The organism is Candidatus Methylobacter oryzae (genome assembly GCF_003994235.2).
Classification (GTDB): domain Bacteria; phylum Pseudomonadota; class Gammaproteobacteria; order Methylococcales; family Methylomonadaceae; genus Methylobacter_A; species Methylobacter_A oryzae.
In genome coordinates this window covers 81,328-138,998 of the sequence record NZ_RYFG02000025.1, presented here as the reverse complement: position 1 = coordinate 138,998, position 57,671 = coordinate 81,328, and the positions used below count along the sequence as shown (strand labels likewise).

Here is a 57,671-nt window from a genome sequence, read left to right as displayed (position 1 = left end):
AATATTGAATATCGGCAGTTCCGATACCCAGAACACCCCTGACGAAGAAAACCTTTTACCCCGTATTGTCCGTTACCTGAAACAAGGCGTAGCCTCATGGTACGGTCCCGAATTTCACGGCAAGAAAACCGCATCCGGCGAAATATACGATATGTACGCGATGACCGCCGCCCACAAGACCTTACCTATTTCATCTTACGCTCGCGTCACCAATCTCGAAAACCAACGCAGCGTTATCGTCCGTATCAATGACAGAGGTCCTTTCCACGGCGACCGGGTTATGGATCTCTCTTATGCAGCCGCGCAAAAGCTGGATCTCGAAGAATCAGGAACGGGAGCCGTCGAGATCAAGGCTATCCCCCCTGAACAAGCTTTAGCGCAACTGCAAAGAGTCGCAAAAGAACAAGATAAAAGCGTCTATCTGCAAGTAGGTACGTTCGGCAATAAAAAAACCGCCCAGAATTTACAAAACAAAATTGCATCTAACAATTTGCCCCATCCTAAAATACTACCCTCGAAGCACAAAGGTTCTACTTTGTACAAGGTGCAAATGGGACCTATCAAATCGCCGGAGAGCGTCCATAAGTTAAATATACAGCTGGCAAAGCTGGGTATAACTGCGACGCAATTTGTTACAGGAGCCGATCAAAAACAAATCTCCATGATACAATAGAGGCCTGTTTTTACTGAGCCTACCCCCATTAGAGAGCAATGATCCTTCTTAAAAATTTATCCGTTTTATTATTTTTTAGCTTGTTGATTGCCACAACCCCGGCAAACGCAGAAAACGCCGAAATTACAACCCCGGCAGCACCTACCATTGCTGCCAGCGGTTACATCTTAATGAACTATAATACCGGCAAGGTCCTGGCAGAAAACAATGCCGATGTTAAACTTGCCCCTGCCAGTCTTACCAAGATTATGGCGGTTTATGTGGTGTTTCGAGAAATCGCTAATGGACATTTACATTTAGACGACCTGGTCACCATCAGCCAAAAAGCCTGGGAAACGCCCGGTTCGCGGATGTTTGTTGAAGTCGGCAATCAAGTTAAAGTCGAAGACCTGTTAAAAGGCGTCATCATCCAGTCCGGCAACGATGCCAGCGTCGCTTTGGCCGAACACATCGCCGGCGATGAAAGCACTTTTGCGAACATGATGAACCAACATGCCGAACGCCTGGGCATGAAAAACAGCCACTTTGAAGACAGCAACGGCTTGCCTATCGACAATCATTACACCACAGCCCGCGATCTAGCCCTGCTGACCCAAGCGTTAATCAAAGAATTTCCTGACTACTATCGCTGGTTCTCGCAAAAAGAATTCACGTTCAACAACATCGTCCAGCATAACCGCAACCAACTGCTTTCTCGCGACCAGACCGTGGATGGCGTTAAAACCGGGTTTACCGATGCCGCCGGTTATTGCCTGGTCGCATCCGCGTTAAGAAATGACATGCGCCTGATTTCGGTAGTGATGGGTGCGAGCAGCCCCAACGCCCGAGCTAACGAAAATCAAAACCTGCTGAACTACGGTTTCCGCTTTTTCGAATCGCACAAACTGTACCAGGGCAAAACACAGCTGGCCGAAGCCAGAATCTGGAAAGGCGACAGCAAAAACATACCAGTTGGCTTAGCTGAAGATCTTTATGCCTCGATTCCCCGTGGCCACTATGCCGACCTGAAAGCCAGCCTCACGATTGACAAAAAAATTACCGCGCCGGTTAAAGAAGGCACAAAACTGGGCACCGTTAACGTCACGCTTAAAGACGAAGTGGTTAGCAGCAAGGATTTGATCGCTTTAAAATCGGTAGAGCAAGGCAATATTTTTCAGCGGCTCTACGACAGCGCCATGATGATGCTGGAGAAATCGGATGGACAATAAAGCTGAGTTGAGCAGCTTGTCTGCTCAAACGAAACTTATGCCCCTTGAGTATAAAACCGTCTACTTAAATGGTCAGTACCTGCCACTTTGCGACGCCAAAGTATCAGTCATGGATCGCGGCTTTTTGTTCGGCGACGGGATTTATGAAGTTATCCCGTCTTACTCGGGCAAACTGTTCCACTTCCAAGAACACATGAGACGGCTGGAAAACAGCCTGTCTTCGATTCGCGTGCCTAATCCGTATGACAGGGCGCAATGGCTGGAAATCCTGACGCCGTTGCTGGACGCGAATCTGGACCAATATATCTATCTGCAAATTACCCGCGGCGTCTCCGATAAAAGAGATCACGCCTTTCCGGAACATGTCACGCCGACCGTATTTGCAATGTGTTCAAACATCGTCCCCGTTGCCGGCCTGGAGTCCGGCGTAAAAGCCCTCAGCGTCGACGACAGCCGCTGGGAACTGTGCAACGTCAAGGCGACCACATTGCTAGCCAATATTTTGCTCAGACAACAAGCGGTGGAACAAGGCTGCGCCGAAGCGATCCTGGTTAAAGACGGCTATGTGACCGAAGGCGCCGCAAGCAATATATTTGCGGTCATCGACGGCATCCTGATTACCCCGCCGATAGGTAACGAAATATTGCCGGGCATAACCCGCGAAGTCGTTCTGGAACTCGCCGAACAAAACAACATTCCTTACAGCGAAGACATCATTTCGCTAGACGCCTTACAAACAGCCGAAGAAATTTGGTTAACCAGTTCTACCAGGGAAATCGTTCCAGTCGTTCAACTTGATGATGAAATCATTGCAAACGGCAAACCCGGCCCCATATGGCGAGCTATGAATCAACTATTCCAGGCTTATAAGCAGTCATATCATGAGTGAAGAAACCCTTTTAGAATTCCCCTGCCGATTTCCGATCAAGGCAATGGGCAAGAACAACATCGAGCTTGACCTGCTGGTTGTGGAAATCGTGCGCCGCCATGCGCCCGACATTCACGAAGGCGCGGTAAGCACGCGCCCGAGTAAAGACGGCAATTACATATCGGTCACCGTAATCGTCGAAGCGACCAGCAAACAACAATTGGATGCGATTTACCAGGACTTAAGCGGTCATCCGCACGTTTTGATGGCTTTGTAGTTAAAAATAGCACACGGATGACACGGATTTGACTGATTTACACGGATTTGTTGTTATCACTCATTTTGATCCGTGTTTATACCCAAAGGGCATAAGTTTCGTTTGAGCGGACGAGCCGCTCAGCTCAGCTTTATCCACCTAATCCGTGCCATCCGTGTTCCATTGCCTTTTTAGGACCAACCAACTTGCTAGAAATACGCGACTTAGGGTTGCAAGATTACCAATCCACTTGGCAAGCCATGCAGCAATTCACGCAAAACCGCGGCGCCGAGACTGCCGATGAAATCTGGATCACCGAGCACCCTGCCGTTTACACGCTAGGCTTAAACGGCAAACGCGAACACCTGCTGGACACCGGCGACATTCCCGTCGTCAGCTCCGACCGGGGTGGACAAGTGACTTATCACGGTCACGGCCAATTGGTCGTCTACACATTACTGGACATTAAACGCCTGAATCTCGGCGTCCGCCAACTAGTCACAATACTGGAACAAGCAATGATTTCGACGCTGGCCCGGTATAACATCAATGCAGTAGCCCGCGCCGACGCGCCAGGCGTTTACGTGGACGGCAAGAAAATAGGCTCTATTGGCCTGCGCATCAAAAAAAATTGCAGCTACCACGGCCTGAGCCTGAACAACAACATGGACTTGCGCCCGTTCGACCGTATCAACACCTGCGGCTATCCGGGCCTTGAAGTAACCCAACTGGCCGACCTGGGCATGACCGTCGACAACGCCGAACTCGCGGCCCATATTATCGAAGCAATCAACACGGCATTATCGACATGACCTATCAAGCGCCATCCCGCTCCACGCCCAAATCCCACCAGCGCAACGCCGAAAAGCTGGCAAGAATCCCGATCAAAGTCGAGCCTGCCGCAACGCCTTTGCGTAAGCCTGAGTGGATACGCATCAAAGTGCCGGCCGGCAACGAAGTCGGCCGCATCAAACAACTGCTGCGCGAAAACAACCTGCACACCGTCTGCGAAGAAGCCGCCTGCCCCAACCTCGGCGAATGCTTCCAGCACGGCACCGCGACCTTCATGATCATGGGCGACCTGTGCACACGCCGCTGCCCTTTTTGCGACGTCGCCCACGGCAAACCGCTGCCGTTGGACCCGAACGAACCGCAGCACCTGGCCGACGCGATTCAGTTGATGAAATTGAAATACGTCGTCATCACCTCGGTGGACCGCGACGATTTAAGGGACGGCGGCGCCGGCCATTTTGCCGCCTGCATCGGAAAAATCCGCCGGCAAACGCCCGCGACCAAAATAGAAATCCTGGTGCCCGACTTTCGCGGACGCATCGAAAAAGCCGTGCAAATCCTGGCCGAACAGCCGTGCGACGTATTCAACCACAACCTCGAAACCGTGCCCCGGCTATACAAACAAGTCCGCCCCGGCGCCGATTACCAAAGCTCGCTGGACCTGTTGAAACAATTCCACGAAGCCCAACCGCAAGTGCCGACCAAATCCGGCCTGATGCTGGGCGTTGGCGAACAGCCGGAAGAAGTGCATCAAGTCATGAAAGATTTACTGACCCACGGCTGCTCGATGCTGACGATAGGTCAATACCTGCAACCGAGCAAAGCCCATTTGCCGGTGCAAAATTACGTTACGCCGGAACAATTCGCCGAGTATGGGGAGTTTGCCAAAGCTTTGGGATTTAAGCAGGTTGCCAGCGCGCCGATGGTTCGGTCTTCATACCATGCTGATCTTCAGGCTAAATCCGTAATTTAAAAACGCTGTCGCCGGAGTTCGAAGCTTGCTTTGAATTGAGAAAAACTGAGGTTTGACTTAAGTATTGAATGCCCATATACACAGGTATAACATAAAGCCCGTTCATCAAATCGGAGTTCCCATCATGCCTACACGTCTTAGCGCCGCTCGTCTTCACGACGAACTTTTCAGCACCCTCGACCATGTACTCGCCACCGGCGAGCCAGTGGAAATTGAACGTCCCGGCGGCTCGGTGCGGATCGTCCGCGACATCCCCACCCGGCGACTGGCTGGATTAACCCCACATCCCGGCACTATCAACGGCAACCCGGATGATCTAGCCAACCTTTCCTGGAAGCAAGCTTGGAAGCCGTCATTGTAAAAACGCTGTATCTCGACACGCATATTCTGGTCTGGCTTTACCAGGATGGCGCAACTCGGCTTACGCCGTTGGCTGTCCGCACCATTGAGGAGGCGGAACAGCTGCTCATCTCACCCATGGTCGAACTGGAACTGACCTACCTGCATGAAATCTCCCACATTAACTGCCCTGCTTTAAACATACTCGACAGCTTGCGTCGCGATATTGGGCTGGAAACCTGCAAACAACCTTTCGCCGCAGCTGCCGGCGAGGCACTAACGCTCGGCTGGACACGCGACCCTTTCGATCGTCTCATCGTTGCTCAAGCGGCTCATCGAGCTTCGCCGCTGCTGACAGCAGATCAAAACATACGCGAGCATTATTCTGGTGCTATTTGGTAGTTTGGGAAAACATAGCTGGGAATGTGGCAGTCAAAGCAAGTGAACGCATATTTTTTTATGAACGATGCGGTTCGTACCTCACCGCATCTTACCGAACTGAGCCATACCCCACTTCTTACAGCTCAATGCGATCTTGAAACTTTTAACACGCACATCAACTCTAGATGAACATGAATACCGTCAAAATTTAGATTGGACATGAAATGGCATATATAGACTTAAACCGAAACTTTGTTCCAATTAAAAAAGACGAAGAAATTGATCTTGATGTTGGCCGTTATTGGGGCAAACGAATTGGCGGCTGGCTTGATTGGGACGCGTTACTGAATAAACAGCGTGTAGTTATTTTGGCCGAAGCTTCCAGCGGAAAAACCGCCGAATTTAAGGGCGCGGCTGACAAAATCCGTAATACTGGAAAAGCCGCGTTCTTCATTCCCATCGAAGAGTTGGCCGATGAAGGGTTTGAACAATCATTAAATCCAGATGACGTGTCTTTATTTGAAAACTGGAAGCATAGCCTTAACGAAGGCTACTTTTTCCTGGACTCGGTCGACGAAGCTCGGCTTAATCATAAAAGTTTCGAGAAGGCTTTAAAAAAATTCGCACACGCAGTTTTACAACATTTGCCTCGTTGCCGAATTTTCATTTCTTGCCGTGTAACCGATTGGAGAGGAATGGAAGATTACCAAGTAATCAAACAGCTTCTGCCGTTGCCCGACCATAATAACTTGCAGACCCCAGAGATTGCCCCGGAAGTCGCGTTACTTGCCCCTTTGTTCAAGGAACGTGGGACGAGCAAACAGGTCGAGGAGAAAAAAGATGACGAAATAACTATAGTCAGACTTGCTCCATTGGACAACGAGCAACAACGAACACTAGCACAAGAACATGGTATTGAAAATGTCTCGCAATTCTGCTCCGCTATCTGGCAACAGGGACTGGAAAATTTGGCTGAACGTCCCGGCGACCTACTTGAACTGGCTAACTATTGGAAAAGCCATCAAAAATTCGACTCGCTCTTGGAGATGACTGAGCATGCGGTGAACCAAAAACTGACTGAGCGAGATCCTCATCGGACTGACAACGATGTTTTAAACCTCAAGAAGGCGCGAGAAGGAGCTGAACGAATTGCCACAGCTTTGACGCTCGGCAAAACTTTTACACTTCAAGCGTCCGATTCAACCCCGTCCGCCGATGTTTTACAACCGGAAAAACTATTGCCGGAATGGACAGACGCGAAACGCAATGCCCTGCTTCGGCGAGGAATATTTGCCCCTGCGACGTATGGACGCATCCGGTTTCATCATCGTTCAACCCAAGAATACTTAACGGCCCAGTGGCTTAAGCGTTTGCTACAACAGGGCTGTCCGCGCTCTGAAGTTTTTAAATTGCTGTTCGCCGAAGTTTACGGAGTAAAAACAGTAGTTCCCAGCCTAAAGCCGATAGCAGCTTGGCTTGCGCTCAGCCAAGATGATATTCGGGACGAAATTCTAAAGAGAGACCCGTTAATTCTGATCCAGCATGGCGATCCCGGTTCCGTTCCGGTTAAAACCCGATGCAGGTTGCTTCATGCCTATGCCGAAAAGCACGAAACCGGCGACATTGCCAATGACAGCCTCGACCACCGTGCGCTATGGATGTTTGCTCATCCCGATTTGGCGAACACCATTCGCGAAGTTTGGCATCGCTGCGACCAGGATGATTTTCGCGGCGATCTCATTAGATTGATTCGTGAAGGCGCTATAGCTGCTTGTAACGACCTTGCCACACAGGTCGCCGAAGATACGAAAGCGCGTGATTACCATCGTATTGTCGCAGTTCAAGCATTAAACAAATTCAACAGTACGACGACACTGTCAACCATTGCAGAAAAGCTTGTTCAAGATGCCCCCAACATCAGCGCAAGGCTCACAGCCGGCTTTGTCAAAGAACTATTTCCTGATTATCTGAACATCGAACAGCTCATTGCGCTCATTGCAGATAGCCAAGCGCCAGCCAGAAATTCGACACATGAGCTTAGTTATGCGCTTGAAGAGCTATGGGAAAAATGCCCTGCCGAGTGGAAAATACGTTTTATCGGCGGCCTTGCCGAACTTGCACTATTGAAACCCGTTGATGAATATCGACATATTTCCAAAAAATACGGTTTTCTCGCCGATAACTTTGAGCCTATCGCGCGTCAAGTAATTGTCGATCTTGGTCATAACGATCCGACAAACGAGTTGATACGTTTTTTAATGGCTATTGAACGTGTAGAGCATTCGTCTTCGTTCAGAGAATTAAAACCTTCCCTTAGTGAACTGGTACAAACTTCCCCCAAAGTACAACGCGCCTTATTTTGGGCTGATGTCGCAGAAGCAAGGGAAAATTGGACTGACACAGAACCTCCAATCCAATACAGGGCGATTTACCCCTATGAAAAGGCATTGTGGGAGTTTGGTGTCGCTGATCTGCCTTGGCTTATCGACGATTTAAAAGAACGTTCATTAATGGATGATAAACGGATCGTTTTAAATGCCATTGTGCAAATTTTGAAACATGTGAATGATGAGTATGACGTAGAGAAGATAAAAGAATCTCTTCATCGATACGTGCAAAATTTTCCACTGCTTACTGAAGACTTGGAAAATTATTTTAAACCGCAACAGGAAAGCGACGGCATGCGCGAATATCGCTTACGCCGCGAACTGCGCAAGAAAAAAGAACGTGACGAAAGGTCTGAAACTGAAACATCGTGGTTAAAATTCAGAACCAGCCTAATCCTCGATCCAAATCAACTTTCTAACCCTGACCAGCATTTGAAGTGCATAAAGAACCTTACACGTTGGCTACAGTTTGAAACAAACCATGAAACAACTAAAGCAGCGCGATACTGGCATTTAATCAAGCAAGCTTTCAACAATGAAGTTGCTGAGGCTTATCGTGATGCTATGAAAGCCCTATGGCGCGATGTAAAACCAGAACGACCAGAGCGAAAAGCACATCAAGTAACCTTTAAATGGCTCACGGTTTATGCCTATGCAGGTATTGGCATTGAAGCCGACGAGAACGCGCGTTGGGCAATACAGCTAACATCAGATGAGGCAAAACGCGCTGCCGAATACGCCTGCATGTCCGAAAAAGGTTATCCTGACTGGCTGGATACTTTATTGGATGCGCATCCCACTGTGGTTACACCTATCATTGCTAAAGCCTTTCGCTCGGAATGGACGTCTGCACGAAGTGGACATAGCGATTTTCTATACCACTATCGCAATTCCGAAAAGCCGCTATATCCTGAAATCGCTTCCAAACTGTTTGAAATAATGAACAAAACTAACCCAGGAATACTCCATAGCTTGAAATGCGGGCTTAAGATTTTTCAGCAAATGACTTTATCGGAAAGCCAAAAAAAGCATCTAAAAAAACGATCAATAAATCAGTTTGATTATTTTCTCGGGTGCGACGATAGAGAATTTGCAATATGCTATCTTGTGCTGTTATTTCAGGTTGCCCCGGCATACGCATTGCAAAAGATGGAGGCCTGGATAGCAGCAACCAAACCGGAAGCACAAAATGAGTTGGCAACTCAAATTATTGGGGGCGTTTTCAATCGCGATGATTGTTGGTCACTTAAAGACACTCCAATACAAATTCTTAAAACCTTGGTATCGCTAGCTTATCGGCTAATACGACCTGCTGAAGATATTAGACACGATGGTGTGTTTACTCCAGATAGCCGTGATCGAGCAGAATCCGGTCGAAGCACAATTCTTTCGGCATTGCTTAATTCAGTAGGAGCCGATGCCTACCAAGCGATGATCGAATTAGCAGATACCTCTGAAATCGGCGAACGCAAGCATCGATTTCGACAGCTTGCACGCGGCATGGTGGAACGCGATGCCGAACTTCCTGCATGGACTGAAAACGAAACGCTAACGTTTGAAAACAAGCACATCACTCCGATTAAAAATGGAAATGAATTATATCAATGCATTCTTCACGTCCTGGATGACATACGTTACGGGTTTGAACAAAGCGATGCATCGTCAAAGCAGTTATTGTCCAAGTTGGCTGAGATCAAAAAAGATGACGAAAAAAGCGTTCAAAATTGGCTCGCTGAACAATTGACGCTTCGGGCAAATGGTAGATACCACGTTCACCGTGAAGTGGAAGTCGCTGATATAAAGGAACCGGACATCATCATTTCAGGAACAACAGGACAATTTGAAATCGCTATTGAAATCAAGCAAGCAGACTCGTGGTCGCCAAATGAACTTAAAGAAGCATTGACACAGCAACTATCGGAATATTATTTAAAACCAACAAACCGCAGACATGGAATATTGTTTTTAACTGATCACGGGCGGCGTCAATGGAAACATCCTGACTATCAAAAAAGATTAACTTTTATCGAACTGCAAACCTTTTTGTCGGACATTGCAATAGCCATAAAAAACAACACTGCCGGAAACGTTAAAGTATCGGTTTTTGGTATTGATGGAACTGGATAATTTGTTTCATAGTCCCGTAGATTGGGCTGAATGCAATGAAGCCCAACATTACGTACGATGTTTAGGTATGGCGACGGATTTCTATTTTTCTATTACAACAGGAGACTCAATCATGAGCGAACAGACAAACCCACCCTTAAGCCCAGACACGCAAGCTATGCTCGATTGCCTACGTCAGGCCGTTAGTAAAACCCTGGAACGCAAACGCCGCCTAGGACAATACTCAGTACAGTGGACAGGCAAATCCCCATTCGCCGTAGGTGATGATGCTCCAGAATCTTTGCAATTGCCGCAGCAATCCGATCATTCTTAAACCGCAGAAGCACAACATAAGCCCCCATCATATTCAGCATCCGTACTTTCAGATGATTTAAGGATTTCCACTCTCGCCCGACACACCATACACCTGCCCGCTGGCATAACTCGACTCATGCGAAGCCAGCGTCACGTAAACGGCGGCAAGTTCTGCCGGTTGGCCGGGGCGTCCCGTCGGCGTATAGACACCGAATGTTTCCAGCGCACTTGGTGGTTGGCCTCCAGTGACTTGAAGCGGCGTCCAAACCGGCCCTGGCGCGACGGCGTTGACGCGGATGCCTTTCTCGCCGAGCTGTTTGGCAAGGGATTTTGTGAACGATACGATTGCCGCTTTGGTCTGCGAGTAATCGAGCAGGTTTTCGGCCGGATTGTAAGCTAAAACCGATGAGGTATTGATGATGCTCGCACCGGTACTGAAATGCGGCAGCGCGGCTTTAGTGATCCAAAACATTGCGTAAAGGTTGGTCTTGAAGGTCGCATCGAACTGCTCGGTTGAAAGATCGAGGATCGAATCGATGGAGTGCTGTCTGGCTGCATTATTGACCAAGATGCCTAGACCGCCGGGTTCGCGCGCCGCATCGGCAACCAATTGCTTGCACAAGTTTTCGTCGCGTATGTCGCCGATCGAGTGAAACACTACTGCTTTCATATTAAATCTCCTTCTTTGCTGTTCTTTGGCCCACAGCAAAATCGAGTAATAAAAATTTCAAAATATCAAAACAGGCAAAACAGTCTGTTGGTTATCCAACGTTTTAAATCAGACCTCGGCATTGTCTTTGCCGACCGTCCACATCCAGCAAAATCCGGCACAAGAAAGAAATAATCTTTTAAGAAACAATATGTTCAATCATACCCTCATCAACAAGACGATTGACATATTCGAATTATCTCTTACCATTGCAACATGGCAACGAAGCATCGCTTTCGCAACAAATACCGGCTTGAAATCAGAGAAGACGATTCTCCGCCAATGCATGTGCATCTGGTCGGAGGCAATTTTGATGTATTAATTAACCTGGAGACCCTGAACTGCACCGGCACCTTTCCGCGCGGATTACGCAAAGAGGTAATGGAGTGGGTTACGGAAAACCGTGATCAATTGATTGAGGAATGGAAGAGTGGCATCAATGAAACGCCCCCGCCTAGCAGCGGTTGAAGCTTTACCGGATTACCAACTGAAAATGACCTTTATTAACGGCTGCGTAATGACTGTCGATAAAGGCGAAACCATTTTCGCCAAACCCGGACTCGCGCCTTTACGCGATCCGGCCGCCTTCGCCAAAGTCAAACTGACCGACAACATCGGTTGGTCGATTGAATGGCCGGACTTTGACATCCAAATCGGTGCCGATACGTTATGGCTGGAAGCGATGTATCAAGCCGCCACCGACGAAAACACCCGCACATTCCTCGCCTGGCGGCTGCGTAACGGCTTGTCGCTGGCCGATGCGGCGCAAGCATTGGGCATGACGACGCGCACGATGAGCTCATACGGAACCGGCGCCCGCCCCGTCCCGTATCATATTGCGCTGGCTTGCAAGGGTTGGGAAGTGGAGAATCGTTAAGACGGCATGTGCAGAAAATGGCCCGCCGCAGGGTGGATAAGCGTAGCGCATCCACCTATATCGAGATTGTTATGGTGGATGCGCTACGCTTATCCACCCTACGTTTTAATCGCCGCGAATTGATCATATCCCTGCAATACGGCAAATACCTCTACGCAACACCGGTCACTTAATCGCCCGCAACAAATTTCCGTAATACAACTCCTTACCGGTTGTTGTCCGCATCCATAATTGTTTTATTTCCAGCCGGTCGGCGGAAAAATACTGTCCGCCGGCCACCGCCAAATCCGCCAGCTCCACTTTCGGCGAATAAGTATTAAGGATTAAAAACGCTCCCGGACTCATCAGTCCGCAGGCGGTTTCAATCAGACCGGACAAGTGATTTTCCAATTTCCATTTTTCGCCTTTGACGCCTAACCCCCAGGCCGGCGGGTCCATGACGATGCCGTCGTATCGATTGCCCCGCTTTAATTCGCGCTGGGCAAATTTCAATGCATCTTCAAGCACCCATTTAATGTCGGAAAGATGGCTCGGCAATTGCTCCCTGCATTGCTCTACCTCCTGCATCCTTGCAGTCGTCCGCTGTTGGTTTTCGTTGCTCCAGGTGAGCATTTGCCTGACCGAATCGACATGCACGACTTCCGCACCGGCAGCACGGGCAACCAGCGATGCTGCGCCGGTATACGCAAATAAGTTTAAGACTTTTTGACCGGCGCTGACCCGTTCGGCAATGAAACGCCAGTTTGCCTGTTGCTCGGGGAACAATCCCACATGCTTGAACTTGGTCAGTTTCAAGCCGAAACTCAACCCGCCGTAGCAAACAAGCCATTGTTCGGAAGCGCCGGGCTTAATGTTCTGCCAACGGCCTTGGGTTGAAGACTGTTCTTCAAACTCCCAATGCGCGGCGTCTTGCCATTGGGCATTAGACCATCCCGGCTTGAAATCGGCCTGGATTTCCGGACGGATCGTGACGACCTCTCCCCAGCGTTCCAGCTTTTTGCCGTCGCCCGCGTCAAGCAGCTCGTAATCGGGCCAGGGCTGGCCGTACTCGCGCAGGATGGTTCCGGTTTGGCGGCCTTTTGCGATTTGCATCGGTTTTCAGGGATTAATACAAACCCAATTGCAACTGGGCCACTTCCGACATCATCTCTCGCGACCAAGGCGGATCAAGCACCACTTCGATATTAACATTGGCGACGCCGGGCAGCGCGCGGATGGATTTTTCGACATCGCTCTGGATCACAGGCCCCATCCCGCAACCGGGAGCCGTCAGCGTCATCACGACATGAACGTCGTTCATGCCTTCAGCGTTAGGCGTGACTTTGCACTCATAGACCAAGCCAAGATCGACAATATTAACCGGGATTTCCGGATCGTAAACAGTTTTCATCACTTCCCAGCAGTTCTTTTCAACCGCGACCGCATCGGTTTCCGACGATAGCTCATGCAGCCGCTGAGACTCTTTGCCCAACGCATCGGCATCGACGCCGGCAATCCGCACCATGTGGCCGTGTTCGGTAACCACGGTATAGTTATCGCCGAGCGCTTGATAAATCGTGACTATCTGACCTTTATTCAAAGTCCCGGTATTGCCGTCGGGAATAGTAACAATGTTGACATCTCGGGTTAAAACAACGTCTTCTCTTTCAGCCATAATCGTTCAGTTATAAATAAAAGGTCCGGGCATCGATAGCCTGGCCGGTTACGCCAATGCTCTCCGAGCCGAATAAATACAGATAAATCGGTGCCAGCGACTTCATTGACGGCAGCTTGCCTTTATCTTCAGCCGGATAGGCCCGCTTTCTTAACGGCGAATCCACCGGTCCCGGTATCAAGGTATTGACACGGATTTTGCCGAAAGCTTCATGCTCGTCGGCCAATATTTTTGCAAAGCCTTCCAAGGCTATCAATGAAACGCCGTAAGCACCGGCATAAGCGGGCGCCTTCCTGACAAAAGAATCTGTGGTGAAAACGATGGAGGCGTGTGCGCTCTTTTGCAATACCGGCAATAAAACCCGGCATAATAAAAAAGGCGCATTCAGGTTGACGTTTAAGGTATGTCCCCAATCCTTGGTTTTGTGCGTGGCGACCGGAGAAAACGCGCTAAACTCAACCGCCGAATGCAAAATGCCTTGCAAGGAACCGTACTTCTGCTCAATTTTATCGGCCAGTTCCTGGTACTCGTTTTCATTGGCGCCGGCTAAATCGAACGGATACATCACCGGCTCGGACACGGCATTGACGTTCATAATCGCATCGTAAACCGCTTCCAATTTGGCGATATTTTTATCCAGCAGGACGATATGGGCGCCGTGTTTGGCCAGTTCCAGGGCGGCCGTGCTACCCAAACCGCCGCCGGCGCCGGTGATTAAGATGACTTGATTCGTTAGCGGCATGGCTGTAATGCTATCCAGGTTGAAATTTGCGCGGGCGATTCGATTAACGCATCGGCCCCCCAGGTTTCCGGCGTGTCGCCGGGTTTGATGTAACCGTAAAGCGCGGCCAGCGTTTTCATTTGCACGCTTTTTCCGGCGATAATATCGTGTTCGGCGTCGCCGATATAAACGCATTCCCGCGGATCAACGCCTGCCTGCTTGCAGGCTGCCAGCATCGGTTCCGGATGAGGCTTGGGATTGGCCGTGGTATCGCCGCTGACGATGCAGGCCGCGCGCCCGGTCAGCTTTAAAGCATCCATCAGCGGATGGGTAAAACGTTCGCGCTTGTTAGTCACGACTCCCCATTTCAACCCTTGCGCTTCAATCGCAGCCAGCGTATCGGTCATACCGGAGAAAAAAACCGTATGTTCGGCAATATTGTCCTGGTAGAAGTCGAGCATCGTTTTCAGAATATCGGCTCTCAAACGATCGCTAACTGCAGGTTGGCCGGCGTAAATCATCGCCGCAGCGCCGTACGAGATAAACGGTTTGATTATTTCAGGCACAACCGTATCGAGACCGTGGGCATTCAGCGACCGGTTCAAGCAGGCGATCAAATCCGGGGCAGTATCGACCAGGGTACCGTCAAGGTCGAATAACACGCAGGATAATTTGAAATCGTCCCCCATGTCTCACTCGGCACGCTTAAAAGCGGCAATGTAGTTAACGTCAATATCTTTGCCGAGGCTGAAATGCTTGGTAAACGGGTTGTATTCAATCCCGACCATGCCCTGCAATTCAAGACCCGCCGCGCGCGCCGACCGGCACAGCTCCGAAGGCTTGATGAAAGTTTTAAAATCGTGCGTGCCTTTGGGCAGCATTTGCAAAACATACTCCGCGGCAAAAATAGCCAGCAAGTAGGCCTTGGGCTGACGGTTCAGCGTCGAAAAAAACACCATGCCGCCGGGTTTGACCATGTTGGCGCAGGACTTAATTATCGAACCGGGATCGGGCACGTGTTCGAGCATTTCCATGCAAGTGACGTGATCGAAGCTTTCCGGCTGCTGCGCGGCCAAATCCTCCGCGCTGATTTTTTGATAATGCGCATTGACGCCGGATTCAAGCCCATGCAAATCGGCGATGTCGATCAAATCCTCGCTTAAATCGATGCCCAACGCATCGGCGCCCTGCTTAGCCAAACCCTCGGTTAAAATGCCGCCGCCGCAGCCGACGTCAACAATGCGCTTACCGCTAATATCCGCATAACGCTGAATAAACCGGAGCCGTAACGGATTAACATCGTGCAAGGTTTTAAATTCGCCTTGGGGATCCCACCAGCGTTCCGCCATCGAGCCGAATTTATGTATTTCGTGCGGGTTTACATTGCTTGTTGCTGTCATCGTAGTAACCGTAATGTGATTTTAATATAGTTTACTATATTAGTGGGTTTATGGGACATGCGTTGTTCGTTCACTTGGCATTGCCCTCTATTATACAGAAGATTCATTCCTTGATTTCCGGGACGGATTTTATACTGCGAGTTAAGCCGGCCAGAGACGGATAAAGCACCGGCTCGCAAAAACATCCGCCTGCCGGACAAAAAAAAGGCCGGTACACTCAATGCGTACCGGCCTTTTGTTCAGCCTGTCAAATTACAGTTTGTCGACAGCGTTCAACTCTTGGAACGCTTGTTCCAAACGAGTCACCATGCCGACTTCGCCGGCACGTTGCCAAACGCGTGGATCATAGTATTTTTTGTTTGGCTTGTCGTCGCCTTCTGGGTTGCCGATTTGGCCTTGCAGATAGCCTTCGTTTTTCTTGTAGTAGTTCATGATGCCTTCCCAAGTTGCCCATTGGGTGTCGGTATCGATGTTCATTTTAACGACGCCGTAGCTGATCGATTCTTTGATTTCTTCCGGAGATGAACCTGAACCGCCGTGGAATACGAAGTCCAGTGTGTTGGCTGGCACGCCGAATTTTTCGGACACGTATTTTTGCGAGTTGTCCAGAATGCTTGGCGTCAATTTAACGTTACCCGGTGAATATACGCCGTGTACGTTGCCGAATGAAGCCGCGATAGTGAAGCGTGGGCTGATTTTGCTCAGGTGTTCGTAAGCGTAGGCCACGTCTTCAGGTTGAGTATACAGCGCTGAATGATCCATGCCGGTGTTATCGACGCCGTCTTCTTCACCGCCGGTGCAGCCCAACTCGATTTCCAGCGTCATGCCCATTTTGGACATACGCTCCAGGTATTTGCCGCAGATTTCGATGTTTTCTTGCAGGCTTTCTTCGGACAAGTCCAGCATGTGCGAGCTGAACAACGGTTTGCCGGTTTCGGCAAAATGTTTCTCGCCGGCATCCAACAGGCCGTCGATCCAAGGCAGCAATTTTTTTGCCGCGTGGTCGGTGTGCAGGATAACAGGCACGCCGTAAGCTTCGGCCATCGTGTGAACGTGTTTCGCGCCGGCAATCGCGCCCAAAATAGAAGGCATTTGGCCTTCGCCTTTGTAGCCTTTACCGGCAACAAACGCCGCACCGCCGTTGGAGAACTGGATAATAATGGCCGATTTTACTTTCGCGGCCGCTTCCAACGCAGCATTAATCGAATCAGTGTTAATGACGTTTACCGCAGGCAATGCGAATTGGTTGGCTTTGCAGATTGCAAAGATTTTTTGTACGTCTTCGCCAGTTACAACACCGGGTTTTACTACATCTGAAATTTTTTGAGACATTAATAGTTCCTGTTTCAATCTATTACGTTGAGGGTCAAAGCTGAAAGCCATTCGGCCGAGGAAAATATCCGTCGCCCAATGCGGTCAGCCGCATATTATAAAGAGTGTTTATCCAATAGGCTACTTGCTAATCGAGCCATCCCGCAGAGTGTGCATGATAGCGCTATCCACGTAAATCTTTCCATTATAAGCATAACTATTACCTCAGATTCATGCTGAAAGGGCGTTTTAATGAGGCTCCGGCGTTATGCCGGAGAATGCGACGGGCTTTCCGTTCCAATCGACCTTTAAAGCTGAGCTTCAATGAGGCTCCGGCGTTATGCCGGAGAATGCTGTGGTGGAACGCGACTAAGGAGCACAGCCGCACTGCTTCAATGAGGCTCCGGCGTTATGCCGGAGAATGCCCTTGAACCTTGAACCATGAGGACGCCACCATGTTAGCTTCAATGAGGCTCCGGCGTTATGCCGGAGAATGCGCCCGATCCTGGTTTGAGTCAAGACGATTAAGCCAACGCTTCAATGAGGCTCCGGCGTTATGCCGGAGAATGCTTACCGTGACATCAAAGGAGTTGGTAGTAACATTGGCTTCAATGAGGCTCCGGCGTTATGCCGGAGAATGCCAAGGGAATATGCTCCGTAGCTCCCACTGCCATTTAGCTTCAATGAGGCTCCGGCGTTATGCCGGAGAATGCTCAATGTTGCCGCCCGGCATTCCTGACTTTCCCGTTGCTTCAATGAGGCTCCGGCGTTATGCCGGAGAATGCGGCCGATGTGCTGACCGAGTTGTTGGCGGCGGCTGAGCTTCAATGAGGCTCCGGCGTTATGCCGGAGAATGCCCAAAAATAAAAGCAAGCTAGACATGATAAACATGCTTCAATGAGGCTCCGGCGTTATGCCGGAGAATGCGCCCGGAGGACAAGTTTGATGATTATCCGATAAGCAAGCTTCAATGAGGCTCCGGCGTTATGCCGGAGAATGCGGCTAGGTGCGGATTTAAAAAAGTAGCCCGGCTGTGGCTTCAATGAGGCTCCGGCGTTATGCCGGAGAATGCGCTGATTATGACGGAAGCCAAAATGGGTAAGCCGAGCTTCAATGAGGCTCCGGCGTTATGCCGGAGAATGCGGCGTTATACCTTTATTTGCACATGCGTCACCTGGAGCTTCAATGAGGCTCCGGCGTTATGCCGGAGAATGCAAACCGCTGGTGCGCAATGCGTGCCAACACAACCCGCTTCAATGAGGCTCCGGCGTTATGCCGGAGAATGCTGCTGATTTTGCTAAAGTAAGCATTTTGCTCCCGAGCTTCAATGAGGCTCCGGCGTTATGCCGGAGAATGCTTAAGATTATTGCTTAGGCAAGACCCTAGAACCAACGCTTCAATGAGGCTCCGGCGTTATGCCGGAGAATGCGCGCATGACCGCCAAGATGCACGGCCCGGTATTCACGCTTCAATGAGGCTCCGGCGTTATGCCGGAGAATGCTAAAATGAACGACCTGAACATCGGCAAAATGAGTACGGCTTCAATGAGGCTCCGGCGTTATGCCGGAGAATGCGATCTGGTGTGTGAACTGACCAACTCGACAGTGAAAGCTTCAATGAGGCTCCGGCGTTATGCCGGAGAATGCTCCAAGACGAGTTAATCGTGTTGGCTTGTTTAAGCAGGCTTCAATGAGGCTCCGGCGTTATGCCGGAGAATGCAGCCCGCGCTGGAAGCCTTGATCTACGCGGCCTGCGCGGACTGTTTGCGAGTGCTGCTCTACAACGCCTCGCAACTGTACATAAAAATCCGCCCGACGCATAGCCGATTTTCATAACATGCTGATTTTTAAAGAGCCATTCACCTGCGAGCGCTGAGGGCATTTTGCGCGCCACTACAGCGCTCGTCAACCGGCGGCGAACAATCCGCATCAGACGATCACCGGTTGGCGTTCCACGGTTTCAAACTCCTTGCCCAAGCTCACCACCGACGGCTTGACGTTTTCCGCGGGACCGATGTTCATGATCAAAATATGGTCTTCGCTGTGATGAATGATGCCGTCCAGCATTGCGATCAGTTCCGCATGGCGCCTACGGCTTAAGCGGCATTGGAACACCGACAGTTGCAGCCAGTCGCCGTAGCCTTTCATCAAGCGGAACACCCGCCGCCAGCGTTTAGCGTCGCGAATGTCGTAAGTAATAATGTAAAGATGTTCGTAAGCAGCCATTAGCGTGTCGTGAAGTTGGGGTATTCTGATAACTCGCCGAGCAGGTAGCGGCCGAACAGCCGCGCCTGTATCTCGAACAAGCGCCGGTAATTAACCTTGTAACCGAACAAGGGATGCGTGATTTCCTGGCTCAAGCGCCGTTCGAACGCGGCGATAAAACGCTTGCGCCCGGCATCGTTCAGGGCGACGCTGCCGGCCGCGCTGATAAAATCGCTGGGCCGCACTTCGCCGTTGTTGATCGCTTGCAATACCACCGAATCGGCGATTATCGGCCGGAACGGCTCCATTATATCCAGCGCCAACGCCGGGCGGCCGTAACGCGGTTGGTGATAAAAGCCGCGATAGGCATCCAGGCCAACCGCCGTTAAGTTGACTGTCCAGGTTCGCACCAGCAACGAGTACGCAAACGACAGCAAGGCATTGACAGGATCGGTCGGCGGCCTGCGGTTGCGGGTGGTAAAGTCGAAACTCATCTGGCGGCTATCGTCCGGTTTTTTAATCAGCCGGTCGAAAGCGCCGAAATATAAGGCCGCAGCCGAACCTTCGACGCCCAACAACTGTTGCAAATCTTTAGCCCGCTGCGTTTTATCTGCCAGGGCTTTCAACTGGTCCAACAGTTCGTCCGGTTTGTCGTCCAGCCGCCAATTGCGGCGCAGCAGCGTCCGGCAATTCTGGATTTTCGCGCGTACCAGGTTGCGGGCAATCGCCAAGCAGATTTTATCGTCGAAACTGGCGCGGTACTGGGCGGTGCGCAATTCGACGTTTTTATGGCCGGTGCCGACGGTGTGGCCGAAAAACCAACCGCCGAAGCTGTGCCAGCTGACCGGAATGTCGCGCTTCATCAAATCCTGCAAACACGGCGTGGTGATGTAAACGTTGCCCATGACCACGATTTGCGAGGTATCCAGCAAGCGCACGGTCTGTACCGTTTCGTCGTCGATGCTGATTTCCAGCTCCTCGGCTTTTTTCGCAATTTTGGCTTTATAGGCCTGCACATAAACCGGCATCGCTTCGTCGCGCATGACCGCCATCGGCCGGGGCTCGATCGCGGCATTGTGCAGATAATTGACCTCGTCCGGCAGGCAAATGCCGACCAGCGAACAAGCGGGGCATTTCGGGCTGTCCTGCAACGGCGGCGGGATATGGCCGCCGGACGCGATCAAGCGCAAACCGTCTATTGCGTTAAAAGTCAGTTGGCGCAATTCGTCGTCGAACGCCACCCGCACCCGCTCGCGGCTTTGCACGAAATACAATACGCCTTCTTCGCAAACATAGCCGTGCTCCTGCAACACCAGCCCCTGCACGCACAATTGCACGCGTTCGGGATCGTAAGCCCCGCGCGCCACATGCGGGCGCTTGCCGCGTTTATAGTCGACCGGCGTGACTTCACCCTCTTCCGCTTCGATCAAATCCAGTTTGGCAATCAGTCCCAAGCGGTTCGACGATAAGGTAATCGAACGACCGTGAAGTTTTTCCTGTTCAAGCTCGTCGGCTTCCGGAAAGCTTTTGGACGGCTGATCGACGCGGCGATGGGCATGATCGCCTTCGACCGTATCCGCCGACGCCTCCCATTCGCCCTGCACCCATTCCAGGTAGGCCAGACGCGGGCAGTATTGGTATTCGTTGATCATCCGCGCCGGCAGCAACGGCATATCGCCGCTCAGTTCCGGAAACGGCATCGGCAGTTCGAGTTGGATGGGGGGTTGATTGTCGGTCATTTTTTCGTGCGTTCCGTATCGTTAAACAGAAATGAAAAAGGCCATGCCCGCCATCAGTCTGCGCCTACCCGACGACTTGGCGGCATCCATAAATAGCCCTGCAACCAGAGCGTCCCTTCAATATCCATGCCCACTTCCGGGCTCTGTTCCTGCCGCCAAATGCGCCGGGTAATCACAATATCCAGATCGATGTCTTCCGTTTCATAGTCCGACAAACGCATAACAGTTATCCGCACTAACCAGCCGGTTTGTCCTAAAAAATCGTCGATGGGTTTTACCGATTTAACCGGACCGTGAAAACTGTACTCGTCTTTATCCCAATCCGTTATGGGCAGCAGCGAGGCCATGCCGTTTAAATTAATGGCCGACGGCAATTCCCAGTCATTGTCTTCATCGCCGTTGTTTCCAAGCAAACGTTGCCAAGCAATTTGATCGGGATTTGCCGTGAAAGGAATTTCCATCACTTGGGCAGGTTGGGCGGCATAAGCTATGCCCCTCAGAATAAATTCATAACGACGCCCCGCTTCGTACCAAAGCCGGTTGATCAGAAAATGCGCATCGAAAAAAGTGATTTGCGCTTCGCCGAGACTGGCGGTGATCTGCGCTTCGATTTGACCTTCCCAAACGCTTACGGAGTCGATTGTCAACGTGTGCTGGACGCCTTCCGAACTGAACGGATAAAAACTCATCAGTTGAGTTTGCCGTTCGGCGGCATCGATACAGCAAGTCAAAATAAGGCCCCGGCGTTGCATCGGCCAAACCAAATGAAAACCTTGCGGCCAATCCCGCGGCAGTTCCCTGGGCGATTTACGGTGATTGCCGATGCTTTCCATGACTTGCGCGGCCTGAAGTATATTCGGCAAATCCTTGGCAATGTCGGTAACGTCATCAACAAATGGAGGCCAATGCGATCCCATGTAATGCGGGGTGTCAGGCGCTTCATTCTTAAAAGTGGACCGCGGCCAATCAAGAGTGGCTTGTTCAACCGCTGCCGTTTTGCAGGCTATTTCATCCTGCCAAGCGGCTTCGGCTGTCCAGTGGCTTATTTTAGTCGCGTCATAGCGCTGCAACATGTCGCCCAAGCTTGGGAAGCGCAAGCCTAAGTAATCGTCGCCGGCAAAGGTCACTACGCCGGGGCCGTAGTCGGTATGAAGGATACGATCGTTGATTTCAAAACGCTGCTCGGTAGTCATAAAAATCCTTAAATGCTGTTAAACACCGGTGTCACACGGTTCGAACAAACCTAAACCAAAATGGCAGCCGAAGCCCAAAGCCACTGGGACCTCCTCCACAGTCTGGGCAAAAGTTATTTGCCAAAACGAACCGCGGGTATCCGGTTGCGTTAAGCCTTTTTTGTTTCTAAAGCGATGAAAGTCAATCGGGCGTAATTCACGGCCGTAAGGTTTGATAAACGGCAAGGCTTGAATTTCAATCGGTTCCGGCAGATTGCGCTCGCGGCATTCCCGGCGAATTTGCGCCGAAACGTCAAAGTTCTTCTTGCAATGCCAAGGATGCAGGTAGGGTGTTAGCGATTGCCAGACAGCAGCTGTTTTTAAAAGCGGCGTTACAGTTATGAAATCTTCTTGTTTACCGATATGCTCCAGAATGAGCTGCCACTCTTGACCGTCGAAGTTTTTAACGGTTTTCAGCTGCTCCAACACTTGCCGCATGGAAGCATCAATGCCGGCCGGTATGTGGATCACTGCATGATCGATCAATCCTTGCGGGTTGGATTCCGGTAAATAAAAAGCATGTCGATGGCGGTTTTCAGGGCTTAAACCGTGTCCAGACAGTAAAGGCGGAAGCGCATTTTCGCCCAGCAAGCGCTTAGCCTTACCCATTACTGCTCGGCGCAAATGCTCGGCAAAACGAATGCCATCGACGTTGCGCATCAAAGGCTTGCCGTAAATCGCATAGCGCACTGTAGTGGATGGCAGGATTGGCCGTGATTTAGGCCGGCCGGCAACGCTGCTGCGCAAAGCCTGGACCGGACGCTGATAAAGCTGTTTTTTAGCCGACGGCGGCGCGCTCCAGCCTGCGGCTTGCAGGTCGGCGGTATCGAGACTTAAAGCATCCAACCAGTTTTGCTTTAAGGTTGCGTTGATTTGCGCCAATTCTTTTTTCGGTAGCCGGCGAGCTTCCAGTCCTTGATGGAAATGACGGTAAAAATTGGTGTATTCAGATGGCGTCAAAGGAACGTACAAATGCACCGGCTCGCTGCTTATTTCGCCGGTCTCGGGGTCGATAACCGTTTCTCCCGGACGGCAATTCAATTCGCCGTTCCATTCGAGCAGCCTTTTGGCCTCGATCCAGGATTCGGCCCGTCCCAAATAGCCCAATACGCTCAACAATTCGTCCAGCAACACTAACTGGTCATCCGCCAGAACCAGCTCCGGCCAATGCACGATCAACTCATCATCGGAACTGACGCGGGCAAAAGCATCGAAAATCAACGTGGATTTCTGCCGGTTGGGCATGTAATGCCGGGTATGGGCATGAACGGCCTCCGGCAAACGGTAATGCGGCGCTTGTTTGGCAAGTTCGGCCAGTAACTCTTCCAGCATTTCACGCGGGAAGCGTTGCCTGTCCAGCTTTCTGTGCCAAGCGGCGATCAAGGCCCTGCTTATACGCCAGAGATCGGGCGGCCAAGCGACATCGGCCTCGTTGACATGCCGTCCCCAAGACGTAGCATGATACCGTCCGCCGGGAAAGGTTAGCGATAAAGTCAGCATGGTTTACTCCTCGTTGCTGTCTGCGCCGGCTTTAGGCTTTTTTTCCGCGCCTTTTTCCCATTTCACCACGGTCACACGCGGCTCGGCGAAACGGTTTTCGGCCGCGACAGCGCTTATTAAGCCGGGCAATGCTTGTTCCAGTTGAGTACGTTCGGGCAATACCCAAGCGTCCGGACGAGTCACCGTAAGCTTCCTGGCTTCCAGGTCGCATGCGGTACGCAGGCGCAAGCCTTCGTCCAGGAAACGGCGGATTTTGTAAAGAGCCAGTGTCACCAACAATTGCTCGACGGCTTGCCCCAAACCGAATCCGCGTATTTGCGCCAAGTCGATGTTGAAGTAGGCGGTGATTTTGGGAGCGGTATAGTCGTCGCGAGAATACGGCACGTTGCCAAATCCTTTGGCCGTATCTCCAGAAGGATTGACGTGATCGTTTTTAACGCCACCGCTTTGCGCCAATTTCACGTCCTCAGCTTCAATAAAGGCCGACACGACACGCGGCAAGCGTAAACGGCCACCGGCCAGTTCGCTTTTCGCCAGGAAAATCCCGTGCAATAAAGCGTTGGTATCGTATTTCAGCACTACTGATGCAAGTTTGCGGATGTCTACCGGGCCCTCGCTCATGTCCGCCAGTTCTTTTTTAAGCATGTCGAATACTGACTTGTCTTTGCCTTCCAGAATATAAGGAGAGTTAAGCCGATGCGCTTCCAATACCGTGTTGGTCAACGATGCTCCCTGTTTGTCGATGACCTTAACTAGCGGCAAGCCTTTTAATGGAACGACCCAGTCATCGTTGGGCGCATCCCAACAGACAACTTCCAGGCGGTTAGCCAGGCTTTGCGCCGACTCCACCAGCAACAAACGGTTGCCGTTCGGGCCATCGTACACCGCCGCGCCCAAATCGGGAAAGCCGGTCGGTTGGAATCGCGCGCCTTGCAGCGGCTGTAAATCGGCCTCGATCAATAAACGCGGTGCTGTCTGTAAACTTAAAAAATCGATTGTCATATTATGGTTTCCTTAAGTGGTGGTGGATAAATCAGTCGTTTTAATTTTATTTCCTCGTTCCCACGCGCCGCGTGGGAATGCGGTATGGGACGCGCTGCGTCCCACTTCGATATACTCGGCATTTCAGTTTGTTAACCGCAACGCGCGGCGCAGCGCGCCTTGACTGCATTCCCACGCAGCGCGTGGGAACGAGGCAACGAGACAAATCAATCTTTTTGCTTTTGTTGCCGCGTTATGCTCCTCAGTATGGTTGCAAGCTGCCCAAACTCTATTGGGATAACTAATGCCGCTAATAATCTCTGTCCATCGATACCCAACACGCACGGTGGTTGATTGGGAAATGCGGGCAATGCAACCCCGGCATGCCTGAGTTTGTCCCAAGCCAGTTTGACGGCTTTATCGCTCTGATTCGCGGCCAACCCGGCCAAGATTTCCGCGCGGAACGGAAGCTTGCAATCCAGCGGCAAAAAGCCGGTTTTTTGCAGGACTTCATCGGTCGTGAAAAACGGCTTTAATACCACATAAGCACCCGGTAATACGGATTGTGGTTTCCGTTCATGTTGCCCTACTGAGTTTCGAGGAATGTTTTTGATTAAGGCCAAGCCTTGCATTAAATCGCCGATACGCCGGTCGTCGGTGACCGATTCAAGAAATGCGGCGATGTCGCTACAGTCGGCGCCGAAACCAAAACCGAAAGGTTTGTCTTGGTGTTGTAGGCGTTCAGCCGCCAATAACCGGGTCCTTAACAGCGTTACCATGTTGTTTTCAAAAGAACCTTCACTCCACACCGCAATCCGGGAATACTCATCCCATGCCTGTTCCTTGGCTTTTATCGGCGCTAAATGGACGCGCATCGGCAAGCCGTCTTTCTCCGATAATCCGGCTAACGCGCAAGCCAAACGGAATTCAGCGCTTCCATCATCTGCATTTAACGACCAAGCAGGGCTAAGCCATGGAATTGGTCTTCTGATCGCTTCGCGGCCTTTGCCGCTGAGGCTTAAAGCCCGCTGTAATTTACCGAGCAAGATCAGAATCTCCTGAACGGTTTTGGGGTTGCTGCTGCGAGTCAGCTCAAATAAACGGTTCTCCAGTTGATGCACCAGCGACACGATGCGGCCGGGAGCTTCGGCTTTGCGGGCAAAACTGCGTAGATTGTCCAAGAACCGGGCTTTATCCAATTCCTGGATTAAATCGGCGGCAGGATTGCGGCGGGTTTGCATACGCCCCATCGGCGTAGCGAGATAGGCTTTGCCGGAACGCATCATGAAACCGTAGCGTTGAAATTCGCCGATACCGCGATCCACGCCCAAGGCGGCAACGGCGCGGGCAAAATCCAAGCCGTCCTTGGCCGGACGGCGGCCGATTGTGGCACGACCTTCCTGAAACAATGCTTTCAATTCCGCCAGCGTTGCCGGGTTATGCCAAAGCGGCAGCCAGATTTCGGCTCGGGCATTGGCTTCATCCGTTTGTTTGCTCGAACCCGAACCGCCACCGGAATTGCGCACTGTAAACGGATAGCTCAACGCTCCGGCTTTATCCTGCTGGAAACGCCGGGTCGCATTGGCGGCAAACAACAACGCGCCTTCCAGCATCAGTACGAAATCCCAAGGATTGATCAGTGAACTGGATTCAAAGCCTGCCGTGGCATTAGGGCCGCCGGCATTGCCGGGTGAAAACTGGCCGATAGCTGCATCTTTTTGTAAATGAGAAGTCGGTAATTCAAACAACGCCGACAATAGCCATGAGCTAGCGGCTTGATTAGCTATGCCGTCTTTTGCATCGAACAATTGCAATTGCCGCTGCATAAAGTTGTTGGTGAAATCCAGATTGCCGTCATTGCCGCCCGTTCCCAGCAATGGAGGGAAAAAAGTTTTGTCCTGGCTTATTAGTAATGCAGCATCCAGCCAAACTAAAAACGAATCGGGAAAACTGTTCCTGATCATCTGGAGAACAGTATTTTTGTCTTCATTTTTAGGCGATTCCTTGAAGCCGGATTGCGCCAGCATGCGTCGGGATTGTTCAAGTAATCGGCGATATTCGGCAAGACGCGGAGCTTCGCTGTTGAGTAAAGCTTCAACGGTACGAGTCGCTTCCGTGGGCTGGTTGCGAATGCCGCTTTTCTGTTTTTTTCCAGTCGCAGGATCGATGTCCTTTGACTTGCTTTCCTGGTAATAAAAGCCGCTGCCGCCATTCCATGGCGCGATAATCGGCGTGGGCCGGTACTCTTCCAGAAAAAATTGCTGCAACGCCTGTTCATCCAAGCTGCTGTTCAGAACAAAGCCTTCGTTACGCCAACAGCCTTTGGCATCCGGGTCTTTTTGTTCCGCAACCAGACGCAAAATGCCCAGCGCTTTTAAATAATGAGCCAACGGCGTAGGAGAGCAGCCTTTTAATAAAATGGTTTGTGTCATCGTGTACCGTCCGTTATTTTTGTTCTTGATCCGATGCTCGCCAGTCGGCGATGCGCACCAATGTTTCATACCAGCTCAATAGAAATGGGCCGTGCTCCACCAATAAGCGTTGGGTGCGGGTTGTCCAGGATGCGCCCATTGCACTTTCGCCTAATTCCATGACATCCAGTTGCAGCGCGGTTTCCGGCAGCACCACGCTGCCGACTTGCAACGGCGGTAAACAATCGCCTTCATGAACGCCGCGAGCAAAACGCCGGCCTTGCTTGGCCGGCGGCTCATCGGGCATCGCGCGTAAACTCATGCGGACTTTGCCGTGGTGGGCGGCGATCAGGTAAGCGATTAGGTCGTGAGACGGCAGCTTTTCGCCCTGCGCCAACCAAGCCAGCATCGAGGCTAATTCATGGCGGAAATAGCGGCGACTGTGGAAACCTTGCGAGGAAGATTTTGCCCAGAGTTGTTTGTCATCCAATCCGGTATTTTTAATCATGGTTTCCTGAAAAACCGGATGGGATTTGCCGACATCATGCCACGCAGCAGCCGTACCAATCGCGGCGGTATTTTCATCGCTGTCCAGTTTAAGATTTTGAATCAAGCTTTGTGCGACTTCGGCAACATGAACAAGATGCTCTTCCAATAAAATTGGCCGCGTTTTTCGGCTATCCGCATCGCCTTGATAACTATCTGCAACATCATCGACAGGTAACAGCGGCTCAACCGCTGTTTTGCTATCTGCGATAAAACCCAGCGTGGCGTCATAGCCGCCGTTTTCGCAGCGCAGCAATAAGGTCATGCCCGGATAAACGCTATCTTTATTAACTGCTTTCCAGTTTTCGCTGAGACCGTCCCAAACATAGGCTTTTTGTTTGTCTTTGCCCAGATAGGCTTTGATTTGGCTAATGGAAACCGGGCATAACTCGGTATGGCCGGGCTGGGTTTGCTCGGGTTTACTGTCTTGAAAATCGCGCCAGAACACGCGCAGTTGAGGCAAACCTTCGTCGCGGATAAACAGCGAAATATCGCTATCGAAACCGGTCAAGTCGGCATCGGTATTGAACAAATCCAGAAAATCCTTACGCCGCAAAATAGGGCTGATGGCTTGTTCGGATTCGACCGGCGGCAGTCCTGACGGTGCGGCGTTAGTTAAGTTGCGCAAAATGTCGCGGCTTTGCTCTATGTCCCGATAGGCGTAAGGCAGTGCCGATTTGTCGTCGTCAATATCCAGCCAGAAAATATCCGCGCCTTGTTCATATTCCCCGGCGCGGTTGCAGCGGCCGAAACGCTGCACCAGCGATGCCCAAGGCGCCAGCTCAGTAAATAAAATTCGCGAGGAAATATCGACGCCGGCTTCCACCGCTTGGGTGGCGACAATAATCCGCCCTGCTCCCTCCGGCTTATTTTGAATGGCAAAGTTGAGTTGGCGGCGCTCTGCTGCGCGAAAGCGGGCGTGAACCAATAACAGTTCGATAGCCGTTTTTTGTTTTTGCAGCAGTTGCATCAAACCTTGGGCGCGCTCGACGCTATTAAGGATGACCAGCGTATTGCTTTCAGGTTGATGCGTTTCAAGGATTTGGTCAACCAAAGCCGCAAGATAGGTTTTACAAACGTTCTTTTTGCTTTCCGCATTTAACGCCGCCTTGCCTTGTTGCAGTCTTTTAATCGCCTGAAAGCGTTTTTGCACGGCGGGCAACTGTTTTTCCTGCTCGGCAAGTTGCAAGGTATCGGCATTGACAAGATGTTCGGCAAAATCAACGGTATTGAGCCATTGCCGGTTCAGCGTTGCGGAAACCCATAGCGTTCGTGTGTTGCCGTGAGTTTTAAATTGGCGGCGAAACGCTTCCAGTTGCGCCGATGTACCCAATCCTGCCCCCATCAACTGCACTTCGTCGAATACCCATAACGCATCGTTATGCAGCAACGCGAAATGCACCGGCCATTGATAACGGCTCATGCCGTAACCGCGCATCAAGGCTCTCGAAAGCAACATGTCCTGGGTGCCGATCAGAATGGCGTTTTGTTCGGGATGCAAGGTCCAGGATTTTAGGTCTTGCTCACCGCCCATCAACAGATGTATGGGGATATTCGCCGTATCGCCGCCTAAATTATCGAGCCAACAGCGAATATTTGCCTCGGTTTGCTCCGCCAATACCCGCATCGGCAGGCAATAAACCAGACGGCGCGGCGTGTTTGAATCCTGCAAAACGGTACGCTTGTATAACCAAGCCAGCACGACCGCCGCCGTTTTGCCCAAACCGGTCGGGATCTCCAGGAAATCGGGCCAAGGTCGGCTGCCTAACGTTTCCTGATAGGGGTAAGTCGTTTCAAATTTGGTCGCCTGTTTGAAAAAGTCGTTGTAATCCATCGCGTTTTCCGCCGTTTTATTTATTGTTGGGGTGTTTTAACACAGCCGGTGCCTCAAACTATGAGCGTCTAGTATTTCCGATGAAAAAAAATTTAAAGAGGCCGTGGCATCGGTGGATGCCACGGAAAAATAGATAAAGACATTTCAAGCAAAAGTTTCTGCCTATGCTTCAATGAGGCCAAAGAATCTCAACTACTCTCGTAATTCTTTGGAAAGAATCAAAAATCAATTTATTCGCTAACTTTTACATAGCTATTTTCATTGATTTTAGAGTTCGACTTTGTTTTTTCCTTTAATGATCTTTGCAGAAAAATTCATCGAAATAGAGTACATAGCACCATCCGTTTTTTCAGAACTATCGTTTTTCTTACAATATCTAGCAAGGTCACCAAGTGGAAATATTAGCCGCTGTATCAATTGCCATATTTTCACTACATTGGTTAACTCGTTCATATTCAGGCTCCTATTTTGAAATGTCAAAAATAATGTATGCTTGTTGTGTTAGTTAATCAATTAAAATTTTCTTCCTATAAAGCTATAAATTTAAAAAACGTCTTTCTCTAATTTTTACGCTCATCTATCTCCATAAATTTTACCCATTGCCGCAACCTGCTCCCTAACCGCCTCAACCAAAAACCCAGGCGCAACCACCTCCACTTCGGAACCATGCTTGAGAATATCCATCAACAATTCCCGATGATCATTAAAAGGAATGCTGAGTTGATAGCGGCCGTCATCGAGCCATTGGCTTTGCTGCTCGGGATGCCAATTTTCATCTGAAACCCAACGACTTCGACTGGCGCTGAATTTGAGCACGGCCAAATGCTTGGCGCTGCCGCTGAAAATGCCGTATGAGCTTGCAAAATGCTGTTGCAGTTGTTCGGTATCAATAAGGTCGGAGCTTTGGTCCAGCTCTAAAACCGAGACGATTCTGTCGATGGCGAAACTGCGCAATTGTCCGCGCAAGTGGCACCAAGCATCCATGTACCAGTTGTCGCGGTAGCGCACCAAGGTTTGCGGGGATATGTCGCGTTGGCTGTGTTGGTTATCGCCACGGGCGTGGTAGCCGATTCGCAGACGTTTGCCGTTGAACAGCGCGGCAGCGACTTTGAGAAAAATATTGTCGTCGCTGCGGCGGTTGGCTTGATTGAGGATTTTGATTTTATCAAAATCCGGCTTGGCAACGCCGTTGTTAAGCCGCAATAATTTTTCCAACCGATTTTGCAACTGGACTATGTCGTCTTGCAGGATGCCGGCGCTGACATTGGCAAGCAGGTGTTGGCAAGCCAGCAAGGCTTGCAGTTCCTGGGCGTTGAACCAGAGTCCGGGCAGTTCGTACGGGTGTTGGGCGTGATCATGATCGTAGTAGAAGCCGTTCCGGTTTTTATCGTAAACAATCGGCGCATCCAGCATTTCCCGCATGTATTTGATGATGCGGTCGCGGGTGGCTCTTGAGCATTCCAGCTTTTCTTGCAGCGCTTTGCCGGTAATCGGCGTTCTGCGGTCGCGCAAGGTGTTGTGGAGTTTGAATATTTTATCGATATGCTGCATGGTTGGTAAACTTATAAAAGAGTAAACTGCGAGTTAGACCTTCCAGGTTTTACGACTGCCATGGATGGCGGAAGTGCTGGAGGCGCCGGGAGCGGCTCCAGTAAAAACCTGGAAGGTCTGCTTAGCAGCGACCCGATATAGGGCTTACATTATCAGGCTACAGCGGCTATTACAACGCATCCAACTGCGCATAAGCCAATATCAACCACTTTAGCCCAACCTGCCTGAAGTTGATCTGCACCCGTTCCTGCGCGCCCTCTCCTTCCATCTGCAACACCACGCCTTCGCCGAATTTGGCATGGCTGACGCGTTGCCCCAGTTTGTATTTGCCTTCCGTCTGCAATGATTGCGCTTTCGGTTGCACGGATGTGACCGGACGCGCCACGGTCGCGCGCATCCTGACTTCTTGGATATGCTCCGCCGGAATCTCGCGCAAAAAACGCGACGGCCTCGGATAGCTTTCCCGGCCATATAAACGCCGGGATTCGGCATAGGTCAGGTACAAGCGCTGCATTGCGCGGGTGATGCCGACATAACAAAGCCTGCGTTCTTCTTCGAGCCGTCCGACGTCATCGACGGATTGTTGCGACGGGAACAGGCCTTCTTCCATGCCGACTAAAAATACTTGCTTAAACTCCAGGCCTTTGGCAGAGTGCAGGGTCATAAGCTGCACGCAATCGTCGAAATCGTCGCCTTGCAGTTCGCCGGCTTCCAATGCCGCATGGGCCAGGAATATATCCAGCTCGTCGAGGTTTTCATCCATTTCCTGGTCGCCGATTGCAGTCGCATCGAACAGCCGAGCCGCGTTGACCAGCTCTTCGAGGTTTTCCACTTTCTCTTCGCCTTTGTCGACCTCCTTGTCTTTTTGATAAAGCTCTATCAGGCCGCTTTTTTCAACGACCAGTTTGACCTTTTCATAAAGCTCAAGGCCTTCCGCCTCTGCGTCAAACCGCTTGATCAATTCTAAAAAGCCGATCAGCGCGTTGGTCGCCCTGGCCGACAAGGTGCGCTGATTAATGAATACAATCGCCGCCGCCCATAAAGACAAGCCTTGATCGCGGGCGATGGTGCGAATATCGTCGATGGTTTTTGTGCCGATGCCTCGGGTCGGGGTATTGATGACCCGCTCGAACGACGCGTCGTCATTACGGTTGGACATCAGCCGCAAATAGGCCAACGCATTCTTGATTTCCACCCGCTCGAAAAAGCGCAAGCCGCCGTAAACCCGGTAAGGCGTGCCGGTGGTCATCAATCTTTCTTCAAACTGGCGCGACTGGGCGTTGGACCGGTACAAGATGGCGACGTCGCTACGCATGCCGCCTTCGTTGACCCAAGCCTTGATCCGGTCGACGACAAAATGCGCTTCGTCCTGTTCGTTGAATGCGGCGTACAGGGAAATCAATTCGCCGTCGCCGGAGTCGGTCCACAGCTCCTTGCCCATGCGGCCGTCGTTGACGCTGATAACTTTGTTCGCGGCTTTCAGGATATTGCCGGTCGAACGGTAATTTTGTTCCAGTTTGATGACTTGATGATTCGGGTAATGTTTTTGAAAGCTGTAGATATTTTCGATTTTCGCGCCGCGCCAGCCGTAAATCGACTGATCGTCATCGCCGACCACAAAAATATTGTCCCTATCCTGGGTCAACAGCCGCAGCCATGCATATTGTATGGTGTTGGTATCCTGGAACTCGTCGACATGAACCTGCCTGAAACGCTGTTGGTAAAACTCCAGTACATCGGGATTGTCGCGCAGCAATTCATGCGCCCGGAGCAGCAACTCGGCAAAATCCACCAAGCCGGAGCGGTCGCAAAGCTCTTCATACGCTTTATATATAGTCAGCATTTGCCGCTGGTAGAGATCGCCGGTCTCCATCATGTGCCGCGCCCTGATGCCTTCGTCTTTTTGCGCATTGATAAACCATTGCGCTTGGCGCGGCGGCCACTTGTCCGCATCCAGATTTAGCGACGCCAGCAGGCGTTTGATCACCCGCAACTGGTCGCCTGAATCCATGACCTGAAAAGTTTCCGGCAATTTGGCCTGCTTGGCATGGCGTCGTAACAGCCGATGCGCGATACCGTGAAACGTCCCTATCCACATGGATTGTGCCGACGTATTCAGCAAATCTTCAATCCGGCTGCGCATTTCCTTGGCGGCTTTATTGGTAAAAGTGACGGCCAAGATACTGTGGGCCGACACGCCTTCGACCTGAATCTGCCAGGCGATGCGATGGACTAATACGCGGGTCTTGCCGCTACCGGCGCCGGCCAGAACCAGCATCGCCTGGGAAGGCGCGGAAACGGCCTGACGCTGGGCGTCATTGAGGGGATCTATGATTGACGTGACATCCATTACCTAAAGCACCTACTGTTGATATTTTTTCGCTTGCACATTTTTCGAAGCTGTGTATATTGCATGAGGTTCGATGATGACTGACTGAACCGTTGTTTTATTACGATAATAATAAATATACCCAGAGGATTTTGAGATGAGTTTTGATTTTAAACGTATGCTTAAATTTGAACACAATGTTGGCGAAAAAGAAAAGAAGTACCGTTTATACGGGGGCGTGGCGCTTCTGGTGATTTCACTTTTCGTACCAGGCGGTGAAGTTCTTCTACTGTTACTGGGATTGGTTCTTACGGCAACCGGCTATTCAGGCTGGTGCCCGGTATATTCCGGACTTAACAAAAATACCTGCGAAACCGAAGGCAGCGCCGAAGAAAGCGCTCCTTCTTCCGAGGAAGGTTAAGCCGCTAAGGCACAGGACTAACCCCCGGTTGCGTCTTGTGCCTATATACGGTTTTATTCCTCTTTACTAAACTCACCTTCCAGCACGTTATTTTCAGCTTCTTTTCTTTGCTGAAAATGCGCTCCGGCCTGAACAAGATAATGTTCAATCACATACTGGGCAATTTTTCTGCGGAATTGCGGAATTAAACAGGCAAAACCGATTATATCGGTAATAAAGCCCGGCGTTAGCAATAACGCGCCTCCGACCAAGATAATAGGACCCTCAACCATTTCGTAAGCGGGAACCTCGCCTCGAGCCAAACTTTCCTGAAAACGCTGAAACGTCGCAAAACCTTGTTGTTTTAAAAGCCATGCACCTAATACCGCGGTAAATACCACCAGCAAAATAGTCGGGAACGCGCCAATAACTCCCCCGACCTGGATCAGCAAATAGATTTCCACAAACGGGATAATCAGCACAACCAGAAATAGTATTTGAAAAATTTTCATTAAAAGAACTCTTTTGATAATCGTCGTTGTTACAATATAAAGACAATTGCGGTCAATTTCTAGGATAATATCCGACCCTTCGTTTTTATGACCCGTAACATGCCGGCCGACTATCAAATAATCTTCTGTACTTGCCCCGATAAAGACAGCGCGGAAAAAATAGCCCGGTTATTGGTTACAGACAATAAGGCCGCCTGCGTCAACATTTTGCCCGGCATCACTTCTATTTACGCGTGGAAGGGGCAAATTGAATCGGCCCAGGAACACCTGCTGTTGATCAAAGCGCATAAGGATCACTACCAGGCTATCGAACAAACCTTGCGCGGCCATCATCCTTACGAAGTCCCTGAAATAATTGCCGTGTCTATTGAGCGCGGCCTACCTGAATACCTGCATTGGATAGATTCATGCCACTCTTCAAAATAATCTTTCTCTGCCTGCTGGCTCTTATTAGCCAATCGGCCGTTGCACTAAACGTTGAGGAACCACTGTCTCCGGACCAAGCCTTCAAAGTTTCCGCAAAAGCACTGGCCGCCGATCGGATTGAAATTTCCTGGGACATAGCCCAAGGCTATTATCTTTACCGCGATAAAATACATTTTGAATCTAAAACCGGGCAAATCAGCTTAGCAGATCCCGCATTCCCGGCCGGCCAAACCAAGCACGACGAAAATTTCGGCGATGTGGTTATTTACCGCAATACTCTGAACGTACCGCTTGCTATAAACGCTGAAAACGGCGCCTCATCTTTGCAACTGCTGGTTAAATATCACGGCTGCGCCGATCGGGGAATTTGCTATCCGCCGCAAAAAGCCAGCTTCGACCTGGCGTTACCGACGCCCGTAGCCAAGATCGATCCCATCAAACAATTGATAAAAGGCGCCCAAGATTTAAAACTTAATTTATTTGAAGACGCCTTGCTACAACCCGACCAAGCTTTCGAATTCTTTGCTTCGGTCAAAGACGACCATACCCTGCGCGTTAACTGGCATATTGCAGAAGGCTATTACCTTTACCGGGAAAAAGTTCAGCTTGAATTGATCGATGCCGGCGGCGTAAAACTTGGCAGTTACGATATTCCTCATGGCACGCCCAAACAGGACGAAGCTTTCGGCCAAGTCGAGACTTTCCACAACGAATTGGCCTTTGACGTACCGGTTCTACGCTCCGATCTGTCGGCGCAAACGGTTACCTTACAGGCAAAGTATCAAGGCTGTGCCGACCGCGGCGTTTGTTATCCGCCGATGAGCAAAAAAATCGATCTGCCGCTACCGATAGCTCAACAAGCCACAGCAGAGCAGCCTGCCGCGCCGGAACTTTCCGAACAGGATCAAATCGTACAATCCTTGCATAAGGACAGCTTCCCGATAACCCTGCTCAGCTTTTTCGGGTTCGGATTATTGCTGTCGCTGACTCCGTGCATTTTCCCGATGATTCCGATTTTATCCGGCATTATCGTCGGTCACGGTAACCGGATTACCACCATCCGGGCCTTTATGCTGTCATTCAGTTACGTGCTGGCCTCGGCGCTGACTTATACGGTTTTCGGCATCATCGCCGCATCGTTCGGCAGCAATCTGCAAACGACCTTTCAGCAACCTTGGATTATCGGCCTGTTCAGTGCCGTTTTTGTAGCGCTGTCATTGTCGATGTTCGGTTTTTATCATCTCGAACTGCCTAAATCGCTACAAGTCAAACTGCATAATTCCAGCGAAATACACCGCGACGGCTCGCTCTGGGGCGCAGCTATCATGGGCGCGTTGTCTTCCTTGATTGTCGGCCCCTGTGTTGCCGCACCGCTGGCCGGCGCGTTGATTTATATCGGCCAAACCGGCGATAAAGTATTAGGCGGCAGCGCGCTGTTTGCGTTGGGCATGGGCATGGGCGTACCGTTGCTGTTACTGGGCGCATCCGCCGGAAAATTGCTGCCCAAGGCAGGAAACTGGCTGAATTCGACTAAAGCCGTATTCGGCGTGATCATGCTGGCCGTTGCGGTCTGGATGCTCAGCCGTATTTTGCCGGGCAACGTGATCATGGTGCTCTGGGCGATGCTGCTGGTATTTCCGGCGATTTACCTCAGCGCCGTCGATCCGCTGCCCGAGAACAGTTCCGGCTGGCGTAAACTATGGAAAGGCTTGGGCCTGATGATGCTGTCTTACGGCCTGTTATTGCTGATCGGCTTTAGCCTCGGCAACAGCAATCCGTTAAAACCGCTGCAAGGGCTCGGCATGAGCGCTGTAAGTACTGTGCAAGCTGCCGCGGAACCCGGCATTGCTTTCGAAAGAGTCAGTTCTTTAGCGGCGCTGGAAGCCCGAATCAAGCAAGCCAATGCCAACCATCAACCGGTCATGTTGGATTTTTACGCAGACTGGTGTATCTCATGCAAGGAGATGGAAACTTATACTTTCTCGGATTCTCGCGTTAAGCAGGCGCTTAAAGACTATGTATTGCTGCAAGTCGATGTCACTAATAACTCCGACGACGATAAAGCGCTGCTGGCTAAATTCAACCTGATCGGTCCACCGGCGATTTTATTTTTCGGCCTGGACCATCAAGAAAAACCGGCCTACCGGGTCATCGGTTACCAGGATGGCGAAACTTTCATTAAATCATTGCAACGCATCAAATTATGAAACGTACCGGTTTAATTATTATTGCCGCAATTATTGCGCTAGGTCTTGGCGTAACCGTCCGGCATCTTTTTCCGCCTGCTGAAAAAAGCGCTGCCGGCGCTTTACCCGAATTCAACCTGCCGGACTTGAGCGGCCGTCAACACAATATTTCCGAATGGCAAGGCAAGCTGTTAGTGGTCAACTTCTGGGCAACCTGGTGCCCGCCTTGTCGTAAAGAAATACCGGACTTCATCGACTTGCAACAACAATATGCCGATAAAGGGCTCCAGTTCATTGGCATTGCGTTGGAGGACAAAGAACCGGTTGTCAAATATACCTCTGCAACCGGCATCAATTACCCGATCCTGTTGGGCGGCGATAACGGCATCGCTTTGGCCCAGCAATTAGGCAACAGTGTCGGAGCGGTTCCTTATACGTTGATTGTTAATCAGCAAGGGCAAATCATTTATCGGCATCCGGGCGAACTGTCCAAAGCGCAAATAATGGAAATACTTACCCCACTGCTACGCTAAATTATCAGCCGCCAATAAACCATTGCGGCTGAATAAGATTGCCCGAGTACACCGAATTACATTCATCACAGCACAACTGCATCTTCGGTTTTATTCCCTGTTTTCGTTTGCCGTTGCGAACATCAGTCTCCGTTATAATTCGCCGGATAATGCCTGCTAGTCATTAGTAATTGCCGACAAATTGCGGCTTACCGATAGCCTAGCTACCGTTTATAAAGCAGCTCTACCCCGAACGGATGGTGGATAACTCCGGGTTAGTATGGAATCAGAATAGTTAAAGCGAAGTTGTTGTTTTTAAAGTCGACTTGCTCATTTATTTGCCATTACCGGGTATTTAGATTTGAAAAATGAGGTACTTACGTTGAAGCAGATACAGAATTCTATATATCTAAACCGATTTTTTTACCGGTATAACATTTTTAGAGTGCGCTATGCTGTCGGCGGATCTGCTGGATTTTGCGTATTATCGTTTTTAAACGCTTAATGGCAACGATGTTAATCGCTTCTCCTGAGCAGTTAATTTCAACAGCATTGCACGATTTCATAAAAACGCATATTGCAATTAAAGATATATAAAGCCGTCCGAATACGTATAAACTCATACGTAGATTTTGCCGACAAATAACTTTCAAAATCAACAGTTTTGCGAACAACAACTGCAAACAGCCCGAATTCTGCGGCTAACTTTGGCTAAAAACATAATATCTGGACAAAATCCCATAAATTGGGCAAAATTGTCGGCTAATAATGCTTTTTAACCCTAAACCGACTGGCAAGATTAATGGCGACTATTACCGTTTTAAATGGGCCGAATTTAAACCTGTTGGGCATTCGCGAACCCGGTTTGTACGGCAATCAAACCCTCGCCGATATTAGGCAACATCTTGAACGAAAGTCTGCCGAACTCAATCATCAGCTTAACTTTTATCAAAATAACGCCGAACATCAAATCGTGGAACTGATACACGAGGCTTATCAAGCTCAAGTCGATTTCATCATTATTAATCCGGCGGCTTTTACTCATACCAGCGTCGCTATTCGCGATGCGCTGCTGGGAACCAAGATCCCATTTATAGAGGTTCATTTATCAAACGTCCACGCACGTGAGCCTTTTAGAAAACATTCCTATTTCTCGGATATTGCCAAAGGCGTTATCTGCGGACTAGGCGCAAAAGGATACGAATTGGCCTTATTGGCCGCTCATCAGATATTAACCGAGAGACATTAAAAACCATGGATATTAGAAAAATAAAAAAACTCATCGAGATTATCGAAGAATCCGACATTGCCGAACTGGAAATCAAAGAAGGGGAAGAATCTATCCGCATTAGCCGTTATTCCGCAGCGCCCGCTCCGGTCGCCTATGCACCGGCGCCTGTTGCCGCTACGCCTGCGCCTGCGCAGGCTCCAGCAGCGGTACCTGCCGAAGAAAAACTTACCGGCCATGTAGTCAAATCACCAATGGTCGGTACTTTTTACCGCGCAGCATCGCCCGGTTCCAAAGTTTTCGTTGAAATCGGTCAATCAGTCCAGGTCGGCGATACGTTATGCATCATTGAGGCAATGAAGATTCTTAATCAGATTGAGTCGGACAAGAGCGGTACCGTTACTAAAATCCTGGTTGAAAACGCCGAACCTGTCGAATATGGCCAACCCTTATTCATCATTGAATAACACCAAGGACGGGGAACTTATGTTCGATAAAATTGTTATCGCCAATCGAGGCGAAATTGCGTTGCGTATTCTTCGCGCTTGCAGAGAATTAGGCGTCAAGGTTGTTGCCGTGCATTCCGAAGCCGATCGCGATCTAAAACACGTGCGTCTGGCCGATGAATCCGTCTGTATCGGTCCTGCCGCATCAGTAGACAGCTACTTGAATATCCCGGCCATTATCAGTGCGGCTGAAGTAACCGATGCGGAGGCTATTCACCCAGGCTACGGATTTTTATCCGAAAATGCCGATTTTTCCGAAAAAGTAAAACAAAGCGGTTTTGTTTTTATCGGCCCGAATGCGGAAACCATCCGCATGATGGGTGACAAGATTTCCGCCAAGAACGCGATGCTCGCAGCCGGAATTCCCTGCGTTCCCGGCAATAACGACCCGCTCTCGGATGACAACAAAAAAAACCTGAAGCTGGCGCAGGAAATCGGTTATCCGGTTATCATTAAAGCGGCCGGCGGCGGCGGCGGTCGCGGCATGCGCACAGTGCATACCGAAGCGGCATTATTAAACGCGATCGCGATGACTAAAGCCGAAGCCGGCACTGCTTTCGGCAATCCTACGGTATACATGGAAAAATTCCTCGAAGATCCGAGACACATTGAGTTTCAAGTCATGGCCGACTCTCATGGCAATGCGATCCATTTAGGCGAACGCGACTGCTCGATGCAGCGCCGCCATCAAAAAGTGGTCGAGGAAGCGCCGGCGCCCGGCATCACCGAAGAGCAACGCAAATTTATCGGCGAACGCTGCGCCAAAGCCTGTATCGACATCGGCTACCTGGGCGCAGGTACGTTTGAATTCTTGTATGAAAAAGGCGAATTCTATTTCATTGAGATGAATACCCGCGTACAGGTTGAGCATCCCGTCACTGAAATGGTGACAGGCTTTGACATCGTCAAGGAACAATTGCGCATTGCGGCCGGCGAACGGCTGTCTATTACCCAGAACCAGGTTAAGATTCAGGGCCATGCAATCGAGTGCCGTTTAAATGCCGAAGACCCTAAAACCTTCATGCCCTGCCCCGGCACGATAGACCAGTTCCATATGCCCGGCGGCCCCGGCATCCGTTGCGAAACCCATATCTACAACGGCTATAAAGTACCGCCTTATTACGATTCGATGATCGGCAAACTGATTGCTCACGGGGAAGACCGCAAAAGCGCTATTGCCCGGATGAACACCGCGCTAAGCGAAATCATCATCGACGGCATCAAAACCAATATCCCTTTACAGCACGACATCATGAATGACGGGGCTTTTGCAGCAGGCGGGCAAAATATCCATTACCTGGAAAAAAAGCTCGGGATTTATTGAAAAAATTAAAAGCTCACCACGAAGACACGAAGAATAAATCTAAAACTTCGTGTTCTTCGTGTCTTTAGCCAAGCGGCGCTTACTTATTAGTTAGCTATCAGGAAATCATGGCTCAGTTCAATATCGTAAAATCAAATACGGATGGTGGCGTTGAACTTTATCCAATGAAGGAGTGGTTGCGCCAACAGCAAGCACATCCAGGCAATTATTATCCGGATTAAAAAAGTTAGGTTGGAAGTATGAAGAAACTTCAAATGAAGTCAGATTATTCCCACCTAATGAAACAATAAATACAAAAGCTATATCTGCGGTTTTTGGACAAGAAAATAATGACAGTCAAAGCGAAGACGAGCAGGGTTTTGGCTTGGAAAGACAGCTTAGGGATTTTTTATCCGATAATATTGGATCAATCGTTATAAATGGTAAAAAGCTTAAATTATACGTTGATCAAACTGGCAAAGATGGAGTTGAGTATCCAACTGATGTTGGTTTTATTGATGTACTTGGTATTGACGACAATGAAAACTTCTATGTTTTTGAGTTAAAAAGAGACAATGGAAGTGACAAGGTGATCGGACAAGTAGCTAGATATATGGGATGGGTTAAAAAGACTATTGGAGCCGGTAAAGTTGTTAATGGCATAGTTGTCGCAAAATCTGTAAACGAAACTTCGCTATGCGGCATCCGTTATGAATAACGTTTATTTGTACGAGTATAAAGTACAGTTCTTCTTAAACGAAGCAAACAAAATAAGCAGCTAACAAATTATTCAACGTATCGCTTTACTCCTTACATGCTTTAGTGCTGGTTAATTCAAGCATTAACCAAGGCGGGCAAAATGCGTTGCCCACCCTACTTAACCGGAGAGTAAGTCATGCTACAAGAACAAATTATTAATGAGATCAATCATATTCCAGATGACAAGCTTAATGAACTTTATGATTTAATTCATTATTTTCGCTTAGGTTTATTGTATGAACAACAAGAATTGAGTGCAAAAAATACTTATCCCTTACGTGGAGTAAAAATTCGCTATGACGAGCCTTTTGAATCAGTTGCAGAAAATGATTGGAACGCTCTGAAATGATTTTACTGGATACCCATATTTGGATATGGTGGGTTCACGGCGACGACCGTTTAACAAAAGATCATACAGAGCTATTACAACTGCATGAAAAAACAGGGCTAGGCGTGAGCGTTATTTCTTGCTGGGAAGTCGCTAAATTAGTTGAATATCAACGGTTGGAATTACCGTGTTCTGTCGATGAATGGATAAAACAAGCTCTTGCTTATCCTTATGTTCAGTTAGTCGATCTAACACCACAAATTGCGATAGAAGCAACCCAATTACCCAACCCTTTCATCGAGATCCAGCCGATCAAATTATCGTTGCGACCGGACGTATTCATGGTTGTCAGTTAATGACATTAGATGGAAAAATCCGCAATTATCCGTACGTAAAAACATTGTAAACAAACCGTTTTTCAAATAATTCTTTATATATGCCCTGGCACCAAATTACCGTTATTACCAATGAAGATCTTGCGCCCCGGCTTGCCGATTTTTTCGACAACCTCGGTGCAGTGTCCGTTACTTACATGGATGCCGAAGATGAGCCTGTGTACGAACCGGCTATCGGCGAAACCAAAATATGGAGCAATACCGAAGTTATTGCTCTCTATGAATTGGATGCCGATCCGGAGTTAATCAAAACACTGGTTTACGCCCAATTTAAAGCCGAACAATTGCGCAACTGGCGCTATGAAGCGGTAGAAGACCAGGAATGGGAACGCGCCTGGATGGAACACTACCATCCGATGAAATTTGCCGACAAGCTTTGGGTTTGCCCTACCGACCAAGAACAGTATGAGGCGGGCACGGTTTGCCTAACTCTTGATCCGGGACTCGCTTTCGGCACCGGCACACACCCGACTACCGCGCTATGCCTGGAATGGCTGGCCAGCCACGATTTAGCCGGTAAATCCGTGATCGATTACGGCTGCGGCTCAGGAATACTGGCGGTTGCGGCAGTCTTGCTGAACGCCAAGGAAGCTCATGCAGTAGATATTGATCCGCAAGCCATCACGGCAACGCAAAGCAATGCGTTAAAGAACAAAGTGCAAGATAAAATTGCCTGCTATTTACCCGAACAGTTTATTCCGTTCCAGGCCGACATAGTACTTGCGAATATACTGGCAAAACCCCTGATCGATATGGCGGAACAGATTTCTAACTTAGTCGCCCCCGGCGGCCAACTGGTTCTATCCGGCATCCTGCATGAACAAGCCGAATCGGTGATGGACGCGTACCGGCAATATATAATATTCAGAGCACCGGTACAGCAGGAAGACTGGATCAGGCTTGAAGGCATCAAGCGCTAATTGCTCCTATGGGATTGCAAGAACGCAGTCGGTTGTAGCGTGGACATCCGCCGGATTAATGCGTTCGATGGATGGTGGATGCGCTATGCTTATCCACCCACGCTCTCCCTTTTAATTGAATGTCAGTGACGAATAGAAACACCTGGAACAGCGATAGTAAGCGCCTCTACTTCCTCCAACCGTAGAAGCGCTTACTTTGGGTATCAACCTTCCGCTTTTAGCTGCTGACTAATAACGTTTTTCTTCGCTCTCTTCGTGTCTTCGTGGTAAATAACAAAAATCAACATCGTCGCCTATACTTTTTAGAACTCATGTAATTAATATGGCTCATCCTGAAATTTATTTAAAAAAGAACGAAGACAAACGCCTGCGCAAAGGCCATCTATGGGTTTTCAGCAACGAAGTCGACGTCAAACGCTCACCGCTTGAACAATTCAACGCGGGCGATCTGGTGCAGGTAAAAAGCGATGACGGCAAAGTGCTCGGCACCGCTTACATCAATCCGCAAGCGCTGATATGCGCAAGACTCCTATCCAGAAAGCCTAACCTAAAATGCGGCGCCAACTTTTTTAAAGAACGCCTGACAACAGCGTTGGCGTTAAGGGAAAAACTGTTCGACAAACCTTATTATCGCCTGGTTTTCGGCGAAAGCGACGGCCTGCCCGGTCTGGTCATCGACCGTTTCGGTCCGGTATTGTCGGTGCAAATTACCACGGCAGGCATCGATCGGCGTAAAGAATCACTGTTTACCGCCCTGCATGAATTGCTGAGCCCGGAAGCCATCATCCTGAAAAACGATAACAGCCAGCGGCAACTGGAAGGCTTAAGCATGGAATCCGAACTGGCTTACGGTAAACTTCCCGAGCCGCTGATCATTGAAGAAAACAACACTCAATTTAAAATCGACATTTTGGAAGGACAAAAAACCGGTTGGTTTTACGATCACCGCAGCAGCCGCGCCCAGTTAGCAGGCATGGCCAAAAACCGGAAAATCCTGGATTTATTTTGCTATACCGGAGCGTGGAGCATCCCTGCCGCGTTGGCCGGAGCCAGCGAAGTCACCGGCGTCGATGCATCCGAGAGCGCTTTGGCATTGGCGGCGGACAATGCGTTTCTAAACGGGGTTCAGGATAGAACGCGCTTTGTGCGTAACGATGTATTCGAGTTCCTGAAACAAGCTCGGCAGGAAAACCAACTCTACGACATTATCGTATTGGATCCTCCCGCTTTAATTAAACGCAAAAAAGATTTCAAGCAAGGCTACGAAGCTTATCGACGCTTGAATCACTTGGCTTTACAGGTATTGTCCAAAAACGGCATATTGATTTCCGCCTCCTGCTCTCATCACCTGAGCCGGGAAAACCTGCATGAGATTCTACGCTCGTCGGCACGCCATATCGACCGCCATCTAGTGTTTTTTGCCGGCGGCGGACAAGGCCCCGATCACCCGATAGATCCGGCAGCTCCCGAGACCGAATACCTGAAAACTTTTTTTTGTTCTGTCTCTTCAAGCTTGTAAAATGTGAGGTCTTTTTATGCTCGATGGAAAAGATAAAGAACCCTGCGTACTTTGCGGTCAACCGGTAGAAATCACCGGATTCTCACTGACCACGAGCGACGGCCTGCAAAAATTTTGCTGCGCCGGCTGCCTGAGCATTTATCAGTTATTTAACGAGGATAAAACCAAACCGACTATAACCCCCCTGCTAACAACAAAAAAATGAGGATATAAAAATAATGAAAGCTTGTGAGTCCTGTAGCCGCGTTGAAATCGGCAAAAATCACCAAAAAGTTCCGGTAGTGCAAAGAGCTATCGGCATGGTCATGGTCTATCTGCCGATTGCCACCCTTCCGTTTGTCTTTGCCAGCGCTTATATGACTTATTGGCACTTGCTGTTGATCGGAGCCAAAAACCTCAAGACTTACTCCGATTTCCTGCCCGACCGGGCCAGCCATCGTTATACCTTGAAAAATCAAATCACGATGGAAGGCTCGTTCAAAGCCAGCACTTCGCAGTCAAAACTGTTCTGGATACTGAACTGCACCTGGTACTGCCCTTACAGTGTCGCGCTGTTCGAATGGCACGCTTATATGGTTAAAATTGTAGAAAACTGGTGGTGCCCGTTCGGCCACGATAAAAAAGAAGGCTATAGCAACGCCAAAATCGACAAGTCTTTCTGGCATATTTATCCTGAAGATATTGCCAAACTGGAACCGGAAGACCGCGACAACCCAATCTGGAACGAAGACGGAGATAAATAAAATAGGTGAAAGAGACAAGGTGCAAGGAAACGCCTTTGCACCTTGCGCCTTTCACCTTGAACCTCTCTCATGAAAATAGGCCCTTATCAACTTGAAAACAACCTGATCCTGGCCCCCATGGCCGGTATCACCGATCGTCCATTCAGGGAATTGTGCAAACAATTCGGCGCAGGTTTGACTGTATCTGAAATGGTCGCATCCAATCCGGCTTTAAGCCGGCATAAAAGAACGCTGTTAAAAACGGACCATACCGGTGAAGTCGGCATACGTTCCGTACAGATTCTGGGCACCGATCCCCAACAAATGGCCGATGCGGCAAAACTCAACGTCGAACGCGGCGCACAGATTATCGATATCAATATGGGTTGCCCGGCTAAAAAAGTCTGCTCAGTCGCTGCCGGCTCCGCACTGTTAAGAGACGAAGCACTGGTAAAGCGAATACTGGATGCTGTCGTTAATGCGGTCGATATTCCGGTCACATTAAAAATACGCACCGGTTGGGATAAGCACAGCCGCAATGCGGTAGAAATAGCGCGAATAGCCGAAAATGCGGGCATTGCCGCGCTGACCATTCATGGACGAACCCGCGCCTGCAAGTTTGAAGGCCGGGCCGAACATGAAACCGTTAAAAAAGTGAAGCAAACCACCGGCATTCCGGTTATTGCCAATGGCGATATTGATTCGCCCGAACAGGCCCGGTTTGTGCTTGATTCGACCGGCGCGGATGCGATTATGATCGGCCGGGCGGCCCAGGGAAACCCATGGTTATTTAGCCAAATAAGCCACTTTATCAACCACGGCAAACCTATTGAAAAACCAACAATTACGGAGATACACAATACGCTGATGATTCATTTGGACAAACTATATAGCTTCTACGGCAATGCGAGCGGTGTTAGAATAGCAAGAAAACATATAGCCTGGTATTTCAGGCATCTTGAACCCTCAGCTCAGGATGCTCAACGCACTATCAACCAAGCGCAATGTCCGTCCCAACAAATAGCGCTGATTAATTCGGCCTTTAATTTTTTAACCACTGACCGTGCTGCATAATATGACCGCATCTCCCAAAAATGCCGAAATCATTAACATCGACAGCAAAAAAACCGCCGCTATTCCGTTAGCCGCGCATGTTAAGCAGACAGTGGAACAATATTTTTTGCAATTGAATGGTCATGATGCCGTCGATCTGCATGCGATGGTCATCGGTGAAGTTGAAAAACCTTTACTGCTGGCGACGCTGGAATATTCCGGCTACAACCAAACCAAGGCAGCTAAAGCGCTGGGCTTAAGCCGCAGCACCCTGCGCAAAAAACTGGAATTCTACGGCCTGTCCTAATACCCGGACAAGGCTGGATTTACCCCCTCTTTCATTCTGAGATCTGCATGAACAAAAAAGTCACTCGTGCGCTGGTCAGCGTATCCGATAAATCCGGTATCGTGGATTTTTGCCAACAGCTTCATCAATTAGGCATTGAGATTCTGTCCACCGGCGGCACTGCCAAAACACTGGCAGAAAATAACATTCCCGCGACTGAAGTTTCCGATTACACCGGTTTTCCGGAAATGATGGATGGCCGGGTTAAAACCTTGCATCCCAAAGTCCACGGCGGCATTTTGGCTCGCCGGGGCATCGACGATGCGGTCATGGCGGCCAACGGCATTAATGCCATCGATATGGTGGTAGTGAACCTGTACCCGTTCGAGCAAACCGTAGCCAAGCCCGACTGCGATCTGGAAACGGCCATTGAAAACATCGACATCGGCGGCCCGACCATGATCCGCGCCGCAGCCAAGAACCATGCCGACGTGGCAGTCATTGTCGATCCTAGCGATTATGCTTCGATTATTACCGAACTGAAAAATAACGGCGGACTATCGCACCAAACCCGCTTCAACTTGGCGTTAAAAAGTTTTGAACATACGGCGCGTTACGACACAGCGATTGCAACCTATCTTGGCAACATTAACGAAGTGCAATTTCCCGAAACGTTGAATTTGCAATTTTACCGTAACCAAACTATGCGTTACGGTGAAAACCCGCATCAAAACGCCGCGTTTTATCGTGAAAAAACGCCGGCCAGCGGTACGATTGCGGCCGCCAAGCAACTGCAAGGCAAAGAGTTGTCTTATAACAATATTGCCGATGCCGATGCGGCCTTGGAATGCGTTAAAACCTTCGACGACCACCCTACCTGCGTGATCGTTAAACATGCCAATCCCTGCGGCGTCGCCCAAGCCGATAGCCTGCTTAAAGCTTACGATAAAGCCTACGCCACCGACCCGACCTCCGCATTCGGCGGCATCATCGCGTTTAACCGCGAACTGGACGAAGCGACAGCAGCGGAAATCGTTAAACGTCAATTTGTCGAAGTCATTATTGCACCGGCCATTAGCGCTGCCGCGCAAACCGTCTTGGCCGAAAAACAAAACGTCCGCGTGCTGGAATCAGGCATATGGAGCAGCGGCAACCAAGCGGCGTTGGATTTCAAGCGCGTTGCCGGCGGTTTACTTGTGCAGGATAAAGACATCGGCGAAATCGACGCCGCCGACATCAAAGTCGTCAGCAAACGCGCACCGACCGAACAGGAAATGGCCGATTTGCTGTTTGCCTGGAAAGTCGCCAAATTCGTCAAATCCAATGCAATTGTCTACTGTAAAAACGGCCAGACCATCGGCGTCGGCGCGGGCCAGATGAGCCGCGTCTATTCGGCCAGAATCGCCGGCATCAAAGCTGGCGATGCAGGTTTGGACGTGCCGGGCTCGGCGATGGCTTCCGATGCTTTTTTCCCGTTCCGGGACGGCATCGACTCGGCCGCCGAAGCAGGCATCACTGCCGTCATCCAGCCCGGCGGCTCGATGCGCGATAACGAAGTGATTGCCGCCGCCGACGAACACAACATCGCGATGATCTTCACCGGCATGCGTCATTTCAGACACTAAAATTAAAGAACAACGTCCACGAAAGGCACGCTTAACACGAAAAACTTTCTACACTTAATTTTTTCGTGTCTTTCGTGTCGCCTAAAGGCGCCTACTTTTGGTTTTCGTGGACAACCAATCACACCTCTTACACGCACGAGAAACACCATGAAAATCCTGATCGTCGGCAGCGGCGGCCGTGAGCACGCCCTGGCCTGGAAAGCCAAACAATCTCCCAAAGCCGAAAAAGTCTTCGTCGCGCCGGGCAACGCCGGCACCGCGCTGGAGCCGTCTATCGAAAACGTCGCCATTGCCGTGAACGACATTGATGCGCTGTTAGCTTTCGTGCAGAAAGAATCCATCGACCTGACTATCGTTGGTCCCGAAGTGCCGCTGGTACTGGGCATTGTCGACCGTTTCCGTGAAGCCGGCCTCAAATGCTTCGGACCAACCGCACAAGCCGCGCAATTGGAAGGCTCGAAGACGTTCTGCAAGGACTTCATGATCCGCCATAACATTCCGACCGCGAAATACCAGTCGTTCACCGAGAAGCAGCAAGCCATCGCTTATATCAAACAGCAAGGCGCGCCGATCGTCGTCAAAGCCGACGGTTTGGCCGCAGGCAAAGGCGTAATCGTCGCCCAATCCGAACAGGAAGCGATAGCCGCGGTCGAGGACATGCTGTCCGGTAATGTGTTCGGCGAAGCCGGTAACCGCGTCGTTATCGAAGAGTTTTTAAGCGGCGAAGAAGCCAGCTTTATCGTAATAGCCGACGGCAAATACGCGCTGCCGATGGCGACTTCGCAAGATCATAAAGCCCGCGACAACGGCGACCAAGGCCCGAATACCGGCGGCATGGGTGCTTATTCTCCTGCCCCGGTCGTTACGCCTGAAATCCACGATAAGGTCATGCGCGAAGTCATCGAGCCGACCTTGAAAGGCATGGCGGCAGACGGCTTGCCGTATACCGGCTTTCTGTACGCCGGCTTGATGATCAGTTCCGACGGTACCGTTAAAGTGCTGGAATACAACTGCCGCTTCGGCGATCCAGAAACCCAGCCGATCATGATGCGCCTGAAAAGCGACTTGGTCGAACTGTGCGAAGCCGCGCTGGCCGGCAATCTCAATCAAACCGATAGCGACTGGGACGAACGCGCCGCATTAGGCGTGGTACTGGCATCGGGCGGTTACCCTGACGCCTCCGAAACCGGCAAAGTGATTTCCGGCTTGCCTGTTCAAGCTTTCGAAGACCGCAAAGTGTTCCATGCGGCAACCAAGCAAGCCGGCGACGATTTAGTCACGGCGGGTGGACGCGTGTTATGCGCTTGTGCTTTAGGCCACGATATTAAAGAAGCACAAAGCAAAGCCTATGAACTGGTCAATAGCATCCGTTGGGATAATGTTTATTACCGGACTGATATTGGTTTTAAGGCTATAAAAGCATAACATCACGAAGAAGAGCACGAAGTTCACGAGAAAAAACTTTGTGCTCTTCGTGGTGCATTAATCAATCAGCCTTAATTCTCCGAAACGTCAAATTAACCCGCGCCGTTTTCAATTTCTTCGTTTTCGGCACCGCGTGCATCCAGTGGTGCTGTAAACTGCCGGCCATGATTAATAAATCGCCGTGACCCAGCGCAATGTCCAGTTTGTCCTTGGTGTTTTTATGATGCAGCCTGAACAGGCGTTCGTCGCCCAGGCTCAACGACGCAATCACCGGATTCAATCCCAACTCCTTTTCATCGTCGGCATGGCAGCCCATTGAATCGTTGCCGTCGCGGTACAAATTGGCTAATACGCTGTTAAAAGCGCATTGGCACTGCTTTTCCACTTTTTCCCTGATTGCCTGCAACACAGGCAACCACGGCAGCGGCTGATGGTTAACGCCGGAATAGCGATACCATGCTCCGGGATCGCCGTACCAGCATATCAGCCGCGGCACTTTAACCCAGCGGCCGTAGATAAAAATGGCCTCTTCCCGCCAAGCCAGCTCGGCTTGCAGTTGCGTAAACAGTAGACCGGACTCCGGTAAACCGTAGAATTGTTTGATTAGATAAAGCTCGCCATCAAAAGGCGCAAGATTATTTTCGAGATTTAGCACATCAAAAATTAATCGATGCCTCAAGATAAAAACTTCTACCCGGCATAGGAAAGTTTTGTCCTATTTTAACTGCGGCCGGCTCCCAATAATGCGTGTCAAACGCGTTCCGTAAAGAAGCGCCAACATTCAAGTGCCCGTAGAGTTTTTTGCCTCTTAGCGTGAAATCGATGGTTTGGTAGTCATCCAAGTTCCCGTTGTCCGCTATCGGATTGATCCTGCTGCCTACCCATTTGATCTGGGACTGTAGCTGCCATTTCGGCATAAACTGCCAGGCAGCGGCAACATAAACCTGGTGTTCGGGCACGCCGGCAACCCGGCTTTTGGTTTCGTTGTTTCTGGCATATTGCCAGGCATAATTGCCCGATAAATTCCATTGTTCCTGCACTTGCCAGCTCCATTCCAGCTCACTGCCGTAACCGTCCTGGTTACCGTTATTCTGGAAAGTCGAAGAAGGGGTTCCTAGATCCGGCACCAGGGTAATCAGGTCTTTGATACGGTAATAGTAAAAATTAGCCGCGGTTCTAAGCGCCGAAACCGGACGATAGTCAAACGCCCATTCGTAGGTATTGATAGTCTCAGGCTCCAAGGCTCTGTTGCCCAATTGTATCGGATTATTCTGGCTTCCTTGCTCTGAAAAATTGGGGGCTCTAAAAGCTTTTCCATACAACAACTTACTGCTCAGCTGCTGATTGATATCCCAAACCAGGGCCGCACGCGGATTAATGGTGCCGCCGAAATCGGAATAATGATCATAGCGGACGCCGGCGGTTAATTGCCAATCATCAGCCAACTGCCATTCGTCCTGCACAACAGAAGACCAGATCGATCGAGACGTACTCGGCAAAAACACAAAAGGCGTGCCGGTAACATTGGTTAATGAGCCGTCTACAACATTCAAGCTAGGTGGAGGCAGTAACTTTGTGGCGTCAACAACACCCGGCCCAAAATTGGTCAGATGTTTTACGCTGATCTGTTCATAGCGAAAACCTGCGCTCATCAACAACTGATGCTTACTCACTCCCCGATAGATAGAACTCAATTCAATTGCGGGAATGTCTTCAACTTGCTCTGTATGGCCAATAACACCATCAGGAAATAAAACCAGTGGACTGGGCATCAAGAAATTAATATTGCCATCTGAACCGACAGGCAGTACAGCATTATCGGGGAACGGCTGGAATTGTGCTCGAAAATCGGAATGCAAGTCACTGACATGCGCTAAGAACTCCCAATCTTTAAACCAGTCTTCCGTTGAAAAACGTATATCGCCTACATATTGCTCGCCATTGGCAACACCTTTCGGGTCCAAAGCGCCGGCAGTACCTGCACGAGTATTATTCTCGGTATTAAACGCCCAGAAACCGATATCCCAATGTTTCCGTTGCAGATTCAAATGACCGTTGAAATTTTCATATTGCGAATTCAAAACACTGGGCGCATGGGACGCATGAGTCCCAAACACATTATCCAACGCCGTTTGACTATCGGTCTTAACCTCGCGGCCACTATCGCCGCCGCTATGCTGATATTGCAGACTGGCTGCGACATCCCAGCCCGCCCAGTGCGCACTATGCTGCCCCCATCCACTTTGGGTGTCATGATCCCCTACCCGGCCGCCGACTGTCGTTCCATCAATGTCCTTGGCTTTTTTAGTGATGATATTGATCACGCCGGCGAACGCATCGGCGCCGTACAAAGCCGAGCCCGGCCCGCGAATCACCTCTACTTGTTGAATCGCATCGATCGGCAGTTCCAAGCCAATCATTAATGTGCCGCGAAACGCTGTGGTCACTCGCGTACCGTTTAACAAGAACAGCACTTCCGAATTGGTCGCATTTTGGATGCCTCGGACGGTGTAATGATAATCGCCGGTCAATCCTTGTATGCTGGCATGAATACCCGGCACCGTTTCCAATACCTCATGCAGTTCGGTTGCGCCCATGGCTTTGATTTGTTCGGCGGTAATGACGCTGGTCACAGCAGCCGATTGAGAAACCAAGGTTGACGTACCGGTGGCAATGCTAACCGGCGTTGCCGCCAATTCAGCCGGCGACATCGCAAAGAAATCATCGACTTTTTCCGCCGCTGCCCCGGCAATATCGCTGTAAGAAACCATCAGCGCCAAACAATTAACAAAAAATGCAGTTTTGACTCTCATTTCAGCGCCCCCGAATAGGGTTTTACAAGCATAAGCTCATCCAGCGGCACGGGTTTGCCGATACCGTATCCTTGCGCATAATTGACGCCCAGGACATTAAGCAAATTAAAGATATGTTCATTCTCAACAAATTCGGCAATCGTTTTCTTACCCATTACGTGCCCGACTTCATTAATCGACTTCACCATCGCGAGATCGACTTTATCGTCCAGAATATCTTTCACGAACAAACCGTCGATTTTAAGAAAATCGACCGGCAGGTTTTTTAAGTAGGCAAACGAAGATAATCCGCTACCAAAATCGTCGAGCGAAAACAGGCAACCTTGCTCTTTTAATTGGTTTATAAAATTAGTCGCGTGGGATAAGTTGGCGATAGCTGCTGTTTCTGTGACCTCAAAACAAATTTTCTCCGCCGGAACCGCCCACTTCGAAAACTGCCCTGAAATAAACGCCAACATGGTTTCATCGGACAGCGACAAACCGGACAAATTAACCGAGCACAACGATAGCTTGTCCAAAAAGCCCGGCTTCGTCGCCAACCATTCAAATAGACGGCTAATGACCCAGCGATCCAGCGCCGCTGCCTGGTTATAGCGTTCTGCCGCCGGTAAAAATGCACCGGGCGGAATAATATGGCCGTTATCATCCCTATAGCGGACCAGGGTCTCAAAATGCATGCCTTCATCATCGCCGGCAATCGAGACAATAGGTTGCCCGTACAGGCAAAAGCGGTTTTGTTCCAAGCCCTGCTGAATCTTATCGACCCATTGCATTTCTCCATGCCGTATAGCCAGCTCTTCATCATCGGGCCGGAAAACATGTACCCGGTTCCGGCCTTTATCCTTTGCCGCATAACAGGCGGCGTCGGCTTCTTTGAGCAGGTTGACGGCATTGCCGGAAGAACCGTTTATCGCGGCAATGCCAATGCTCACGCCCACGGTAAAGCTTCGATCTTCCCAGGCAAAACGGAAATCTTTGACTAAGTCGCGTAAATTTTCGCAGGCTTGAAACGCCTCGTTTAATGAGCAATGATTCATCAATATCCCAAACTCGTCGCCGCCAAGACGCGCGACAAAATCATGTTTCCGCGTATGCTTTCTTAGCAATTCGCCCAACTGCCTGAGCAGCTCATCGCCGGCAACGTGACCGCAGGTATCGTTCACCACTTTAAATTGATCCAAATCCAGATAGCACAGCGCATGCTCGGAACCGTCCGTATGTGACAAAGCCGCTGCCTGCCTGATGTAACTATCGAACTGGCCGCGATTGTCCAAGCCCGTCAACGCATCGTGACTGGCTTGATAAACAATTTTCTCATGCAGCAAACGGGCTTCGGTGATGTCTTCTCCAACCATCAATAAGCTGTTTTGCCGATTTTCATTAGCGACTAATTTCGCCGATTCCCTGACCCAGATAATCCTGCCATTCTCGCAAACTTTCCTGATTTCCTGTTTATGCACCTGTGCAGGATTCATCAGGCAGCGTTCGAACAAATCGAGCATGACCGGTAAATCGTCGGCATGAACAAAATCAAAAATCGAACAATGCTGCAATTCATCAACGGCTACGCCCAAATGTCCGGCACCGGTACGATTAACCGATAAAATACGTCCGTCGACCTCCAGGTTGAACACCATGGTCGGATTATCGTCATAAAGCGCCAAATAGCGGTTTTTTGCCTGCGTCAAAGCCCGGTTCTGGGTTTCAACGGTAGCGATCAAGCCGTTAAACGCATCAACAAGCACGCCCAGCTCATCGTCATTCACTTTAACCGCTCTTAACGAGTAATCCTTGGTGGCGCTGATGTTTTCAACTTTATCGACAAGCTTTTTTATTGGCGAGGAAATAAGTGTCAATAATGGTGTTGATAAAAAGAAAGTCAGTATGGATACGCCTGCCAGCAGCAGAAGTATCCATCCGGAAAATTCGACCCTTCGCCAATAAGCCAGCGTCAGGTCAGCATAGATATAAACCGTACCCAATACGGCACCGTCTACCGCAACAGGTTGAACGATATGCAAATAGTTCTTTTCAAAACGAGTCGCTTCAGCCTTGAGCGATGGCGGACAGTGCCATGATTCGCCAACTTGTTTTATTAATTGGGCAAAAACCGCGTCCTGAGCATCATAAAGGCAAGCCAACCGAACATCCGGCAAGTTATCGAGAACGGACAAATTCTCTTTGGCTAACACCCTGTCCTCAAACATTAACGCGGCAGTACTGCGGTTGCCGACAATTTGCGCCAAGGTTGATAAATCGTCCCGGGTATTTCTCTGCAACTCTGAAATTTCAAGCACGATCAACAGCACGCCGGCAAACAATAGCGATGAAACACTGGAAAAAAACAAGATTAACAGCAGCTTGCGGTTTATTGGCAGGTTACGGATAAACTTAATCATTGGCCTCTTCCTCAACAAGCTCAGAGACTTCCAATAATTTTGCGCTGATTGCTAAATCGCTCCGTTGCAACATTTTCAGGTTAATTTGTAATTTTATTTTTCCCTGTCTGTTAATAAAGCCGATCATTCCTCCTTGGGCTGCAAAGTCTTCAGTTTCACCGACGGTTAATGTTTTATGATCGCCGCGAATATCTTTTAGAGAAAGATTGTCTTTGCTAGAGGCGCTTATAAAAAGAATATGGCAGCGCTGCTCTTTATTAAGGTTGTTAAACCGGAATAACTTAATAGGCCGTCCAAATGCGGACCTCTGTTCGATGGGATCGATTAAACCGCCAAAAGGATCGCCGCCTACAATACAAAGATTGAAGGTTTCACTTTTGTCCTGGGGCCAGGCAATAAATTTAGTGAAATTATATAAATAACCTGCTTTAACTTTATATTCGACATCGTCCGCGATGGCATGTTGCGAAAACAATACGGCCACGCCCAGTAAAACACCTGATAAGTTGATAATCTTCATGTACTCGGATGTGCTGGATGCTTGAATGTGATTCGATGTTTTTGAGCTATGTGTTAGAGATTTTCTAAACTGCTTGATCAAAAAATCGTTTCATCGCCCTGATCATATAATCATGATCCAACACCCCGGCACTTTCCCTGATGCTGTGCATCGCCCACATCGGATTGCCGACGTCGATCGAGCGAATGCCCAATTTTGCGGATGTAATCGGCCCAATCGTACTGCCGCAAGGCAAATCGCAGCGATGCGAATATTTCTGGTACGGCACGCCGGCCTGTTCGCACCAATCGGCAAACATCGCCGCCGAGACGCTCTCCGTGCTGTAACGATGGTTGGCGTTGACTTTGATCACCGGGCCTTTGTTGACGATGACTTTATGGTCGGCATCGTAGGCATTCGGAAAGTTAGGCTGGTAAGCATGCGCCATATCGGCACTGATCATGAAACTTTTCGCCAAGGCCCTGACATAATCCTCGCTATCGGTTGAACTTGCCAAAGCGATGCGTTGCAGTACGTCGGGCAGGAAACTGCCGTCCGCGCCTTTGCTGGTTTCGCTGCCGATTTCTTCATGATCGAATAATGCGCATACCCGAGTGGAATCCACACAATGGTCATCCAGCAGCGCCTGCAACGCGGCATGACATGAAGCCAGATTATCCAACTGGCTGTTTGCATAAAATTCGCTTTCCGCTCCCCAGAAAGCGCCTTTTTGCGTGTCGTAGACGGCCAAATCCCAGGACAAAATGCGCGAAGCCGCGATACCCGATTGTTGTTGCAACAGTGACGAAAAATAAGCGTGCGGCAATTGCTCTTCAGCCGCTGCCGATAAAATTAACGGTAATTCGACTTGCTTTTGCAGTTTTAACCCTTCTTCATTAACTGCCCTGTTCATGTGAATTGCCAGATTAGGCAAGCGCAGCAGTGCTTGGTCGAACTTGACCAGCTTACTGGCTATCTGGTCTTGATCGTTCTTGTAAGCGATTCTTCCGGCCAGGCTCAAATCCCTGTCGGTAAACGTCGCCAGTATCGGACCGCCGTATATTTCGACGCCCAATCTCAACAAGCTGTCCATGCTGCTAGCCGCGTTCGGCTTTATTCTTAAGCCGGGAGAATCGGTATGTGCGCCGATAATTCTAAAGCCGGTTTCGGCCAACGGCTTTTGCCCTTGGATAAACAACACGATAGACGAGTCGTCGCGCACTACGTAATAACGCCCGCCCGGCTGCAAGCTCCATTTGGCCGTTTCGTCAAGGCGTTGCCACGGCTGGGCTTGCGCCGCCAGTTGAGTCTCGATAGTACTGACGACGTGCCACGGACTGGGACTGGCGTCGATAAAATCCAGTAAATTTTGAACTTGTTGTTTGGCGCTCATGGTCTCTCTTTTAAGTCTAACGCTGCGGAATTAATGCAGTAACGCAACCCTGTCGGTGGCGGGCCGTCCTCGAATACATGGCCTAAATGCGCATCGCAAGATTTACAAGTCACTTCAACCCGGCGCATGCCATGACTGGTATCGGCATGCTCTGCCACGCTGTTTGCAGACAGTACATCCCAGAAACTCGGCCAGCCGGAGCCTGAGTTGTATTTAGTCGCCGAATCGAATAATGGATTGCCGCAGCAAATGCAATGATAAATGCCGTCCTTTTTGCAGTCGACGTACTTGCCGGTAAAAGGCGGTTCGGTCGCTTTCTGACGGCAAATGTTAAATTGCTCGGGCGTTAATTTCTGTTGCCATTGTGCATCGGTATTGCGTTGTTGATCTGTCATATTTTCACCTCATAACAACCATTTATATTGATCGTATTGTACGCGCTCAAGGCGATATAGCCAAAAGACGCCATATCGCACTCTATGATGAAGTAAAACATCGATTAGTTATGATTTTTCCCTATGATACAATGCAATAGTTAATAAATTTCATAAGTGATCAATTATGACTGAACAAATGACTAGCGGAATCGAATTAATGTTTACCGGAATGGGCATCGTATTCCTGTTCTTGATCATGCTGGTAGCCGCCATCAACATCATGTCTGCGCTGGTGCAACGCCATTTTCCGGAAATACCGGTATCAAAAGCCGTTCCCGGCATTACCGTCGACATTGATAAAAGCGTTGTCGCAGCGATTACTGCCGCCGTACACCAGTACCGAAACGACCGCAAGGACGGGAAATGATCCGGTCATTTCTCTGCATTAACCTCCTGGGATGGAGGAAATGTCGCGCGATTACCGAAAAGCCATAACTAACGACCACAAGGTCCACTGATTAAAAATTTACGAGAGTTTCAGGAGAAACAATAAGCATGTCCATCGATAAAAAGCAGCCCTTAGGTATCACCGAAGTCGTTCTGCGTGATGCTCATCAATCCATTTTGGCAACCCGGTTGCGCATTGAAGATATGCTGCCTGTTTGCGAAAAACTCGACCAGATCGGTTATTGGTCTATTGAGTCCTGGGGCGGCGCGACTTTTGATGCCTGTATTCGTTATCTGGGCGAAGATCCTTGGGAAAGACTGCGCCTGTTAAAAAAGGCCAT

The 57,671-nt window shown here is 49.9% G+C and carries 56 protein-coding genes and 1 CRISPR repeat array (2 of these 57 only partly in view); of the genes, 32 read left to right on the top strand and 24 right to left on the bottom strand.

Annotated features, from left to right (window positions below; genetic code table 11):
* From EKO24_RS05475 to EKO24_RS05430, 10 genes are all read left to right on the top strand, one after another.
* On the top strand, window positions 1-673 hold the 3' portion of the coding sequence (locus tag EKO24_RS05475; RefSeq protein ID WP_127026865.1) for a septal ring lytic transglycosylase RlpA family protein. Its footprint begins 122 nt before the window's first position; the window shows 673 of its 795 coding nt (coding positions 123-795); its start codon lies beyond the left edge, outside the window; the stop codon is at window positions 671-673.
* Between the two features lie 38 nt (window positions 674-711).
* Window positions 712-1,881: a D-alanyl-D-alanine carboxypeptidase family protein gene (locus EKO24_RS05470; RefSeq protein WP_127026864.1), complete on the top strand. Its 1,170-nt coding sequence runs from the start codon at window positions 712-714 to the stop codon at window positions 1,879-1,881.
* A 37-nt stretch (window positions 1,882-1,918) separates the two neighbouring features.
* The gene (locus EKO24_RS05465; RefSeq protein ID WP_127026889.1) at window positions 1,919-2,770 is read left to right on the top strand and encodes a D-amino acid aminotransferase; all 852 of its coding nucleotides are present in this window, start codon (window positions 1,919-1,921) and stop codon (window positions 2,768-2,770) included.
* A complete protein-coding gene (locus tag EKO24_RS05460; RefSeq protein WP_127026863.1) occupies window positions 2,763-3,026 on the top strand; it encodes a YbeD family protein in 264 nt (87 codons plus the stop codon). Before EKO24_RS05465 ends, EKO24_RS05460 begins: the two co-directional genes overlap by 8 nt.
* A 185-nt stretch (window positions 3,027-3,211) precedes the next feature.
* Window positions 3,212-3,817 (top strand): lipoyl(octanoyl) transferase LipB, encoded by a 606-nt coding sequence (gene lipB / locus EKO24_RS05455; RefSeq protein WP_127026862.1) that lies wholly within the window; start codon window positions 3,212-3,214, stop codon window positions 3,815-3,817.
* The gene (gene lipA / locus EKO24_RS05450; RefSeq protein WP_127026861.1) at window positions 3,814-4,770 is read left to right on the top strand and encodes a lipoyl synthase; all 957 of its coding nucleotides are present in this window, start codon (window positions 3,814-3,816) and stop codon (window positions 4,768-4,770) included. The genes lipB and lipA overlap by 4 nt, the downstream gene beginning before the upstream one ends.
* A gap of 124 nt (window positions 4,771-4,894) precedes the next feature.
* Complete coding sequence (locus tag EKO24_RS05445) at window positions 4,895-5,131, top strand: type II toxin-antitoxin system Phd/YefM family antitoxin (protein WP_127026860.1); 237 nt, start codon at window positions 4,895-4,897, stop codon at window positions 5,129-5,131.
* Window positions 5,113-5,511: a type II toxin-antitoxin system VapC family toxin gene (locus tag EKO24_RS05440; RefSeq protein ID WP_161990572.1), complete on the top strand. Its 399-nt coding sequence runs from the start codon at window positions 5,113-5,115 to the stop codon at window positions 5,509-5,511. The genes EKO24_RS05445 and EKO24_RS05440 overlap by 19 nt, the downstream gene beginning before the upstream one ends.
* A 203-nt stretch (window positions 5,512-5,714) precedes the next feature.
* The gene (locus EKO24_RS05435) at window positions 5,715-10,004 is read left to right on the top strand and encodes an NACHT domain-containing protein (protein ID WP_127026858.1); all 4,290 of its coding nucleotides are present in this window, start codon (window positions 5,715-5,717) and stop codon (window positions 10,002-10,004) included.
* A 112-nt stretch (window positions 10,005-10,116) separates the two neighbouring features.
* Window positions 10,117-10,317, top strand: a complete 201-nt coding sequence (locus tag EKO24_RS05430; RefSeq protein WP_127026857.1) for a hypothetical protein — start codon at window positions 10,117-10,119, stop codon at window positions 10,315-10,317.
* A gap of 57 nt (window positions 10,318-10,374) precedes the next feature.
* Here EKO24_RS05430 and EKO24_RS05425 read toward each other — a convergent pair whose 3' ends face one another.
* Entirely contained in the window at window positions 10,375-10,968 is a 594-nt protein-coding gene (locus EKO24_RS05425) for an SDR family oxidoreductase (RefSeq protein WP_127026856.1), read from the bottom strand.
* 255 nt (window positions 10,969-11,223) lie between these two features.
* On the opposite strand from EKO24_RS05425, the gene EKO24_RS05420 reads away from it, so the two are divergent.
* The 3 genes from EKO24_RS05420 to EKO24_RS22330 are packed head-to-tail and all read left to right on the top strand — an operon-like array spanning window position 11,224 to window position 12,057.
* Window positions 11,224-11,475 carry a DUF4160 domain-containing protein gene (locus EKO24_RS05420; protein WP_127026855.1) on the top strand — a complete coding sequence of 84 codons (252 nt, stop codon included), beginning with the start codon at window positions 11,224-11,226 and terminating at the stop codon, window positions 11,473-11,475.
* Window positions 11,447-11,884: a DUF2442 domain-containing protein gene (locus EKO24_RS05415; protein ID WP_127026854.1), complete on the top strand. Its 438-nt coding sequence runs from the start codon at window positions 11,447-11,449 to the stop codon at window positions 11,882-11,884. Before EKO24_RS05420 ends, EKO24_RS05415 begins: the two co-directional genes overlap by 29 nt.
* 8 nt (window positions 11,885-11,892) lie before the next feature.
* On the top strand, window positions 11,893-12,057 hold the full coding sequence (locus tag EKO24_RS22330) for a hypothetical protein (protein ID WP_154671580.1): 165 nt from the start codon (window positions 11,893-11,895) through the stop codon (window positions 12,055-12,057).
* Here EKO24_RS22330 and EKO24_RS05410 read toward each other — a convergent pair.
* The 16 genes from EKO24_RS05410 to uvrD form a co-directional block, all read right to left on the bottom strand.
* A complete protein-coding gene (locus tag EKO24_RS05410; protein WP_127026853.1) occupies window positions 12,050-12,976 on the bottom strand; it encodes a class I SAM-dependent methyltransferase in 927 nt (308 codons plus the stop codon). The genes EKO24_RS22330 and EKO24_RS05410 overlap by 8 nt on opposite strands.
* A 13-nt stretch (window positions 12,977-12,989) precedes the next feature.
* Window positions 12,990-13,538 (bottom strand): putative Fe-S cluster assembly protein SufT, encoded by a 549-nt coding sequence (gene sufT / locus EKO24_RS05405; RefSeq protein ID WP_127026852.1) that lies wholly within the window; start codon window positions 13,536-13,538, stop codon window positions 12,990-12,992.
* A gap of 10 nt (window positions 13,539-13,548) precedes the next feature.
* The gene (locus EKO24_RS05400; protein ID WP_127026851.1) at window positions 13,549-14,280 is read right to left on the bottom strand and encodes an SDR family NAD(P)-dependent oxidoreductase; all 732 of its coding nucleotides are present in this window, start codon (window positions 14,278-14,280) and stop codon (window positions 13,549-13,551) included.
* Window positions 14,271-14,948: an HAD family hydrolase gene (locus EKO24_RS05395; protein ID WP_127026850.1), complete on the bottom strand. Its 678-nt coding sequence runs from the start codon at window positions 14,946-14,948 to the stop codon at window positions 14,271-14,273. The genes EKO24_RS05400 and EKO24_RS05395 overlap by 10 nt, the downstream gene beginning before the upstream one ends.
* Before the next feature lie 3 nt (window positions 14,949-14,951).
* Entirely contained in the window at window positions 14,952-15,659 is a 708-nt protein-coding gene (gene ubiG, locus EKO24_RS05390) for a bifunctional 2-polyprenyl-6-hydroxyphenol methylase/3-demethylubiquinol 3-O-methyltransferase UbiG (RefSeq protein WP_127026849.1), read from the bottom strand.
* 252 nt (window positions 15,660-15,911) lie between these two features.
* Entirely contained in the window at window positions 15,912-16,991 is a 1,080-nt protein-coding gene (fbaA, locus tag EKO24_RS05385) for a class II fructose-bisphosphate aldolase (protein WP_127026848.1), read from the bottom strand.
* A gap of 225 nt (window positions 16,992-17,216) precedes the next feature.
* A CRISPR array of direct repeats spans window positions 17,217-18,689; the repeat unit is 36 nt; unit sequence GCTTCAATGAGGCTCCGGCGTTATGCCGGAGAATGC.
* Between the two features lie 209 nt (window positions 18,690-18,898).
* On the bottom strand, window positions 18,899-19,195 hold the full coding sequence (cas2, locus tag EKO24_RS05380; protein ID WP_127026847.1) for a CRISPR-associated endonuclease Cas2: 297 nt from the start codon (window positions 19,193-19,195) through the stop codon (window positions 18,899-18,901).
* Window positions 19,195-20,913: a CRISPR-associated endonuclease Cas4g/Cas1g gene (cas4g/cas1g, locus tag EKO24_RS05375; protein WP_127026846.1), complete on the bottom strand. Its 1,719-nt coding sequence runs from the start codon at window positions 20,911-20,913 to the stop codon at window positions 19,195-19,197. The genes cas2 and cas4g/cas1g overlap by 1 nt, the downstream gene beginning before the upstream one ends.
* 53 nt (window positions 20,914-20,966) lie before the next feature.
* Window positions 20,967-22,106, bottom strand: a complete 1,140-nt coding sequence (locus tag EKO24_RS05370) for a hypothetical protein (RefSeq protein ID WP_127026845.1) — start codon at window positions 22,104-22,106, stop codon at window positions 20,967-20,969.
* Window positions 22,107-22,124: 18 nt separating this feature from the next.
* On the bottom strand, window positions 22,125-23,645 hold the full coding sequence (gene csb2 / locus EKO24_RS05365; protein WP_127026844.1) for a type I-G CRISPR-associated protein Csb2: 1,521 nt from the start codon (window positions 23,643-23,645) through the stop codon (window positions 22,125-22,127).
* A 3-nt stretch (window positions 23,646-23,648) separates the two neighbouring features.
* Entirely contained in the window at window positions 23,649-24,647 is a 999-nt protein-coding gene (gene cas7g, locus EKO24_RS05360) for a type I-G CRISPR-associated RAMP protein Csb1/Cas7g (RefSeq protein ID WP_127026843.1), read from the bottom strand.
* A gap of 206 nt (window positions 24,648-24,853) precedes the next feature.
* Window positions 24,854-27,058 carry a type I-G CRISPR-associated protein Cas8g1/Csx17 gene (gene cas8g1 / locus EKO24_RS05355; protein WP_161990571.1) on the bottom strand — a complete coding sequence of 735 codons (2,205 nt, stop codon included), beginning with the start codon at window positions 27,056-27,058 and terminating at the stop codon, window positions 24,854-24,856.
* A gap of 13 nt (window positions 27,059-27,071) precedes the next feature.
* Window positions 27,072-29,417 carry a type I-G CRISPR-associated helicase/endonuclease Cas3g gene (cas3g, locus tag EKO24_RS05350; RefSeq protein ID WP_127026841.1) on the bottom strand — a complete coding sequence of 782 codons (2,346 nt, stop codon included), beginning with the start codon at window positions 29,415-29,417 and terminating at the stop codon, window positions 27,072-27,074.
* Between the two features lie 267 nt (window positions 29,418-29,684).
* Window positions 29,685-29,870, bottom strand: a complete 186-nt coding sequence (locus tag EKO24_RS05345; RefSeq protein WP_127026840.1) for a hypothetical protein — start codon at window positions 29,868-29,870, stop codon at window positions 29,685-29,687.
* 120 nt (window positions 29,871-29,990) lie between these two features.
* Window positions 29,991-30,968 carry a helix-turn-helix transcriptional regulator gene (locus EKO24_RS05340; protein ID WP_127026839.1) on the bottom strand — a complete coding sequence of 326 codons (978 nt, stop codon included), beginning with the start codon at window positions 30,966-30,968 and terminating at the stop codon, window positions 29,991-29,993.
* Between the two features lie 169 nt (window positions 30,969-31,137).
* A complete protein-coding gene (uvrD, locus tag EKO24_RS05335; protein WP_127026838.1) occupies window positions 31,138-33,318 on the bottom strand; it encodes a DNA helicase II in 2,181 nt (726 codons plus the stop codon).
* A 136-nt stretch (window positions 33,319-33,454) separates the two neighbouring features.
* Here uvrD and EKO24_RS05330 point away from each other — a divergent pair, with 136 nt between their 5' ends.
* On the top strand, window positions 33,455-33,718 hold the full coding sequence (locus EKO24_RS05330) for a YgaP family membrane protein (protein WP_127026837.1): 264 nt from the start codon (window positions 33,455-33,457) through the stop codon (window positions 33,716-33,718).
* A 53-nt stretch (window positions 33,719-33,771) separates the two neighbouring features.
* Here EKO24_RS05330 and EKO24_RS05325 read toward each other — a convergent pair whose 3' ends face one another.
* On the bottom strand, window positions 33,772-34,209 hold the full coding sequence (locus EKO24_RS05325; RefSeq protein ID WP_127026836.1) for an FxsA family protein: 438 nt from the start codon (window positions 34,207-34,209) through the stop codon (window positions 33,772-33,774).
* Window positions 34,210-34,296: 87 nt separating this feature from the next.
* Here EKO24_RS05325 and cutA point away from each other — a divergent pair, with 87 nt between their 5' ends.
* The 16 genes from cutA to purD all read left to right on the top strand — a co-directional run bounded on the left by cutA (window position 34,297) and on the right by purD (window position 49,402).
* Complete coding sequence (gene cutA / locus EKO24_RS05320; protein ID WP_127026835.1) at window positions 34,297-34,635, top strand: divalent-cation tolerance protein CutA; 339 nt, start codon at window positions 34,297-34,299, stop codon at window positions 34,633-34,635.
* Window positions 34,617-36,842, top strand: a complete 2,226-nt coding sequence (locus tag EKO24_RS05315) for a protein-disulfide reductase DsbD (RefSeq protein ID WP_127026834.1) — start codon at window positions 34,617-34,619, stop codon at window positions 36,840-36,842. The genes cutA and EKO24_RS05315 overlap by 19 nt, the downstream gene beginning before the upstream one ends.
* Window positions 36,839-37,354, top strand: coding sequence for a TlpA family protein disulfide reductase (locus tag EKO24_RS05310; protein ID WP_127026833.1), 516 nt, complete (start codon window positions 36,839-36,841; stop codon window positions 37,352-37,354). The genes EKO24_RS05315 and EKO24_RS05310 overlap by 4 nt, the downstream gene beginning before the upstream one ends.
* 781 nt (window positions 37,355-38,135) lie before the next feature.
* The gene (gene aroQ, locus EKO24_RS05305) at window positions 38,136-38,582 is read left to right on the top strand and encodes a type II 3-dehydroquinate dehydratase (RefSeq protein ID WP_127026832.1); all 447 of its coding nucleotides are present in this window, start codon (window positions 38,136-38,138) and stop codon (window positions 38,580-38,582) included.
* Between the two features lie 5 nt (window positions 38,583-38,587).
* Window positions 38,588-39,028, top strand: coding sequence for an acetyl-CoA carboxylase biotin carboxyl carrier protein (gene accB / locus EKO24_RS05300; RefSeq protein WP_127026831.1), 441 nt, complete (start codon window positions 38,588-38,590; stop codon window positions 39,026-39,028).
* Window positions 39,029-39,047: 19 nt separating this feature from the next.
* Window positions 39,048-40,391 (top strand): acetyl-CoA carboxylase biotin carboxylase subunit, encoded by a 1,344-nt coding sequence (gene accC / locus EKO24_RS05295; RefSeq protein WP_127026830.1) that lies wholly within the window; start codon window positions 39,048-39,050, stop codon window positions 40,389-40,391.
* Window positions 40,392-40,563: 172 nt separating this feature from the next.
* Window positions 40,564-41,088, top strand: a complete 525-nt coding sequence (locus EKO24_RS05290) for an endonuclease NucS domain-containing protein (protein ID WP_127026829.1) — start codon at window positions 40,564-40,566, stop codon at window positions 41,086-41,088.
* A gap of 177 nt (window positions 41,089-41,265) precedes the next feature.
* Window positions 41,266-41,478, top strand: coding sequence for a hypothetical protein (locus tag EKO24_RS05285; protein WP_127026828.1), 213 nt, complete (start codon window positions 41,266-41,268; stop codon window positions 41,476-41,478).
* Window positions 41,475-41,813, top strand: a complete 339-nt coding sequence (locus EKO24_RS05280) for a type II toxin-antitoxin system VapC family toxin (protein WP_206667213.1) — start codon at window positions 41,475-41,477, stop codon at window positions 41,811-41,813. Before EKO24_RS05285 ends, EKO24_RS05280 begins: the two co-directional genes overlap by 4 nt.
* Before the next feature lie 80 nt (window positions 41,814-41,893).
* Entirely contained in the window at window positions 41,894-42,772 is an 879-nt protein-coding gene (prmA, locus tag EKO24_RS05275; RefSeq protein WP_127026827.1) for a 50S ribosomal protein L11 methyltransferase, read from the top strand.
* 322 nt (window positions 42,773-43,094) lie between these two features.
* Window positions 43,095-44,291: a class I SAM-dependent rRNA methyltransferase gene (locus tag EKO24_RS05270; RefSeq protein ID WP_127026826.1), complete on the top strand. Its 1,197-nt coding sequence runs from the start codon at window positions 43,095-43,097 to the stop codon at window positions 44,289-44,291.
* A 218-nt stretch (window positions 44,292-44,509) separates the two neighbouring features.
* Window positions 44,510-45,034 (top strand): hypothetical protein, encoded by a 525-nt coding sequence (locus tag EKO24_RS05260; RefSeq protein WP_127026824.1) that lies wholly within the window; start codon window positions 44,510-44,512, stop codon window positions 45,032-45,034.
* Window positions 45,035-45,103: 69 nt separating this feature from the next.
* Window positions 45,104-46,087 (top strand): tRNA dihydrouridine synthase DusB, encoded by a 984-nt coding sequence (dusB, locus tag EKO24_RS05255; RefSeq protein ID WP_127026823.1) that lies wholly within the window; start codon window positions 45,104-45,106, stop codon window positions 46,085-46,087.
* 1 nt (window position 46,088) lies between these two features.
* Window positions 46,089-46,373, top strand: a complete 285-nt coding sequence (locus EKO24_RS05250) for a helix-turn-helix domain-containing protein (RefSeq protein ID WP_127026822.1) — start codon at window positions 46,089-46,091, stop codon at window positions 46,371-46,373.
* A 47-nt stretch (window positions 46,374-46,420) separates the two neighbouring features.
* The gene (purH, locus tag EKO24_RS05245) at window positions 46,421-47,977 is read left to right on the top strand and encodes a bifunctional phosphoribosylaminoimidazolecarboxamide formyltransferase/IMP cyclohydrolase (protein WP_127026821.1); all 1,557 of its coding nucleotides are present in this window, start codon (window positions 46,421-46,423) and stop codon (window positions 47,975-47,977) included.
* A gap of 147 nt (window positions 47,978-48,124) precedes the next feature.
* Window positions 48,125-49,402, top strand: coding sequence for a phosphoribosylamine--glycine ligase (gene purD / locus EKO24_RS05240; protein ID WP_127026820.1), 1,278 nt, complete (start codon window positions 48,125-48,127; stop codon window positions 49,400-49,402).
* Between the two features lie 61 nt (window positions 49,403-49,463).
* On the opposite strand, the gene EKO24_RS05235 is transcribed toward purD, so the two are convergent.
* The 6 genes from EKO24_RS05235 to msrB form a co-directional block, all read right to left on the bottom strand.
* Window positions 49,464-50,057 (bottom strand): alpha-ketoglutarate-dependent dioxygenase AlkB family protein, encoded by a 594-nt coding sequence (locus EKO24_RS05235; protein ID WP_127026888.1) that lies wholly within the window; start codon window positions 50,055-50,057, stop codon window positions 49,464-49,466.
* Between the two features lies 1 nt (window position 50,058).
* A complete protein-coding gene (locus tag EKO24_RS05230) occupies window positions 50,059-52,215 on the bottom strand; it encodes a TonB-dependent receptor plug domain-containing protein (protein ID WP_127026819.1) in 2,157 nt (718 codons plus the stop codon).
* Complete coding sequence (locus EKO24_RS05225) at window positions 52,212-54,614, bottom strand: EAL domain-containing protein (protein ID WP_127026818.1); 2,403 nt, start codon at window positions 54,612-54,614, stop codon at window positions 52,212-52,214. The genes EKO24_RS05230 and EKO24_RS05225 overlap by 4 nt, the downstream gene beginning before the upstream one ends.
* Entirely contained in the window at window positions 54,607-55,134 is a 528-nt protein-coding gene (locus tag EKO24_RS05220; RefSeq protein WP_127026817.1) for a YfiR family protein, read from the bottom strand. Before EKO24_RS05220 ends, EKO24_RS05225 begins: the two co-directional genes overlap by 8 nt.
* Window positions 55,135-55,198: 64 nt before the next feature.
* Complete coding sequence (locus tag EKO24_RS05215) at window positions 55,199-56,506, bottom strand: M18 family aminopeptidase (RefSeq protein ID WP_127026816.1); 1,308 nt, start codon at window positions 56,504-56,506, stop codon at window positions 55,199-55,201.
* Window positions 56,503-56,901, bottom strand: a complete 399-nt coding sequence (gene msrB, locus EKO24_RS05210; protein ID WP_127026815.1) for a peptide-methionine (R)-S-oxide reductase MsrB — start codon at window positions 56,899-56,901, stop codon at window positions 56,503-56,505. Before msrB ends, EKO24_RS05215 begins: the two co-directional genes overlap by 4 nt.
* Before the next feature lie 166 nt (window positions 56,902-57,067).
* On the opposite strand from msrB, the gene EKO24_RS05205 reads away from it, so the two are divergent.
* The gene (locus tag EKO24_RS05205) at window positions 57,068-57,310 is read left to right on the top strand and encodes an OadG family protein (RefSeq protein ID WP_127026814.1); all 243 of its coding nucleotides are present in this window, start codon (window positions 57,068-57,070) and stop codon (window positions 57,308-57,310) included.
* Between the two features lie 128 nt (window positions 57,311-57,438).
* Window positions 57,439-57,671, top strand: the beginning of a protein-coding gene (gene oadA, locus EKO24_RS05200; protein WP_127026813.1) for a sodium-extruding oxaloacetate decarboxylase subunit alpha. It continues 1,564 nt past the right edge of the window; the window shows 233 of its 1,797 coding nt (coding positions 1-233); the start codon lies at window positions 57,439-57,441; its stop codon lies beyond the right edge, outside the window.

Bases quoted from the DNA above. Each gene is read 5' to 3' on its own strand.
- EKO24_RS05470 (WP_127026864.1), top strand. From the start codon at position 712: ATGATCCTTCTTAAAAATTTATCCGTTTTATTATTTTTTAGCTTGTTG.
- EKO24_RS05465 (WP_127026889.1), top strand. From the start codon at position 1,919: ATGCCCCTTGAGTATAAAACCGTCTACTTAAATGGTCAGTACCTGCCA.
- EKO24_RS05460 (WP_127026863.1), top strand. From the start codon at position 2,763: ATGAGTGAAGAAACCCTTTTAGAATTCCCCTGCCGATTTCCGATCAAG.
- lipA (WP_127026861.1), top strand. From the start codon at position 3,814: ATGACCTATCAAGCGCCATCCCGCTCCACGCCCAAATCCCACCAGCGC.
- EKO24_RS05445 (WP_127026860.1), top strand. From the start codon at position 4,895: ATGCCTACACGTCTTAGCGCCGCTCGTCTTCACGACGAACTTTTCAGC.
- EKO24_RS05435 (WP_127026858.1), top strand. From the start codon at position 5,715: ATGGCATATATAGACTTAAACCGAAACTTTGTTCCAATTAAAAAAGAC.
- EKO24_RS05430 (WP_127026857.1), top strand. From the start codon at position 10,117: ATGAGCGAACAGACAAACCCACCCTTAAGCCCAGACACGCAAGCTATG.
- EKO24_RS05425 (WP_127026856.1), bottom strand. From the start codon at position 10,968: ATGAAAGCAGTAGTGTTTCACTCGATCGGCGACATACGCGACGAAAAC.
- EKO24_RS05420 (WP_127026855.1), top strand. From the start codon at position 11,224: ATGGCAACGAAGCATCGCTTTCGCAACAAATACCGGCTTGAAATCAGA.
- EKO24_RS05415 (WP_127026854.1), top strand. From the start codon at position 11,447: ATGAAACGCCCCCGCCTAGCAGCGGTTGAAGCTTTACCGGATTACCAA.
- EKO24_RS05410 (WP_127026853.1), bottom strand. From the start codon at position 12,976: ATGCAAATCGCAAAAGGCCGCCAAACCGGAACCATCCTGCGCGAGTAC.
- sufT (WP_127026852.1), bottom strand. From the start codon at position 13,538: ATGGCTGAAAGAGAAGACGTTGTTTTAACCCGAGATGTCAACATTGTT.
- EKO24_RS05400 (WP_127026851.1), bottom strand. From the start codon at position 14,280: ATGCCGCTAACGAATCAAGTCATCTTAATCACCGGCGCCGGCGGCGGT.
- EKO24_RS05395 (WP_127026850.1), bottom strand. From the start codon at position 14,948: ATGGGGGACGATTTCAAATTATCCTGCGTGTTATTCGACCTTGACGGT.
- ubiG (WP_127026849.1), bottom strand. From the start codon at position 15,659: ATGACAGCAACAAGCAATGTAAACCCGCACGAAATACATAAATTCGGC.
- fbaA (WP_127026848.1), bottom strand. From the start codon at position 16,991: ATGTCTCAAAAAATTTCAGATGTAGTAAAACCCGGTGTTGTAACTGGC.
- cas2 (WP_127026847.1), bottom strand. From the start codon at position 19,195: ATGGCTGCTTACGAACATCTTTACATTATTACTTACGACATTCGCGAC.
- cas4g/cas1g (WP_127026846.1), bottom strand. From the start codon at position 20,913: ATGACCGACAATCAACCCCCCATCCAACTCGAACTGCCGATGCCGTTT.
- EKO24_RS05370 (WP_127026845.1), bottom strand. From the start codon at position 22,106: ATGACTACCGAGCAGCGTTTTGAAATCAACGATCGTATCCTTCATACC.
- csb2 (WP_127026844.1), bottom strand. From the start codon at position 23,645: ATGCTGACTTTATCGCTAACCTTTCCCGGCGGACGGTATCATGCTACG.
- cas7g (WP_127026843.1), bottom strand. From the start codon at position 24,647: ATGACAATCGATTTTTTAAGTTTACAGACAGCACCGCGTTTATTGATC.
- cas8g1 (WP_161990571.1), bottom strand. From the start codon at position 27,058: ATGACACAAACCATTTTATTAAAAGGCTGCTCTCCTACGCCGTTGGCT.
- cas3g (WP_127026841.1), bottom strand. From the start codon at position 29,417: ATGGATTACAACGACTTTTTCAAACAGGCGACCAAATTTGAAACGACT.
- EKO24_RS05345 (WP_127026840.1), bottom strand. From the start codon at position 29,870: ATGAACGAGTTAACCAATGTAGTGAAAATATGGCAATTGATACAGCGG.
- EKO24_RS05340 (WP_127026839.1), bottom strand. From the start codon at position 30,968: ATGCAGCATATCGATAAAATATTCAAACTCCACAACACCTTGCGCGAC.
- uvrD (WP_127026838.1), bottom strand. From the start codon at position 33,318: ATGGATGTCACGTCAATCATAGATCCCCTCAATGACGCCCAGCGTCAG.
- EKO24_RS05330 (WP_127026837.1), top strand. From the start codon at position 33,455: ATGAGTTTTGATTTTAAACGTATGCTTAAATTTGAACACAATGTTGGC.
- EKO24_RS05325 (WP_127026836.1), bottom strand. From the start codon at position 34,209: ATGAAAATTTTTCAAATACTATTTCTGGTTGTGCTGATTATCCCGTTT.
- cutA (WP_127026835.1), top strand. From the start codon at position 34,297: ATGACCCGTAACATGCCGGCCGACTATCAAATAATCTTCTGTACTTGC.
- EKO24_RS05315 (WP_127026834.1), top strand. From the start codon at position 34,617: ATGCCACTCTTCAAAATAATCTTTCTCTGCCTGCTGGCTCTTATTAGC.
- EKO24_RS05310 (WP_127026833.1), top strand. From the start codon at position 36,839: ATGAAACGTACCGGTTTAATTATTATTGCCGCAATTATTGCGCTAGGT.
- aroQ (WP_127026832.1), top strand. From the start codon at position 38,136: ATGGCGACTATTACCGTTTTAAATGGGCCGAATTTAAACCTGTTGGGC.
- accB (WP_127026831.1), top strand. From the start codon at position 38,588: ATGGATATTAGAAAAATAAAAAAACTCATCGAGATTATCGAAGAATCC.
- accC (WP_127026830.1), top strand. From the start codon at position 39,048: ATGTTCGATAAAATTGTTATCGCCAATCGAGGCGAAATTGCGTTGCGT.
- EKO24_RS05285 (WP_127026828.1), top strand. From the start codon at position 41,266: ATGCTACAAGAACAAATTATTAATGAGATCAATCATATTCCAGATGAC.
- EKO24_RS05280 (WP_206667213.1), top strand. From the start codon at position 41,475: ATGATTTTACTGGATACCCATATTTGGATATGGTGGGTTCACGGCGAC.
- prmA (WP_127026827.1), top strand. From the start codon at position 41,894: ATGCCCTGGCACCAAATTACCGTTATTACCAATGAAGATCTTGCGCCC.
- EKO24_RS05270 (WP_127026826.1), top strand. From the start codon at position 43,095: ATGGCTCATCCTGAAATTTATTTAAAAAAGAACGAAGACAAACGCCTG.
- EKO24_RS05260 (WP_127026824.1), top strand. From the start codon at position 44,510: ATGAAAGCTTGTGAGTCCTGTAGCCGCGTTGAAATCGGCAAAAATCAC.
- dusB (WP_127026823.1), top strand. From the start codon at position 45,104: ATGAAAATAGGCCCTTATCAACTTGAAAACAACCTGATCCTGGCCCCC.
- EKO24_RS05250 (WP_127026822.1), top strand. From the start codon at position 46,089: ATGACCGCATCTCCCAAAAATGCCGAAATCATTAACATCGACAGCAAA.
- purH (WP_127026821.1), top strand. From the start codon at position 46,421: ATGAACAAAAAAGTCACTCGTGCGCTGGTCAGCGTATCCGATAAATCC.
- purD (WP_127026820.1), top strand. From the start codon at position 48,125: ATGAAAATCCTGATCGTCGGCAGCGGCGGCCGTGAGCACGCCCTGGCC.
- EKO24_RS05230 (WP_127026819.1), bottom strand. From the start codon at position 52,215: ATGAGAGTCAAAACTGCATTTTTTGTTAATTGTTTGGCGCTGATGGTT.
- EKO24_RS05225 (WP_127026818.1), bottom strand. From the start codon at position 54,614: ATGATTAAGTTTATCCGTAACCTGCCAATAAACCGCAAGCTGCTGTTA.
- EKO24_RS05220 (WP_127026817.1), bottom strand. From the start codon at position 55,134: ATGAAGATTATCAACTTATCAGGTGTTTTACTGGGCGTGGCCGTATTG.
- EKO24_RS05215 (WP_127026816.1), bottom strand. From the start codon at position 56,506: ATGAGCGCCAAACAACAAGTTCAAAATTTACTGGATTTTATCGACGCC.
- msrB (WP_127026815.1), bottom strand. From the start codon at position 56,901: ATGACAGATCAACAACGCAATACCGATGCACAATGGCAACAGAAATTA.
- EKO24_RS05205 (WP_127026814.1), top strand. From the start codon at position 57,068: ATGACTGAACAAATGACTAGCGGAATCGAATTAATGTTTACCGGAATG.